This is a genomic window from Desulfonatronovibrio hydrogenovorans DSM 9292, from assembly GCF_000686525.1.
GTDB lineage: Bacteria > Desulfobacterota > Desulfovibrionia > Desulfovibrionales > Desulfonatronovibrionaceae > Desulfonatronovibrio > Desulfonatronovibrio hydrogenovorans.
In genome coordinates, this window is the sequence record NZ_JMKT01000010.1 from 229,415 (window position 1) to 284,608 (window position 55,194).

The 55,194-nt window shown below is 49.6% G+C and carries 65 protein-coding genes, 1 tRNA gene and 1 riboswitch (1 of these 67 running past the window's edge); of the genes, 27 read left to right on the plus strand and 39 right to left on the minus strand.

What is annotated here, in order from left to right:
* On the minus strand, nucleotides 1-999 hold the 5' portion of the coding sequence (gene thiC, locus P771_RS0108920) for a phosphomethylpyrimidine synthase ThiC (RefSeq protein WP_028574876.1). 273 nt of this gene lie to the left of the window's left edge; 999 of the gene's 1,272 nt are visible here — the first part of the coding sequence; its start codon is at nucleotides 997-999; its stop codon lies beyond the left edge, outside the window.
* Nucleotides 1,000-1,068: 69 nt separating this feature from the next.
* Nucleotides 1,069-1,167, minus strand: a riboswitch (TPP riboswitch).
* Nucleotides 1,168-1,411: 244 nt separating this feature from the next.
* On the opposite strand from thiC, the gene P771_RS18315 reads away from it, so the two are divergent.
* Nucleotides 1,412-2,785 (plus strand): VgrG-related protein, encoded by a 1,374-nt coding sequence (locus tag P771_RS18315; RefSeq protein ID WP_150112163.1) that lies wholly within the window; start codon nucleotides 1,412-1,414, stop codon nucleotides 2,783-2,785.
* Between the two features lie 314 nt (nucleotides 2,786-3,099).
* Nucleotides 3,100-6,435, plus strand: coding sequence for a PAS domain S-box protein (locus P771_RS18320; RefSeq protein WP_051617228.1), 3,336 nt, complete (start codon nucleotides 3,100-3,102; stop codon nucleotides 6,433-6,435).
* 57 nt (nucleotides 6,436-6,492) lie between these two features.
* On the opposite strand, the gene P771_RS0108945 is transcribed toward P771_RS18320, so the two are convergent.
* The 4 genes from P771_RS0108945 to P771_RS18325 form a co-directional block, all read right to left on the minus strand.
* A complete protein-coding gene (locus P771_RS0108945) occupies nucleotides 6,493-6,942 on the minus strand; it encodes a hypothetical protein (RefSeq protein WP_028574878.1) in 450 nt (149 codons plus the stop codon).
* 79 nt (nucleotides 6,943-7,021) lie between these two features.
* The gene (locus tag P771_RS0108950) at nucleotides 7,022-8,404 is read right to left on the minus strand and encodes a tetratricopeptide repeat protein (RefSeq protein ID WP_028574879.1); all 1,383 of its coding nucleotides are present in this window, start codon (nucleotides 8,402-8,404) and stop codon (nucleotides 7,022-7,024) included.
* A 43-nt stretch (nucleotides 8,405-8,447) separates the two neighbouring features.
* Nucleotides 8,448-9,104, minus strand: a complete 657-nt coding sequence (locus tag P771_RS0108955; protein ID WP_028574880.1) for a hypothetical protein — start codon at nucleotides 9,102-9,104, stop codon at nucleotides 8,448-8,450.
* Between the two features lie 91 nt (nucleotides 9,105-9,195).
* Nucleotides 9,196-10,683, minus strand: a complete 1,488-nt coding sequence (locus tag P771_RS18325; protein WP_051617229.1) for a PAS domain S-box protein — start codon at nucleotides 10,681-10,683, stop codon at nucleotides 9,196-9,198.
* 334 nt (nucleotides 10,684-11,017) lie between these two features.
* Here P771_RS18325 and P771_RS0108970 point away from each other — a divergent pair, with 334 nt between their 5' ends.
* The 25 genes from P771_RS0108970 to pnp all read left to right on the plus strand — a co-directional run bounded on the left by P771_RS0108970 (nucleotide 11,018) and on the right by pnp (nucleotide 35,598).
* Entirely contained in the window at nucleotides 11,018-11,911 is an 894-nt protein-coding gene (locus P771_RS0108970) for an ABC transporter permease (protein ID WP_208595957.1), read from the plus strand.
* 2 nt (nucleotides 11,912-11,913) lie between these two features.
* Entirely contained in the window at nucleotides 11,914-12,705 is a 792-nt protein-coding gene (locus P771_RS17045) for an ABC transporter permease (protein WP_035244155.1), read from the plus strand.
* 30 nt (nucleotides 12,706-12,735) lie between these two features.
* Nucleotides 12,736-13,881, plus strand: a complete 1,146-nt coding sequence (locus P771_RS0108980; protein ID WP_028574883.1) for an extracellular solute-binding protein — start codon at nucleotides 12,736-12,738, stop codon at nucleotides 13,879-13,881.
* Nucleotides 13,882-14,101: 220 nt separating this feature from the next.
* Complete coding sequence (locus P771_RS0108985; RefSeq protein WP_028574884.1) at nucleotides 14,102-15,217, plus strand: ABC transporter ATP-binding protein; 1,116 nt, start codon at nucleotides 14,102-14,104, stop codon at nucleotides 15,215-15,217.
* Nucleotides 15,218-15,229: 12 nt separating this feature from the next.
* A complete protein-coding gene (locus P771_RS0108990; protein WP_035244157.1) occupies nucleotides 15,230-16,270 on the plus strand; it encodes a proline racemase family protein in 1,041 nt (346 codons plus the stop codon).
* 9 nt (nucleotides 16,271-16,279) lie between these two features.
* Nucleotides 16,280-17,908, plus strand: coding sequence for an amidohydrolase (locus P771_RS0108995; RefSeq protein WP_028574886.1), 1,629 nt, complete (start codon nucleotides 16,280-16,282; stop codon nucleotides 17,906-17,908).
* A 247-nt stretch (nucleotides 17,909-18,155) separates the two neighbouring features.
* Nucleotides 18,156-18,425 carry an MrpF/PhaF family protein gene (locus P771_RS0109005; RefSeq protein WP_028574888.1) on the plus strand — a complete coding sequence of 90 codons (270 nt, stop codon included), beginning with the start codon at nucleotides 18,156-18,158 and terminating at the stop codon, nucleotides 18,423-18,425.
* Nucleotides 18,425-18,724: a cation:proton antiporter gene (locus P771_RS17050; RefSeq protein WP_035244159.1), complete on the plus strand. Its 300-nt coding sequence runs from the start codon at nucleotides 18,425-18,427 to the stop codon at nucleotides 18,722-18,724. Before P771_RS0109005 ends, P771_RS17050 begins: the two co-directional genes overlap by 1 nt.
* A complete protein-coding gene (locus P771_RS17055) occupies nucleotides 18,721-19,665 on the plus strand; it encodes a hydrogenase subunit MbhD domain-containing protein (RefSeq protein WP_051617230.1) in 945 nt (314 codons plus the stop codon). The genes P771_RS17050 and P771_RS17055 overlap by 4 nt, the downstream gene beginning before the upstream one ends.
* Nucleotides 19,662-19,982, plus strand: coding sequence for a sodium:proton antiporter (locus P771_RS0109020; RefSeq protein WP_028574889.1), 321 nt, complete (start codon nucleotides 19,662-19,664; stop codon nucleotides 19,980-19,982). The genes P771_RS17055 and P771_RS0109020 overlap by 4 nt, the downstream gene beginning before the upstream one ends.
* A 66-nt stretch (nucleotides 19,983-20,048) precedes the next feature.
* Nucleotides 20,049-21,518 carry a complex I subunit 5 family protein gene (locus P771_RS0109025; RefSeq protein ID WP_028574890.1) on the plus strand — a complete coding sequence of 490 codons (1,470 nt, stop codon included), beginning with the start codon at nucleotides 20,049-20,051 and terminating at the stop codon, nucleotides 21,516-21,518.
* Nucleotides 21,518-23,017, plus strand: coding sequence for a complex I subunit 5 family protein (locus tag P771_RS0109030; RefSeq protein WP_028574891.1), 1,500 nt, complete (start codon nucleotides 21,518-21,520; stop codon nucleotides 23,015-23,017). Before P771_RS0109025 ends, P771_RS0109030 begins: the two co-directional genes overlap by 1 nt.
* Nucleotides 23,014-24,753: a complex I subunit 5 family protein gene (locus tag P771_RS17060; protein ID WP_051617231.1), complete on the plus strand. Its 1,740-nt coding sequence runs from the start codon at nucleotides 23,014-23,016 to the stop codon at nucleotides 24,751-24,753. Before P771_RS0109030 ends, P771_RS17060 begins: the two co-directional genes overlap by 4 nt.
* Nucleotides 24,754-24,789: 36 nt before the next feature.
* Nucleotides 24,790-25,302: a Na+/H+ antiporter subunit E gene (locus P771_RS0109040; RefSeq protein WP_051617232.1), complete on the plus strand. Its 513-nt coding sequence runs from the start codon at nucleotides 24,790-24,792 to the stop codon at nucleotides 25,300-25,302.
* A 179-nt stretch (nucleotides 25,303-25,481) separates the two neighbouring features.
* Nucleotides 25,482-25,557 (plus strand) — tRNA-Gly (locus P771_RS0109045).
* Between the two features lie 74 nt (nucleotides 25,558-25,631).
* Nucleotides 25,632-26,099: a ribosome maturation factor RimP gene (gene rimP, locus P771_RS17065; RefSeq protein WP_035244161.1), complete on the plus strand. Its 468-nt coding sequence runs from the start codon at nucleotides 25,632-25,634 to the stop codon at nucleotides 26,097-26,099.
* 72 nt (nucleotides 26,100-26,171) lie between these two features.
* Nucleotides 26,172-27,530, plus strand: a complete 1,359-nt coding sequence (gene nusA, locus P771_RS0109055; protein WP_028574893.1) for a transcription termination factor NusA — start codon at nucleotides 26,172-26,174, stop codon at nucleotides 27,528-27,530.
* A 20-nt stretch (nucleotides 27,531-27,550) separates the two neighbouring features.
* Complete coding sequence (locus P771_RS18685; RefSeq protein ID WP_084301785.1) at nucleotides 27,551-27,787, plus strand: YlxR family protein; 237 nt, start codon at nucleotides 27,551-27,553, stop codon at nucleotides 27,785-27,787.
* Nucleotides 27,777-30,392 carry a translation initiation factor IF-2 gene (infB, locus tag P771_RS0109060; protein ID WP_028574894.1) on the plus strand — a complete coding sequence of 872 codons (2,616 nt, stop codon included), beginning with the start codon at nucleotides 27,777-27,779 and terminating at the stop codon, nucleotides 30,390-30,392. Before P771_RS18685 ends, infB begins: the two co-directional genes overlap by 11 nt.
* 82 nt (nucleotides 30,393-30,474) lie before the next feature.
* Nucleotides 30,475-30,762, plus strand: coding sequence for a DUF503 domain-containing protein (locus tag P771_RS0109065; protein ID WP_028574895.1), 288 nt, complete (start codon nucleotides 30,475-30,477; stop codon nucleotides 30,760-30,762).
* 1 nt (nucleotide 30,763) lies between these two features.
* Entirely contained in the window at nucleotides 30,764-31,090 is a 327-nt protein-coding gene (gene rbfA / locus P771_RS0109070) for a 30S ribosome-binding factor RbfA (protein ID WP_028574896.1), read from the plus strand.
* Entirely contained in the window at nucleotides 31,077-32,036 is a 960-nt protein-coding gene (locus P771_RS0109075) for a DHH family phosphoesterase (protein WP_051617233.1), read from the plus strand. The genes rbfA and P771_RS0109075 overlap by 14 nt, the downstream gene beginning before the upstream one ends.
* Nucleotides 32,033-32,935 (plus strand): tRNA pseudouridine(55) synthase TruB, encoded by a 903-nt coding sequence (gene truB / locus P771_RS0109080; protein WP_035244163.1) that lies wholly within the window; start codon nucleotides 32,033-32,035, stop codon nucleotides 32,933-32,935. Before P771_RS0109075 ends, truB begins: the two co-directional genes overlap by 4 nt.
* Nucleotides 32,936-32,971: 36 nt before the next feature.
* Nucleotides 32,972-33,235 (plus strand): 30S ribosomal protein S15, encoded by a 264-nt coding sequence (gene rpsO, locus P771_RS0109085; protein ID WP_422614947.1) that lies wholly within the window; start codon nucleotides 32,972-32,974, stop codon nucleotides 33,233-33,235.
* A gap of 155 nt (nucleotides 33,236-33,390) precedes the next feature.
* Nucleotides 33,391-35,598, plus strand: a complete 2,208-nt coding sequence (gene pnp, locus P771_RS0109090) for a polyribonucleotide nucleotidyltransferase (RefSeq protein ID WP_028574900.1) — start codon at nucleotides 33,391-33,393, stop codon at nucleotides 35,596-35,598.
* Nucleotides 35,599-35,648: 50 nt separating this feature from the next.
* Here pnp and lipA read toward each other — a convergent pair whose 3' ends face one another.
* The 34 genes from lipA to tuf all read right to left on the minus strand — a co-directional run bounded on the left by lipA (nucleotide 35,649) and on the right by tuf (nucleotide 55,165).
* Nucleotides 35,649-36,518 (minus strand): lipoyl synthase, encoded by an 870-nt coding sequence (gene lipA, locus P771_RS0109095; RefSeq protein WP_028574901.1) that lies wholly within the window; start codon nucleotides 36,516-36,518, stop codon nucleotides 35,649-35,651.
* An 18-nt stretch (nucleotides 36,519-36,536) separates the two neighbouring features.
* On the minus strand, nucleotides 36,537-37,163 hold the full coding sequence (gene lipB / locus P771_RS0109100; RefSeq protein ID WP_028574902.1) for a lipoyl(octanoyl) transferase LipB: 627 nt from the start codon (nucleotides 37,161-37,163) through the stop codon (nucleotides 36,537-36,539).
* Nucleotides 37,160-38,701, minus strand: coding sequence for an ASKHA domain-containing protein (locus P771_RS17070; protein WP_051617234.1), 1,542 nt, complete (start codon nucleotides 38,699-38,701; stop codon nucleotides 37,160-37,162). The genes lipB and P771_RS17070 overlap by 4 nt, the downstream gene beginning before the upstream one ends.
* A 62-nt stretch (nucleotides 38,702-38,763) precedes the next feature.
* Complete coding sequence (locus tag P771_RS0109110; RefSeq protein ID WP_028574903.1) at nucleotides 38,764-39,675, minus strand: selenium metabolism-associated LysR family transcriptional regulator; 912 nt, start codon at nucleotides 39,673-39,675, stop codon at nucleotides 38,764-38,766.
* A gap of 99 nt (nucleotides 39,676-39,774) precedes the next feature.
* The gene (gene rplQ, locus P771_RS18690) at nucleotides 39,775-40,413 is read right to left on the minus strand and encodes a 50S ribosomal protein L17 (RefSeq protein ID WP_084301787.1); all 639 of its coding nucleotides are present in this window, start codon (nucleotides 40,411-40,413) and stop codon (nucleotides 39,775-39,777) included.
* Nucleotides 40,403-41,446, minus strand: a complete 1,044-nt coding sequence (locus P771_RS0109120) for a DNA-directed RNA polymerase subunit alpha (RefSeq protein ID WP_028574904.1) — start codon at nucleotides 41,444-41,446, stop codon at nucleotides 40,403-40,405. The genes rplQ and P771_RS0109120 overlap by 11 nt, the downstream gene beginning before the upstream one ends.
* A 63-nt stretch (nucleotides 41,447-41,509) precedes the next feature.
* On the minus strand, nucleotides 41,510-42,136 hold the full coding sequence (rpsD, locus tag P771_RS0109125) for a 30S ribosomal protein S4 (RefSeq protein WP_028574905.1): 627 nt from the start codon (nucleotides 42,134-42,136) through the stop codon (nucleotides 41,510-41,512).
* A gap of 16 nt (nucleotides 42,137-42,152) precedes the next feature.
* Nucleotides 42,153-42,542, minus strand: a complete 390-nt coding sequence (gene rpsK, locus P771_RS0109130) for a 30S ribosomal protein S11 (protein ID WP_028574906.1) — start codon at nucleotides 42,540-42,542, stop codon at nucleotides 42,153-42,155.
* A gap of 16 nt (nucleotides 42,543-42,558) precedes the next feature.
* Nucleotides 42,559-42,927 (minus strand): 30S ribosomal protein S13, encoded by a 369-nt coding sequence (gene rpsM / locus P771_RS0109135; protein WP_028574907.1) that lies wholly within the window; start codon nucleotides 42,925-42,927, stop codon nucleotides 42,559-42,561.
* Between the two features lie 15 nt (nucleotides 42,928-42,942).
* On the minus strand, nucleotides 42,943-43,056 hold the full coding sequence (rpmJ, locus tag P771_RS18695; protein WP_084301789.1) for a 50S ribosomal protein L36: 114 nt from the start codon (nucleotides 43,054-43,056) through the stop codon (nucleotides 42,943-42,945).
* Nucleotides 43,057-43,077: 21 nt separating this feature from the next.
* A complete protein-coding gene (gene map, locus P771_RS0109140; RefSeq protein WP_028574908.1) occupies nucleotides 43,078-43,845 on the minus strand; it encodes a type I methionyl aminopeptidase in 768 nt (255 codons plus the stop codon).
* 3 nt (nucleotides 43,846-43,848) lie between these two features.
* Complete coding sequence (gene secY / locus P771_RS0109145; protein ID WP_028574909.1) at nucleotides 43,849-45,162, minus strand: preprotein translocase subunit SecY; 1,314 nt, start codon at nucleotides 45,160-45,162, stop codon at nucleotides 43,849-43,851.
* Nucleotides 45,163-45,171: 9 nt separating this feature from the next.
* Nucleotides 45,172-45,618 carry a 50S ribosomal protein L15 gene (gene rplO, locus P771_RS0109150; RefSeq protein WP_028574910.1) on the minus strand — a complete coding sequence of 149 codons (447 nt, stop codon included), beginning with the start codon at nucleotides 45,616-45,618 and terminating at the stop codon, nucleotides 45,172-45,174.
* A complete protein-coding gene (gene rpmD, locus P771_RS0109155) occupies nucleotides 45,618-45,785 on the minus strand; it encodes a 50S ribosomal protein L30 (RefSeq protein WP_028574911.1) in 168 nt (55 codons plus the stop codon). The genes rplO and rpmD overlap by 1 nt, the downstream gene beginning before the upstream one ends.
* 24 nt (nucleotides 45,786-45,809) lie before the next feature.
* Entirely contained in the window at nucleotides 45,810-46,304 is a 495-nt protein-coding gene (gene rpsE / locus P771_RS0109160; protein WP_028574912.1) for a 30S ribosomal protein S5, read from the minus strand.
* A gap of 10 nt (nucleotides 46,305-46,314) precedes the next feature.
* A complete protein-coding gene (gene rplR / locus P771_RS0109165) occupies nucleotides 46,315-46,665 on the minus strand; it encodes a 50S ribosomal protein L18 (protein WP_035244166.1) in 351 nt (116 codons plus the stop codon).
* Between the two features lie 11 nt (nucleotides 46,666-46,676).
* Nucleotides 46,677-47,213: a 50S ribosomal protein L6 gene (gene rplF / locus P771_RS0109170; RefSeq protein ID WP_028574914.1), complete on the minus strand. Its 537-nt coding sequence runs from the start codon at nucleotides 47,211-47,213 to the stop codon at nucleotides 46,677-46,679.
* A gap of 9 nt (nucleotides 47,214-47,222) precedes the next feature.
* A complete protein-coding gene (rpsH, locus tag P771_RS0109175; protein ID WP_028574915.1) occupies nucleotides 47,223-47,606 on the minus strand; it encodes a 30S ribosomal protein S8 in 384 nt (127 codons plus the stop codon).
* A gap of 19 nt (nucleotides 47,607-47,625) precedes the next feature.
* Nucleotides 47,626-47,811 carry a type Z 30S ribosomal protein S14 gene (locus P771_RS18700; protein ID WP_084301791.1) on the minus strand — a complete coding sequence of 62 codons (186 nt, stop codon included), beginning with the start codon at nucleotides 47,809-47,811 and terminating at the stop codon, nucleotides 47,626-47,628.
* Between the two features lie 11 nt (nucleotides 47,812-47,822).
* Nucleotides 47,823-48,362 (minus strand): 50S ribosomal protein L5, encoded by a 540-nt coding sequence (rplE, locus tag P771_RS0109185; protein ID WP_028574916.1) that lies wholly within the window; start codon nucleotides 48,360-48,362, stop codon nucleotides 47,823-47,825.
* A 13-nt stretch (nucleotides 48,363-48,375) separates the two neighbouring features.
* Nucleotides 48,376-48,687 (minus strand): 50S ribosomal protein L24, encoded by a 312-nt coding sequence (gene rplX, locus P771_RS0109190; RefSeq protein WP_028574917.1) that lies wholly within the window; start codon nucleotides 48,685-48,687, stop codon nucleotides 48,376-48,378.
* 10 nt (nucleotides 48,688-48,697) lie between these two features.
* The gene (gene rplN, locus P771_RS0109195; RefSeq protein ID WP_028574918.1) at nucleotides 48,698-49,066 is read right to left on the minus strand and encodes a 50S ribosomal protein L14; all 369 of its coding nucleotides are present in this window, start codon (nucleotides 49,064-49,066) and stop codon (nucleotides 48,698-48,700) included.
* A gap of 10 nt (nucleotides 49,067-49,076) precedes the next feature.
* Nucleotides 49,077-49,346 carry a 30S ribosomal protein S17 gene (rpsQ, locus tag P771_RS0109200; RefSeq protein WP_028574919.1) on the minus strand — a complete coding sequence of 90 codons (270 nt, stop codon included), beginning with the start codon at nucleotides 49,344-49,346 and terminating at the stop codon, nucleotides 49,077-49,079.
* Nucleotides 49,336-49,542 carry a 50S ribosomal protein L29 gene (rpmC, locus tag P771_RS0109205; RefSeq protein ID WP_028574920.1) on the minus strand — a complete coding sequence of 69 codons (207 nt, stop codon included), beginning with the start codon at nucleotides 49,540-49,542 and terminating at the stop codon, nucleotides 49,336-49,338. The genes rpsQ and rpmC overlap by 11 nt, the downstream gene beginning before the upstream one ends.
* A 3-nt stretch (nucleotides 49,543-49,545) precedes the next feature.
* The gene (gene rplP, locus P771_RS0109210; RefSeq protein ID WP_028574921.1) at nucleotides 49,546-49,956 is read right to left on the minus strand and encodes a 50S ribosomal protein L16; all 411 of its coding nucleotides are present in this window, start codon (nucleotides 49,954-49,956) and stop codon (nucleotides 49,546-49,548) included.
* Between the two features lie 2 nt (nucleotides 49,957-49,958).
* Nucleotides 49,959-50,594: a 30S ribosomal protein S3 gene (gene rpsC / locus P771_RS0109215; RefSeq protein ID WP_028574922.1), complete on the minus strand. Its 636-nt coding sequence runs from the start codon at nucleotides 50,592-50,594 to the stop codon at nucleotides 49,959-49,961.
* 12 nt (nucleotides 50,595-50,606) lie between these two features.
* A complete protein-coding gene (gene rplV / locus P771_RS0109220) occupies nucleotides 50,607-50,939 on the minus strand; it encodes a 50S ribosomal protein L22 (protein ID WP_028574923.1) in 333 nt (110 codons plus the stop codon).
* A 17-nt stretch (nucleotides 50,940-50,956) separates the two neighbouring features.
* Complete coding sequence (gene rpsS / locus P771_RS0109225) at nucleotides 50,957-51,241, minus strand: 30S ribosomal protein S19 (protein WP_028574924.1); 285 nt, start codon at nucleotides 51,239-51,241, stop codon at nucleotides 50,957-50,959.
* Nucleotides 51,242-51,249: 8 nt separating this feature from the next.
* Complete coding sequence (gene rplB / locus P771_RS0109230) at nucleotides 51,250-52,080, minus strand: 50S ribosomal protein L2 (RefSeq protein WP_028574925.1); 831 nt, start codon at nucleotides 52,078-52,080, stop codon at nucleotides 51,250-51,252.
* Nucleotides 52,081-52,083: 3 nt separating this feature from the next.
* On the minus strand, nucleotides 52,084-52,374 hold the full coding sequence (gene rplW, locus P771_RS0109235; RefSeq protein ID WP_028574926.1) for a 50S ribosomal protein L23: 291 nt from the start codon (nucleotides 52,372-52,374) through the stop codon (nucleotides 52,084-52,086).
* A gap of 1 nt (nucleotide 52,375) precedes the next feature.
* Nucleotides 52,376-52,996 (minus strand): 50S ribosomal protein L4, encoded by a 621-nt coding sequence (gene rplD, locus P771_RS0109240; RefSeq protein WP_028574927.1) that lies wholly within the window; start codon nucleotides 52,994-52,996, stop codon nucleotides 52,376-52,378.
* A gap of 10 nt (nucleotides 52,997-53,006) precedes the next feature.
* Nucleotides 53,007-53,639, minus strand: a complete 633-nt coding sequence (gene rplC / locus P771_RS0109245; protein WP_028574928.1) for a 50S ribosomal protein L3 — start codon at nucleotides 53,637-53,639, stop codon at nucleotides 53,007-53,009.
* Between the two features lie 10 nt (nucleotides 53,640-53,649).
* A complete protein-coding gene (rpsJ, locus tag P771_RS0109250) occupies nucleotides 53,650-53,967 on the minus strand; it encodes a 30S ribosomal protein S10 (RefSeq protein ID WP_028574929.1) in 318 nt (105 codons plus the stop codon).
* A gap of 4 nt (nucleotides 53,968-53,971) precedes the next feature.
* A complete protein-coding gene (gene tuf / locus P771_RS0109255) occupies nucleotides 53,972-55,165 on the minus strand; it encodes an elongation factor Tu (protein WP_028574930.1) in 1,194 nt (397 codons plus the stop codon).
* Between the last annotated feature and the right edge of the window lie 29 nt (nucleotides 55,166-55,194).

Here is a 55,194-nt window from a genome sequence, read left to right on the forward strand (position 1 = left end):
TTCGGCCGGAGTCACATAACACAGGAAATCAGCACCAGCAGCCCCGGCAAGAGCCCCGCCTATGGCTGCGGTTATATGGTCATATCCGGCTGCGATGTCCGTGGGAAGCGGACCAAGTACGTAAAAAGGAGCATCGTTGCAAAGTCTTTTCTGGAGCTTTATCTGACTGCTGATCTGGCCAAGGGGTACATGGCCCGGGCCTTCAATCATGACCTGGACCCCCTTCTCATAGGCCCTCCGGGCCAGATGGGCCAGGGTCATCAGTTCATCCACCTGGGCCTGATCCAGAGCATCGGCAATACAGCCCGGCCTCAGACCGTCACCAAGACTCAAGGTGACATCATAACTGCCAGCAATCTCCAAAAGGGTATCAAAGTTCTCGAAGAGTGGATTTTCTTTTTTATTCTTTTTAATCCAGTTCATGTGGATGGAACCGCCCCGGCTGACGCAGGGCATGATACGTTCGGACCTTTCCAGCATTTCCAGAGACCGGCTGGTGATGCCGCAGTGCACGGTTATATAGTCCACTCCCTGCCTGCACTGCTCTTCGATTTCCCTGAAAAGGATATCGCTGTCCATCCTGCTCAGAGGTCGCCCCTGATGAACCATCTTGGCTGCCAGACCGTATATGGGAACGCTGCCCACCATCACCGGAGACTGTTCCAAAAACATCTCCCTGATCCGGGTCAGATCTCCGCCGGTAGACAGATCCATTATGGAGTCGGTTCCAGCCCGCAACGCCTGGTTCAGCTTCTTTTTCTCTAGACCCTGGTCAGCAAGGACGCCGCTTGTTCCCAGGTTGGCATTGACCTTGGTCTTTAACCCCTGACCAATGGACCGAATTTCCCTGAAATCACGCTTGATATTTTTGGGCAGTACTGCCAGGCCCCTGGCCAGGAGCTGACAGATCCTGCTGCTGTCAACTCCTTCATGGGCAGCGGCTGCTTCCATTTCCGGGGTGATTATCCCGGCTTTGGCTTTTTCCAGTTGGGTTTTCATTAAATCCTCCCAGTAATAAAGTTCAGGAGGAATATGCAGAGGAAGGCCTGGCCGGGCAATTCCAATTATCCGGCCCATCCTCGCCTATCCCTCCGCCGGTATGACCCGGATCAGGTTCAAGGGGTGCTGTCTCAGCCCTGATGTTTCAGGACGCCCCCAGGCGGCATGGTCGAAAAATACATTCAACCAGAATCGCCTTACTATTTCAACTGATTTTCAAGAACCTTTTTTCTGCGTCAGATGCCTGGCAGGCACTGTCATTTGTTTCATCATCCTGACAAAGGCTTTTCCTGCATAATTCCACCAGTTCAATCCCTGGACATGATCTTTAAATTATGCACGTCAAACAACCATCCCAAATTATGGCCTGAATCTTGAATATGATAACATGAAAACCAAAAAGGATCTGGACATGATTATCAAACAACCTGAACAACATATGATGGCTTTCATGCGGAACAGCCTGTCCAAAAGCCCTGCAGCCGGGGAACTACCCGGAGGCGAATACAGGCTCTTTGAAATGATCATGAACAACAACCTGGCCGCTGCTCTGCCTCCATCACTGGCTGATTCCAGGACAATGCCGGCCCCAGACCAGGGTCGGACCGGTCCAGTTGCTTCTGACAGAGCTTCAGAACAGCCTGCAGCTGCCCCGACTTTAGAATCCGGCCAGGCCAGAATCCGCATGCCAATAACAGTCGATACTCCCAGGTACGCCTCCAACGCCATCAGACAAAAAATTGACTTTTCTGCCGCCTCACTGGACCCTGCAATAACTTCAGGCAGCCAGGTTCCTGAAAGTTCCAGCCAGGCGCAAATTCTGGAAATCCTGAATACCATCCACCAAAAAGACCCATCCCTGAATGGTCTCCTGGTTAAGGGCCTTGAATCCAATCTTCAGAGTGGATTAAAAGGGTTTCAGGCTGTATCCATCCAGACCATGGCCCTGGCCTCCACCATCAGTTCCGGCCCAGGGCTGCTGTCCGGGAGTGCTCCAGTCAGCACCGGGCAGAACCGTCTGGCTGATAGTCCTGCATTCAGGGACCATGCACCTGATCCCACCCTGCAGAAAAAAGCGACTTCAGCCTATATGGAACATGCTGCCTTCAGAAAAAAGCCTGAACACCAGGAAATTGAGTCTGGTCAGAAGGAAGACCTCAGGCCGGGAAGCCTGGCAGCCAGATTCGAATCAGCAGACCGTTCCGGGGCCATTGGTTATGATCGGATGGGCGGAACCTGCTATGGAATTTACCAGCTTTCGTCCCGCATGGGCACCCTGGACGAATTCCTGACATTTCTCGACACGAAAGCTCCTGATCTTTCCCAGAGATTGCGTCAGTCCGGACCAGGTAATACCGGGTCCAGAACCGGGGCAATGCCTGAAGAATGGAAAAAAATTGATGAGCAGCATCCCAGGCTTTTTGCCGACCTCCAGCACCAGTTCATCTATGACAGTTTTTATCTGCCAGCCGCCAGAGGGGTTAAGGCCAGAACCGGCCTGGATATTAAATCAGCATCCTCTGCCTTGAGAGAAGTCCTGTGGAGCACGGCTGTCCAGCACGGTGTGCATGGAGCCATGAATATATTTCAAAGGGCCGCAGGAAAGGTCGATCTGCAGCAGGCTGACAATCCTGATCGAGACATGATCCAGGCTGTCTACCAGGAACGCAAAACCCGTTTTTCCGGCTCCAGCGATTCTATCCGCACTGCGGTTCACAACAGATTCTCCCAGGAGATGAAGCTGGCCCTGGCCATGCTGCCAGGCACCGCTGATACCCAGGCATAACTTCTTAAAAGCCTAGGCCTCTTGTCGCCCATTCAAGACAGCCCACCCGGATCCAGACCAGTTCTGAGGCATTCTTCCGGATAAGGGACATGAACCAGCCATTTTTTTCAGAGAACAACTGATCTTTACCAGACTGATCTGGTTGCAAAACCAGATCTAAAGTGACATTGTGTTACAGGACCGGTTTTGGATGGAGATTGCAGTCCCTGACCAATTCTGAATTGCCTTGATCCGTCCAGGCTGAAGCTGCTGCCTGTCCAACCCTCCCTGGCCGGATCCTGCTGAAGAGTCCTAACCATTAACCCTGGACAGCAATGAACAGACAATCCCCTCCTGACAGAAACACCAGCCCAGAACAACCCTTATGCTTTGAAGAGTTCCGGGACATCATTGATTCGGCACCCATCGGCATATTCCAGTCTTCTCCCCAGGGTACTTTTTTAAGCGTAAATCCGGCCATGGCAGAGATGTACGGCTTTGATTCTCCTGCACAGATGGTGAAACGGGTTACAGACATCCCGCACCAGCTTTACTTGAACCCGGAGGACAGGGAAAAATTCAAAACCCTCCTTGAATCCAGGGGAATGGTAACCAACTTTGAATGCCGGCATATCCGGACCAACGGCTCAACTTTCTGGATATCCATGAATGTTCGCCTAGTGACTCCAAAAGGCCAAAACGCATACTATCAGGGCTTTATCTCGGATATCACCCCAAGAAAAAAAGCTCAGGACGAGGCCACCAGTCATCTTCAGATGCAGGGCACATTACTGGAAGCCCTGGGGGAGGGAGTATATGGGGTGGACAGCAACGGACTGTGCACCTTTGTGAACCAGGCCGCCCTGGACATGCTGGGTTTTTCCAGAACAGAACTGATCAATCAGAACCAACACCTTCTTTTTCACCACCACCGGCCAGACGGCGAGGTTTATCCCAGCCATGACTGTCCGGTCTTCAAAACCCTGAAAGACGGCCGGACAAGACACACCCAGGAACACTTTTTCACCAAAAATGGAAAGATGTTCCCTGTAAGTCTTACTGTCTCGTCTTTGACTGAACACACCCAGCAAACAGGTGCAGTGGTTGTCTTCAGAGACACCAGTCAGATAAAAAAATACCAGGAAACCCTAAAGGCCATTGCTGAAAGCGATGCTGGTTCGCAAGAGGATGTCTTTTGTTTTCTGGTCAGGCTTCTGGCCACTTCCCAGGACACACGCTATGCCCTTATAGCTTCCATTGACAACAATGAGCCGGATATCGCCAGGACTCTTGCTGTATGGGCCAATGACGGTTTTGGTGAAAATTTCTCCTATAATCTTAAGGGTACGCCCTGTTTTGACGTTATCACCACAGACACATGCCACCATCCTGACAATGTTCAAAAAAAATTTCCAGAGGACCACTTGCTTGTGGAGCTTGGGGTTCAAAGCTACTGGGGTACTCCCCTTAAAGACAGTTCAGGTCAGACCATCGGGCTGTTGGCCATGCTGGACGATAAGCCCATGCATTATGATCCTGAGGCCCTTTCTTTACTGAAAAGCTTTGCCATCCGTGGGGCTATGGAGATGGAACGCAGATCCACCCGGGAAAAATTCGAAACCCTGTTTGAAACCATGTCCCAGGGGGTTATCTACCAATCGGCCCAGGGCAGGATAGTTGAGGCCAATCCGGCAGCAATGAGCATCCTGGGCCTGACCCCGGATCAGGTAAAAAAGGGCATCCTCCTGGCCCGGGAATGGGAATTCATCAGAGAAGACGGTTCCAGATATCCAGAAAATGAACTTCCAGCCTTCCTTGCCTATCATACCGGAAAATCAATTCTCAACAAGGTGATGGGCATCTTAAATCCTCATCAAAAAGATTACATCTGGATAATTATTACTGCCGTACCCCTGTACAGACCCGGGTCAGCAAGACCATACATGGTCTATACCGTATTTCAGGACATAACCCTTTTGAAAAAAACAGAAAGCAGCCTGATCAGGGCCAAGCAGGAGGCAGAATCCGCCAACATCGCCAAAAGCGAATTCCTGGCCAATATGAGCCACGAAATCCGGACTCCCTTGAACGGCGTTATCGGGATGACCGAACACCTGCTTCAGTCAGCATTGAGCCAGGACCAAAAGAGATTCGCAGAGATAATCCGGTCCAGCGGTGAAACCCTGCTGACGCTGATCAACGACATCCTGGACTTTTCCAAAATAGAGGCTGGAAGGCTTGAACTGGCAACCAGTGATTTTGACCTGCCCGTCCTGCTGGATGAGTTCTCCCGGAACATGGCTCAAAGAGCCAGAGACAAGGGTCTGGCATTTGATTTCATCAAGGACCCCAAGCTGCCCTCCTGTGTTCGAGGAGACGAGCTCAGACTTCTTCAGGTCCTGACCAATCTGACTGGAAACGCTCTCAAATTTACTGATACTGGCAAAATCACCCTCAAAGCCTTTATGGTGTCACAGTCCCCAGCCAGCTGTATGGTCGAATTTTCGGTCATGGATACCGGCATTGGAATCCCTGAAGATAAGATACATCTTCTTTTCCATAAATTTTCTCAAGTAGACACCACTGCAGCAAGAAAATACGGGGGAACAGGTCTTGGACTGGCCATTTCCAAGCAGCTTGTAAAGCTCATGAACGGAGAAATCCAGGCCACAAGCATCCCGGGTCGGGGGTCAAAGTTCAGCTTCACGGTTGAACTGGGAGTGGATGTCCAGGATTGTCCCAGGCATGAACCCAAACTGGGTAACAACAATCAGGCCCTGAATGTCAGGGGAGATCAGGCTTCAGAAATACTCCTGGTAGAGGACAATAAAATTAACCAGATGGTAGTGATGAAAAACCTCAAGAATATGGGCCACCGGGTTCATCTGGCCCATAATGGTGTGGAGGCTGTTCAGGCCTTTGAGAAAAAAAGTTTTGACCTTATCCTGATGGACATTCAGATGCCGGGCATGGACGGTCTGGAAGCCACAAGAAAAATCAGGAAAATTGAGGACAATATGGCTGGCCTGAACATTCCGGGCAAGGATCATGGCAGAACCGGCCAGGCCGACCCCAAGCAGCCTCCATCTGGAACTAATAATCAATCCGGGGCATTCCGGGTTCCCATCATTGCCCTCACAGCCCATGCCATGAAGGAAGACCGGGAAAAAGGCTTTGAAGCTGGCATGGACGATTATTTAACCAAACCTGTCCGGAGCAGAGATCTGGCTGATATGTTGACTAAATGGATTCCCATGGATCTGAACCCAGCAGACATGACCGGAAAAAACCGGTCTTCACCTTTGCCCCCAGAAGAGCAGCCAGAACCATCGCCCTACAGAGTCTTTGACCAGGTGGCTTTAATGGACAGGCTTGCCAATGACCTGAATGCAGCCAGGGAGATTGCCCAGCTGTTTCTTCATACAATCCCGGATCAGATCCATGAAATCAAGGCCTGCCTTGGGGAGAACCGCCTGAAAAAAGCCGGTCGAACAGCCCATTCCATCAAAGGTACTGCTGCTAATACCGGCTGCATGTCCCTGGCAAAAACAGCCGGACGCATTGAAGCTGCCGGGAAGAATGGTGATTCTGATAAAGTAAAAAGTTTGATCCAGGTACTTGAAAAAGATTTTGAGCTGGTCCGGCAGGAGATGAAAAAATTCATTGGATAAATCCTGATTCAAGTCCGGTTTCAGCTCATGATCCCCTTGACCCTTCCAGGGTTTTCTCTAGACAGTAATTCGACCCAGCAGTCTGCTGTAATACTTTCTAAGGCTGTAGCTGTACTCTGAAAGCTCCACCGGCAAGAACTCCCTTGACTCGACGCCCTTAACATACAGATCAACCCTTGAATACGGCTGTTCCCTGCTATCCTCATGCCTGGACTGTGCCCCTTCTCTGGCTGATCCTTCCGGAACCGGCCGCTTTTTGTGCTTATCCTCCTTGCCAGGGGCAATTTCAGCCAGACTTGCTTTTATGGCTGACCCAGCTGGCTCTGCCCTGAAAGCTGATCCCAGACTGATGCTTACCCTGTCGTCTGGCAGATCCCTTGAATAACAAGGATAGTCAGTGTCCTGACATTTTTTTGACTGGCCAGTGCTGTTCATTCCTTTGGGCAGGAAACATTCATTCCCATGAAAAGGGTTTGATTTTAATGAATAAAGGCTGGTTGAGTCCATGGTCATCCTCCTTGGTGATCCTTAACTGAATCACAAAAGCAAGATACAGACCATTAGCCCTCAAAGCAGGACCAGATAGTTATGACTGGTGTGGTTGGCGGGATGCTGAAATCTTTTTCTTCCAGACGGTCAGCAGAATCCTTTTGGTTTCCTTATGATCCGGGTCCTGCTTGAGGGCCATGTTCAGGAACTTTGCCGCCTCTTTCTTCCTGCCAAGGCCTATATAGGCCTTAGCTATATTGCAGGGGATCACAGCCTGCTTCTTGAGAATTTCCGGAGAATACTCAATGGTCTTCTGAAAACTGGACAAGGCCTTGTAAAACTCTTTTCCCTGCAGATAGGCCACTCCGATATTATAATAAAGGTATCCACTCAGTGGTGCCACTTCAAGGCCTCTTTTATAATAGGAAATGGCCTCCTGCCATTTGCCCTGCTGCCTCAGGGCCACCCCCATCTCTGCAATCATCCATAGATCTTCTCTGCTCAGAAGCTTACCCTTCTGCTCAATGGCCATGCTGATGTATTTACTGCTTATATCCGGCCTGACTCCTTGAGCCTTTCTGGCGATCTTCATCAAGGTCCCGCAAATCATTTCCCCGACCTGTTTTTTTACCTGCTCCACTGCCAAGTTAAAATTCTGAATGGCCATTTCTTCATTACCTGCCTCAAGATAGGTCTGGGCAATGTCAATTTTTCTCTCAGGGTTCAGGGGAGAGATCACATCCAGTTTTTTAAGCAGTTCCAGTTTTTTTTCCAGGCGGTTGGTATCAGAATATAATTCAGCCAGCTTCTTTAGAGGGTCAAGGTAATGTCCATTGAACCTTGAAGCCTGGAGATAATTTTGCTCTGCAGTATCAAACTCCTTTTTTTTCTTGGCAATATCTCCCTTCAAAATATAGGCAATGGGACTGTCCGCCTTGATGGAGATGATGGCCTGAACTGTTTCCTCTGCCTTATCCAGCTCATCCAGGGCAATCATGGCCCGGCATTCATCCACCAGCCTGCCGATTTTTTTGTTGGGATTTATGGTATGGGCAATTTTCTGGATCAAGGAATCAACTGAAATGGGCTTTATTATGACATTGTCCGCTCCCATCTCATACATCTGTATAATCCTTTCCCTGCCCACTTCATTGGTTGCAACAACAATCCTGCAGCTGCTACCCATGAGTTCTTTGATACTCTTCAGGTGAATAACACCTGTTTTCCCCTCCATGGTGGTATCCACCAGAAAAATTACCTGGGTAAATCTGACCAGCAGACTTTTTCCTTGAGATATGGCCTTATCCAGCTGGGAACAGTTAAAAAGAGAATTAGTAGGCAGTCCGGCTGACCTGAATGCCCCTCTGATCACCTTGGAAAAAAGCTGATCACTGGTAATGGCAAGTATGCACCCCTTGTCCTTGGAGATAAAATGTTTAAAAATTTTATCGTAGATATTCAGTTTTTTCCTGGTAATCACACCTTGCCCCTGACCCAGCTAAAAGAATAACGGCCTGGAAAAGCTAACCAATATGCTTTCTAATGCTTTTTTCTTCGAATTCCCATACATCCAGGGGAAGATCATCATAACCTGCTCTTTTGCCAGCTAATTGAGCTATACCGTTATCCTGGGGCTGGGCTGTCCAGGATATCTTTTTCCCATCCTGGTAAAGTTCAAGGTTTCCAGGGAGCATTTTTTTCTTGAGAAGCCTGGTCATCTCCTCCAGAACACTGGTCACCCTGGCTCTGCCTCCAAGGTTCTCCAAGGCAATCATCATGTATTCCCGGAGTATTTCCCTGTCGTTTTTATCAACGCTGGCACTGTGCGGACGATTCTTTGCCTTTAATGGTTTTTCAGGCTGGCCGCCCATCCGGAACCTTAAGTCCTGCAGAATTCCCTCGAATTCATAGGCCAGATAAACAAGAGAATCATAACCCTCTGCTTTTGAATTCAAAAGTGATGAGAGCCTGTGCTTTTCTGTCCGCAAGGCCGGAGGGACAGCAACCCCAAGTTTTTTTAACCTGACGATTGTATTGGATATTTCCCGAAGCTGGGCCTCCAGAACAGGGATCTCCACATTGTCCACTGAATCCTCAAGGCGTTCCACAACATTACGGCATAATCCAATCAACAGTTTTGGCTCTTTTGCCAAACGATCAGCCCCGGGAATCTTATCCATGTTCAACTCCTGATTTTGATTAAGTGAAACCAGCCACCAACAGTAACTGCGACCTCATAAACAGACATCCAAATTTGATTATGAAATGCATTTAAGTTATCAATGCATCATTGCTGATTGTCTTTCTCAACCAATAGGAAGAACCCAGGTTCACCACCATCACCGTAGCTCCCAGAAAAGAACCTGTTCCATCAAACAGCCGCGAAGAGCAGACATGGACAAGAACCAGGCTGCCATTTCTGTGAATAAACCTGGCCTCAAACCTGGAAGAGCCTGTATGGTCATTCGCTTTTTTAATACTCTCTTCAACATGATTAACATCCTGGGGATGAACCAGTTCCAGGAGAGACAGCCCTGACATGGACTTTGGGTCATAGCCCAGCAGCTCAGACACATTCTCATTAGCAAAGGAGATTTCCAGCCTGCTGTTGACCTCCAATATCGTTTCTGTGATCGTCTCAACTATCCTTTTACAGCTTTCCTCGGCCATTCTCTGGTCGGTCATGTCCTGAACCGAAACGATGATTCCGGTTAATATACCCTTTTCAATCAGCGGGACATGTTTGACACAGATAAAAACCGTCCTGTTGAACGTATCTTCTATCCACTGCTCAAACTGGACTTGGACGCCCTTAAGGGCCAGCAGGATGTTCTGCTCAATTGGTTTCAGGCACTGCGTGTCCCTGAACCGGTTCTTCATGACCTCAAGGTAGTTCTTTCCAACGACTGCTTTTCGGGTCAGGCTGAAAATTTCCTCAAAGCTTTTGTTGACCACTTTAAACTTTGCCTCGGCACATAAAAATGCCAGCCCGTCAGCAGATCCGGAAACCATGCGTTCGCTGATCTTCAACTCATGTTCATATTTTTTTCTTCTTTCCAGCTCCTGTTGATAACTCTCCAGAGCCCTGGACAACTCAAGATTTCTCTTGTTCACATATTCTTCCAGCTGCTGTCTGTCCCGTATCCAGAAGTCCCTCAAGACCATGTAACCGGAAAGGTCGGTCAGCAGGAACAATATTCTCTTGGAGTCACTCTCTTTGCTCCAGATCACGTCCCGGCAAAGCTTCAGCGTAACCTGAGAACCTTTTCTCATCAGCCTGACCACTATCTCGACCGGTTTATTCTGGGATACATGGTTCTGAAAGAAATCCCGGCACAAGGGACGGTCTTCAGGAATTACCATCTTGATAAACCTGTTCAAAGTTGGATAGAATGATCCTGGATTATGTCCCATCAGCCGGTATGCTCCGGAAGAAAACTGGACTTTCCCGGCATCATCAAAGGTGATCATGCCAGAGGGGCTTGAAACACTGGTCTCGCAACCAGAAAAATCCTGGGGACCAGACCTCCCGGATCCATCCGGCCAGGTATCAGGAAAAGCAAAAAGAAATAAATCCACCAGATCTGTCTGCAGGCAATGGCAGATCCTTTTCAGGGTGGCCAGGGAAGGATCTGAAACCCCTCTTTCCACCCGGCTCAAATGCTGTGAAGACAGACCAACCTCAAACGCAAGCTCTTCCTGGCTCATTCCCTTGAGAGAGCGAAGATAACTGATTCTCTGGCCCAATGCTTGATTCACCCGCAATTTCCTTTCCAAGGCATCAAAAAGTTTAGCTCTTATTCAATTGAAGTATGCATATTTTTCAAAACAATCAAACAGCCTCACATGTTCAATTTCACAAAAAATGTAACCGCCGGTCAAAACTTTGTCAGACCGGCTGGACCAGCTGCCGGAATTCTCACCTTTCTTCAGGCAACCAGCCTTGATTGCCAAAAGGGACTATTTGTACGACTTACAGACCTGAAACAGGCTTTTCTGATGGGCTTTATAAAGGCCAAATTATAAAAAAACCAATTAATGCTTGACGATACACAATCATCAGGGTAAGTCATATAAGATAGCATACTGTTTTTTGACCATAACCCACCACCCATACTACATGAAAAAAATCAACTGGAAACCCTGGGCTCTGCTTTCTCCGTCTTTAACCGCCATCTTCCTGCTGCTGGTCATTCCGATACTTTTTGTAATTGTATACAGTTTTTGGCTAAGGGCTCCTACCGGGGCTGTAATTCCAGCCTTTCAGTTCGGAAACTATGCCAGATTCTTTGAAGACCTGTTTTATCCCAGTATCCTGTTCAGGACCATTAGAGTCTCCCTTTTCTGTGTCTTGCTGTGCCTGGTCATGGGCTATATTCCGGCTTACTTTTTTCACAGGAGCACTTCCCGGTACAGACAGGCCCTGATTCTTCTCATCATGCTGCCCTTCTGGATCAGCTTCATAATCCGGACCATGAGCTGGATCAACATCCTGGGGGCCAACGGATTCCTAAACCATTTCCTGATGAAGATCGGACTTATATCCCAGCCCCTGTCATTATTGTATAACGAAGCTGCAGTGCTTATGGGCCTTATTCAGTTTCTGCTGCCCTTTATGATTCTCAACATTTTTGTCAGTCTGGAGGGAATCGACAAGAACCTCCTTGAAGCTGCCAGGAGCATGGGCTGCAATGAATGGCAGGCCTTTAAAGAAGTCACCCTGCCCCTGAGCCTGCCCGGGGTCAGTGCGGGTTGTTTGCTGGTCTTTGTGCTCACTGCCGGAACATATCTTCCCCCCATGATTCTGGGCGGGGCTGGAAATGAAATGATCGCCAACCTGATATTCAACCGGGTCATCGGCACTCTGGACTGGCCGTTTGGATCAGCCATCAGCGTAATCCTGCTGCTGCTTCTTGGAACCATTGTCTGGACGTACAACCGTTATCTGGGGATCAATCAACTCTTTAAAGCTTTCAAAGGTAATTAAGCATGTTCAGGATCACAGGCTGGTCTTTCATCAGACTATACACCATTCTGGTCTACGTATTCATGTTCCTGCCCATTGTGGTGGTCATAATCCTGTCTTTTGACACTCAGCAGTTTGCCAGCTTTCCAATGCAGGGATTCACCCTGAAATGGTATGCTGAACTGGCTCAGAATCAGTCCATCATCCAGGCCTTTAAAAGCTCCCTGCTTCTGGGAACCCTTGCCGCTCTTATATCCACGACCATTGCAGTTCCAGCAGCTATGGCCTTTGTCCGTTATTCATTTAGAGGCAAGAACTCACTGAACACCCTGCTTCTTGCTCCCATCATGGTCCCGGAAGTCGTGCTCGGCGTGGCCCTGCTTCTGTTCATGCGCTGGCTGCAGCAACCCAAGAGCTTTGCCATGCTTCTACTGGGGCATGTCATGCTTACCCTGCCCTATGTCCTGCTCATAGTTCAGGCCAGGATGGTCAGCATAAACAATGTCTATGAAGAAGCGGCCAAATCCCTTGGAGCCAATCCATTTCAGACTTTCCGGGAAGTAACTCTTCCCCTGCTTTTGCCGGCAGTGCTGGCCGGGATTCTTTTCGCCTTCACTATTTCCTTTGACAATATTACCGCCACCCTCTTTTGGGCCACAGCTGAGCACCAGACCGTACCGGTCAGAATTTTCGGGATGCTCAGGCATTCCATAAGTCCTGAAATTAACGCCTTGGGCACGGTGATGATCTTTTTCACCATAATGGCCCCCCTGACAGCGGCTCTGCTGATCAGGTACTTTTCAAAAAACAGATAAATTTGCTAACTTCAAACCCAGGAGGAAATCATGAACAAGAGACTGGAGGAAGTAAGACACCAGTATCGTCAGGGAAACCTTTCCCGGAGGGACTTTGTAAAATATCTCGGTGTGGCTGGGGTAGCTGCCGGGCTGGTAGGAGGACCCTTTGGTCTGGTCCGTAATGCCATGGCCCAGGGCAGGATAAGGTTTGACGGCTGGGGCGGCACCACCTCCCAGGCCTTCAGACGCTACGCCTTTGAGCCCTTTACCAGTGCTACAGGGATACGAGTCGTGGACGGTGAATTCGGTGATATGGATTCATATCTGACCAGGGTAATTGCCTCCTTTCCACCTGGAGGAGAATTCAATCTGGCCCACTTAAGCGGAGTCTTTGACTATGCCCGGTATGTCGGTCTCGAATTCAACACAGCCCTGGATGAATCCAAAATTGGAAATCTGGAGCTGGTCATGGAGGCCATGATTGAGCCTTACCGCAGAATCACTCCGGAAGCGTTGTCCGCAGTTCCTTATAATCTCGGTCAGACCGGGATCGCCTACAACACCAAGTACATCTCAGAGGAAAAAGCTGAAGAACTTGGAGCCTCCCTGCTCTGGGACGATTCCATCAGAGGCAACCTGGGCAGCTGGGTTGAGTGGCGGACCAACATCTGGTATGCAGCGCTCTACACTGGCCAGGACCCCAACAATATCCAGGATATCAACGCAGTATGGGATGCCCTGCGCAAACAGGTGCCCATGGTCAGGAAGTACTGGGGCTCGGGAGCTGAACTCATGAACCTTCTGGCCAGTGAAGAGGTCTATGCCACTGTTGCCTGGTCCGGACGAGTAGCCCATCTCCAGGAGCAGGGATACCCCATAGGGTTCCTGGCCCCTGAAGGTTGTTACTCCTGGCAGGAATGCATCTTTGTCATGAAGGGTACTGACCTTGATGTTGCTCATCAGCTGCTTGACTTCATGCTGGCCCCGGAAGCTTCAATTGCCGTGGCTGAAGGGCAGATGTATCCCCCCAGTCTTGACCCCACCAAGGTGGAACTGACTGAAAAAATTAAAAATCTGCCGGCCTTTGATCCCACCGGAAAACTCCAGGGCTATCTTTTTGCTGATCCCCATTACTGGAATGAAAGGCAACTGGAATGGGCTGAGAGATGGGACCGGGTCAGGGCCGGACGCTGATCATAACCAGAACAGCTACCTGAACCTGATGCCAATTCTCAGCCCATGGGAACTAAAGGTCGCAACCGGTCATCATTAAGGCTGGGCATGACCTGAGGCTCCTTTGGCGTTGACGGTCTTGGCCCAGGGCAAAAAACCTTCTGTTCAAAAAACAGACAAATCCAAGGCCCCTCAGCTTGTTTACCTTTGAGGGGCCTTAACATCAGGAGAATTTCGCAAAGTGGAAAACTCGCAACAGCAGCCTGTGGTGCAGCTCAAGGGAATCGTAAAGAGATTCGGAAAAATGGAGGCTGTTAAAAAAATAGATTTGAATATTGAACAGGGTTCTCTGGTCACCCTTCTTGGCCCTTCCGGATGCGGAAAAACCACTATCCTGCGAATGATAGCCGGGCTTGAACACCCGACTGAAGGGGAAATCTACATCAATGGCAGGATGGTCAATGATATCCCCATTCATAAGCGTAACCTTGGGATGATATTTCAGAACTACGCCCTTTTTCCTCATAAGACCATCTTTGACAATGTAGCTTTTGGTCTGAAGTACCGCAATGTATCCAAGACTGATTTAAAAGAAAAAGTCAGGAATGCTCTGGAAATGGTCCGTCTGCCCGATGTGGGCCAGCGTTACCCTTCTCAGCTCTCCGGGGGACAACAGCAGCGCATAGCTCTGGCCAGGGCCATTGTTATTGAGCCCGATGTCCTGCTCATGGACGAGCCTTTGTCCGCCCTGGATGAAAACCTTCGTGAAGACATGCGCAGAGAGATCGACAACCTGCAGCAGATGCTCGGAGTGACAACCCTGTTCGTCACTCATGATCAGCGTGAAGCCTTAAGCATGTCCGACAAGATCGTGGTCATGAAAGACGGGCGTCTTCAGCAGGAAGGTCCTCCTGAAGACGTCTATAATTTTCCTGCCAACCGGTTTGTAGCTGACTTTCTGGGTTCATCCAACTTTTATCCGGCCAGGGTGGTGAACAAAACAGGCGATACATATACCATCAGACTTGAAAGCGGTCATGAATTCCTCTCCCGGCATCCATCAGACTGGAATGAAGGTGCTGATGTGGAACTGGTCATCAGAGCCCAGAAATTTTATATTTTTCCCCATGATGAGGTTCCTGAGGAAACCCAGGGTAATGTCTTTAAAGGGGTGATCAAGGATCGGAGCTACATGGGAGGTGAAGTAAGTTATTTTGTCGACCTGGAGGGCGGACTTTCCATCCACGTCATCAGCATTGTCAATATCACAGCCTTGAAGATCGGGGACAGGGTAGTAGTAGACGTTGCCCCCAGGCACTGCGGACTCCTGTCTGCCCAGAAAGCTGGTTCAGAGTAGTATATTTTTCTCATGCATCAAGATGACACCTATGCCGCCTTTAAAAGGCGGTTCCCTACAGGCATAACAACCATAGACTCCCACACTGCCGGAGAATACACCCGGCTCGTGGTTGAAGGCTTGGGCCCAATTCCCGGCAGGACCATGGCTGAAAAAAGAAATTTCACAATCCACAACCTGGATCGGGAAAGACTTCTTTTGACCACCGAGCCTAGGGGAAACCGGGATGTTGTTGCTGCACTGATGACTGAACCCACTACCCCGGGTGCATCATTCGGACTGATATACATGGATGCCCGCAGGTACCCGTATCTTTGCGGCCATGCAACCATCGGCGCAGTAACTACCCTCCTGGAAACAGGAATGATCAAAGCCTTTCCTGATGCTGACGGCTGCCTGCGTCTGATCGTGGACACACCTTCAGGACCCATGCCTGTTCTGGTCAAAATGAGACCCGGCCGGGTTGATTCTGTTTCCTTTACTTCTGTGCCCTGTTTTACATATGCCAGAAACATTTCTCTGGCTGTTCCCGGGATAGGCACTGTCTGCATCGACCTGGTCTGTGCCGGGGGCTTTTTTGCCATGGTGGACCTCAGCCAGCCCCTTTTTGAATCTCTTGAGCTTTCCCATGATCAAATAATCCGGCTGGGGATGGACATCACAGCCCTGGCCTCCAGACACCTGGATGTCCGACATCCTGAAAGGGACGAGGTGGCCAGTATAGATGTAACTGAATTTTACAGGACCAAGGGTCCCTGTCAGGGTAACAGCTTTGTGGTTTACGGCGAATCCCACCTGGACCGTTCCCCCTGTGGCACTGGAACCTCGGCCAAGATGGCCCTGCTCTACTCCAGAGGACTTGTATCCAGAGACGCTGTTTATGAGAACAGCGGTCCTCTGGGCACCTCTTTCAAAGCAAGGATTGTCCAGGAAACCATGGTCGGAGAATACCGGGCAGTCTGCGTGGAAGTCACTGGCAGCGCCCATGTCACTGGTCTGCACACCTTTGTTCTGGATAAAACTGACCCTTTCCCTTCAGGCTTTCTGCTTTGAGGAGAGAAAATGCGCAAGCCTGATCTGATCCTGGAAAACGCCCGCATCCATACTATGGACCCCCTGATTCCAGAGGCCGGTTCCCTGGCCATTGCTGGAAAACGGATCATGGCTGTGGGTGCTGGCCCTTGTCTTGGCCTGAACCCTGGCCCAGGAACCAGGACCATTGACCTGGAAGGCAGTCTGGTCCTGCCAGGGTTCTGGGATTCACATTTTCACTACTACCAGTGGGCCATGGGCCGGACCTATATTCCCCTTGACCGGGCTGAATCTTTTATTCATTGCCTGGAAATGATCCGTCACAAGGCCAGTATACTGGCAATGCACGGAAGTAGCCAGTGGCTACAGGGGCTGGGCTTCAATGAGTCAGACTGGCCTGAAAACAGAATGCCCCTGCGCCGGGATCTGGACATAGTCAGCCCGGAGATCCCGGTCCTCATCTGGAGATGTGACATGCATCTGGCCGTGGCCAACTCCAGGGCCCTCCAGCTGAGCGGACTGGCCGACGAAAGACCGGACCCGGTCCGTGGCCTGATCGGCCGGAACCCGGATGGAAGCCTGAACGGAACCCTGCGCGAAGAAGCCATTAACATCGTTAAAAAGGCTATGCCTGAACCAAGTCTTGAGTCTGTAACGTCCATCATGGATCAGGCCCAAAAGGACCTGCACTCCCTGGGAATAACCTCCATTCACGACGTCCGTCTGGCAGGAAACCAGTCTGAATCCGCCTTGACTTTCAGGGCCTGGCAGGCATTGCACCACCAGGGCAGACTCAAACTTCATTGCTGGACCAGCCTGCCTGGAGAAGAAAGGGCAGCTGTTGAAGAAATCGGCCTCAGAACCGGATTCGGGGACAATTATCTCCGGGTCGGCCATCTCAAGTACTTTATGGACGGAGGAATGGGAGCCAGAACAGCCTGGATGAAAGAGCCTTACCTGGACACCGGGGGCACAGGTCTCTGCCTGATACCTCCTGCTGATCTCCTTGAAGAAATCAGGGCTGCCGACCAGGCAGGTCTGGCTGTTATGATCCATGCCATCGGCGACCAGGCCAACCATGAGCTGATTTCAATTTTCGAAAAATTACAGGCTGAAAAAAAAGCCAATATCATCGGACCCGCCCTCCAGCATCGTTTGGAACATGTCCAGGTCATCAGAGAAAAAGACATCCAGAGGCTGGCCCGGCTGAATATGCCGGTTTCTGTTCAGCCCGCCAATATGGTGCTGGACATCAACATGATAAACCACTGCGCAGGAAGAGTAGGCAGACATGCCTATGCCTTTAAGGCAATGCTCGACCAGGGGATCAATGTCCTGTTCAGCTCAGACTGCCCGGTCTGCAGCCCGGACCCCTTAGTGGGAATTCAGGCCGCTGTAACCAGAACCCGGGCCGATGGGACCCCCAGGGGCGGGTGGTACCCTGACCAGATCTTTTCCCTGGACCAGGCCCTGAGAGCCTACACCATGTCACCTGCCGTGGCCTACAACGCCCAAAACCTCCAGGGTAGCATCAGTCCGGGCAAACTGGCTGACCTGGTTGTCTTTAAAAACAATCTCTTTCACACTGATCTCAATCATCTCCATCGATCCAAAGTGGCCATGACCATTTTTGATGGTCAGATCGTTTACCAGTCATAATCCACAGCTCTTAAAAAACTCCCAAGAGTGCAGCACCCCGAACCAGACCCAGGAACTTGAACACCACCTGAAGTCCCGGCCTGAAATCGTTAAGACCTTTTTTCTTTCTGCCAAAAACCCATTTATGGCCAGATATCTAATAACGTCCCTGTCCAGTCTGGAAAAATAAAAATTTGAACCTTTTCAGAATAACAGTTATTTAGCAGGAAGTGAAATTTTAACCTGCAACGTATCCGGGAGCCTGACCATGAATTTATTTTACCTGGGAATGGCCCTGTTTCTGCTTTTAAACATCCTGGCAGGGCTGTGGAGGGTCATGGCCGGTCCCAACCCTTCAGACCGGATGGTCTGCGCCCAGCTGTTCGGAACCACAGGGGTGGCCATTCTACTGCTGCTCTCCCAGGCCCTTGAATCACCTTACATCAGAAATGCTGCCCTTGTTTTCGCCCTGCTCATCATTCCGGCAGTGCTGGCCTTTGTCCGCAACACCTCCTATGAGATAACAAAGGAAAACTGATGATAAACAACATCCTGTCAATAGCCTTCTGCCTGGCTGGGGGCTTCTTTTTTCTGGGGGGCACCCTGGGACTGATCCGTTTCCCTGACACCTACAGCCGTCTGCATGCCTTAACCAAGGCCGACAACCTGGGCCTGGGCTTCATAGTCCTTGGCCTGATCCTGGTAGCCCAAACCATTCCAGAAATGATCAAACTGACCCTGATCTGGCTTTTGGCTTTGGTAGGCAGTTCAAGTGCCTGTTATTTCATTGGAAACCATCTCTTTAACAATTCTGACAGACCAGAGAACAAGGCATGAATCTCTTGTTTGACCTGATTTTGGGCATAACCCTGGTGGGTGTATGCTGGAGAATCATCCGGACCAGCGGAAACTTTCAGGCCATTGTCCTGTTCATAACCTTTGGACTCCTCCTGTCTCTGATCTGGACCAGGCTGAAGTCACCGGATATTGCCATTGCCGAGGCTGCAGTAGGAGCCGGTCTGACCGGAGTCCTGCTCATGGACGCTCTGGGTGTATTCAGCCAGTCCCAGGAAAAGCCTGCACCCAAGCTCAAACCGGGATTATTCATTCCAGGCCTTTTCCTGGCCGGATTATTTTTTTGTTCGGTTTTCTTCATTTCCCAGGATATCGACCGCCTGGGAAACCTGGTTCAAAAGCATCTGCCAGGGTCATCCCTGGAACACCCCATCACAGCAGTGCTGCTGGATTTCAGAAGCTACGACACCTGGCTGGAAATGGGAGTCCTGCTGGCTGCGGTCCTGGGAGTCCTCTGTGTAAGCCAAAGGCAGGACCTGGAAAGGACATTGCTTCCAGCACCGGCTGAGCCTGTTGGGAGGTGGATCATCAAGATCCTTCTGCCCATGATGGTCCTGATCAGCGGATACTTATTATGGCTCGGGGCCTTCGCCCCTGGGGGCGCCTTTCAGGCCGGAGTAGTCCTGGCAGCAGGGGGTGTCCTGCTCTGGCAGGGTGGCCATCCATCCCTGGCTTCCCTGTCCAGAACCTGGTGGAAGGTGCTGTTATGTGCCGGGTTCGCCTCCTTTCTTGTCCTGGCAAAAGCCTCCCTCTTCTACAGCGATCATATGCTGACCCACCCTGATTCTAAAATCTGGATTCTGGCTCTGGAATACGGAGCTGCCCTGTCCATTGCCATCTGCCTGATCAGCCTTGTGCTGGCCTCTCCTGCTGGACACCAAACAGCAAAACAACAGTCCCCTGAGGAGGATGTAAAACCATGACAGCCTCAACCACCATGACCATCTATGCCCTTTCTTCTGTCATCATTTTTTGTATCGGCCTGCTGGGTCTCATCAGCCATCCCCACATGCTTAGAAAAATAATCTCTCTGAACATCATGGCTGGAGGATCTTTTCTTTTTTTAATCAGTCTGGCCTATCAGGACAGGTCCCCTGAAGTTGATCCTGTCCCCCAGGCCATGGTCCTGACTGGTATAGTCGTGGCCGTCAGCGCCACTGCTTTTGCTTTGAGTTTGGCCCGACGTATCAGGGAAAAAACCGGACGCAGCGACCTGGAATGGGTGCAGGAAAAAGAATGAACAGCTGCGTTGCAAAACGAATCCATCCCTTAAACATTTCAAAAGGTCTGATCAGCACCAGAAACCATGCTTGAACTGATGGTTCTCATTCCTTTTTCCGGAGCAGTGCTCTGCCTGTTCCTTCCCGGCCAGCTGCGACGCTGGCCAGGGCTGCTGAGCGCAGGTTCCGTCCTGATGATCTCTGTTCTGCTGGCCAGGGACATTTACCTCCATGGGGCAATCCGCCGACACCTGGGAGGATGGGTGGAACCCCTGGGGATTGGCCTGCACATTGACGGCCTGTCTGTTTTTTTTATTCTTATGACCGGTCTGGTGGGTTTTCTGGTCAGCCTTTACAGTTTTTCTCAATTTTCCTTTGGCCGCAGCAGGGATCAGGCCGCCCACTTCTGGCCCCTGTGGCTGCTCTTATGGGGCGCACTGAATACATTGTTCTTTGTTTCAGACATCTTCAACTCCTATGTAGTCCTGGAACTGATAAGCATCAGCGCGGCCGCCCTGGCTGCCCTTTCCGGAAGCAGGGCATCCCTGGTGGCTGCACTGCGCTACTTTCTGGTGGCCATGGCCGGATCCATGGCTTTTCTGCTGGGAATCGGATTCATTTATGCCCAGGCAGGAACTCTGGACATGTTTCTTATTTCCGCAGCCGAACCCGGAGATCCCCTCATGGCAGCGGCTCTGGGTCTGATGACCGTTGGCCTGATCATGAAAACCGCCCTGTTCCCGTTTCATTTCTGGCTGCCGCCAGCCCATGGCGAAGCCCCGGCTCCAGTCAGTGCCGTCCTCTCAGCCCTGGTCATCAAAGGATCTTTTTACCTGCTGCTCAGACTCTGGTTTTCAGCCTTTGCCGGCAACATCATCAATCCGCCAGTTGCCGCGGTAATGGGAGGGCTGGGCTTTGCAGCCGTAATCTGGGGTTCCTACCAGGCCATCATCCAGGACAGACTCAAGCTGATCATTGCCTATTCCAGCATCGGACAGATTGGTTATCTGTTTATCCTGTTCCCGCTGATGTTCGTATCTGCTGACCCAGCCTGGCAGACAGAGGCCTGGACAGCATGTACCTACCAGACCATTTCCCACGGACTTGCCAAAGCAGCTCTCTTTCTGGCTGCAGGTAACCTTATCCAGGCCAGTGGAACCGACAATATCAGATCCATGCGCAATATCGCCGGAAGACTGCCCATGACCACCTTCACTCTGGGCCTGGCCGGCGTCAGCCTGATGGGCCTTCCACCCAGTGGAGGGTTTGTGGCCAAATGGATGCTTTTGCAATCCATCCTGGCCAGTGGTCAATGGTGGCTGGCTGCTGCTCCGGTTCTGGGCGGCCTGCTTACTGCTGCCTATATTTTCAAGATCCTGGCCCATACCTTTATTTCCGATGAGAACTCCGTATGCTGTTTGCCTGTATCATATCTGATGGAAAAATCAGCCCTTCTGCTGGCTATTTTCTCCATCCTCATAGGTTTCAGGGCCGAAGAAGTTATTTTTATGCTGGAAAACCGGATGAGTTTTGAAATCATTGGAGGATCACCATAATGGACCTCGGTTTCTGGCTGCCAATCCTGGTTCTGTCCAGCTCCCTGATCACCGGACTGATCATCTTTTTCCTCAAGGAAGAAAGCACCGGTCTAAGGACCGTGCTGAACCTTCTGGCAGCCGCCTTCAAGGTAGTGGCTGTCCACTACATGGCGTTCAGACTCCTGGTCCTGGACAAGGCCCATGAGGTCAGCTTCAGCATGGGTCTGGGATTTGATTTTGTGCTCCGGGTGGACTTTCTTTCTCTGATGTTTGTCAGTCTGTCCAGCAACCTCTGGCTGGTAACCACCCTTTATGCCGTGGGCTACCTGGAAGGATCACCCAACAGGAGCCGCTTTTTCGGCTTCTTCAGTTTATGCGTCACAGCCAGCACTGGAATCGCCCTGGCCGGAAATCTGATAACTTTTTTTATTTTTTATGAATTCCTGACCCTGGTCACCTATCCTCTGGTGGTCCACAGAGAGACCAGGACAGCCCTGGAGGCTGGACGGACCTATCTCTGGTACACCATTCTGGGCGGTTCATTCTTATTTGTGGGCGTGGTCTGGCTCCAGGTGATTGCCGGACCTCTGGACTTCATTGACACGGGAATACTGGAAGGCCTGGGCTCTGAACACCACAGGACTCTGTCCATTATTTTTCTGCTGCTCATCGTGGGCCTGGGCGTTAAAGCCGCTCTGGTTCCCCTGCATGGCTGGCTGCCAGTGGCCATGGTGGCCCCTGCTCCTGTTTCAGCCCTGCTCCATGCTGTTGCCGTGGTCAAGGCCGGTGCTTTTGGGATTGTCCGGGTTGTATTTGATGTTTTTGGTCGCGATTTTGCGGGCTTCCTTGGTCTGCTGGCCCCTCTGGCCGGTGCCGCAGCCCTGACCATCATCTTTGGCTCGGTACGGGCTCTTTACCAGACCGACCTGAAAAAAAGGCTGGCCTACTCCACAGTCAGCCAGGTCTCTTATATAACCATTGGCGCGGCTGTCATTGCTCCCTTTTCCACGGTTGGAGCAATTGTTCACTTGGTTCACCAGGGGGTGATGAAAATCACTCTTTTTTTCTGCGCCGGAAATATCGCTGAAACCCTTGGCCTGCACAAGATCCGGGATATAAAGGGAGTAGCCCGGCGTATGCCTGTTACTGCCGGTCTGTTCACCATTGCGGCCTTTGGCATGATCGGGGTTCCACCACTGGCTGGCTTCATAAGCAAATGGTACCTGGGAATCGGAGGCCTGGACGCGGGGAAGGACTGGATTCTGGCTGTACTTGTGTTAAGCAGCATTCTGAACTCGGCTTATTTTCTCCCGGTAATCCATGCCATGTGGTTTGAACATCCGGACAAGGAGTGGAAGACCTTAAGGCCTTCCAGATTTGAAGCACCCTGGACCCTGCTCCTGCCTCCCCTTATAACCGCTGCAGCGGCTCTTCTGGCTGGGATCCTGGCAGGCTGGGAATGGAGCCCCCTGGGTGTTGCCAAACAGATCGCCCAGGGCATGGGGGTGTATCCATGACCTGGCTTCTGGCTGTGTTTTTCCCCCTGGTGATTGCTGCACTGTACCTGATCCCTTCAAGAGGTCCCCTCCTTGGGTTCCGACTTCTGGGAGCAGCAGCCCTGCCTGCGCTCATCCTTGCTCTGACTGCACCTTATACATTCTTTTTTGAAACTGAGATATTCCTGCTGGGCTTGAAGTTCGGAATCGACCCTTTAACAGCCCCGTTTCTGCTGGTTACCGCCCTGGGGTGGACCGCAGCAGGACTATTCACATCCCTGGGAGCCAGAAACAATCTTTCCCGGCCCGGCTTTGGAGCCATGTTTTTGCTGGCCATGTGCGGAAACCTGGGCCTGGTGGCAGCCCGGGATGCTGTCTCGTTTTATGCCTTTTTTGCCCTGATGACGTTTTCAGCCTACAGCCTGGTGGTCCATTCAGGCAGTCATCCGGCCCAAAGGGCCGGCCGGATATATCTGATAATGGCTGTACTGGGTGAAGGTCTCTTGATCGCCGGGTTGATGATGGCTGTTTCCATGAGCACCGGACATTATTTTACAGATATCACCAGGGCGGTTTCTGAAATATCCCAATATCATGCAATATACTGGCTTTTTTTCGTCGGCTTTGGAATCAAGGCCGGGCTGATCTTTCTTCACTGCTGGCTCCCCCTTGCCCACCCGGCGGCTCCCACGCCGGCCAGTGCTGTTCTGAGTGCATCCATGATCAAGGCCGGACTCCTGGGATGGATTAATTTTTTTCCAGTAGGTCATGTTTCCTTAACTTTGTGGGGATGGGCATTCATGATCCTGGGTCTGGGTGGAGCCATGTTCGGGGTGCTGGCCGGGCTCAGGGAGGATAATCCCAAAATCATTCTGGCATATTCAAGCATAAGTCAGATGGGTCTGATCAGTTTTGCCTTTGGAATGGTCCTGCACCACGAATCTCAATGGCTTCTGGCCTGGTCAGCCCTGGCCCTGCTGGTTCTCAGCCACGGCTTGGCCAAGTGTGCCCTTTTTCTTGGTGTTTCCATTTTAAAATCCTGGGGCTGGCCGGTCATGGGGAAGCCTGTCCTGATCCTGCTTCTGGCAATCCCGGCTCTGGTCCTGGCCGGTTTCCCCATGACCGGCGGATCAGGAGCCAAGCACCTGCTCAAAGAGGCCGGGACAACCGCAGGAATATCCTGGCTGACCACTGCCCCGCTTTTCCTATCTTCAGTCCTGACCACCTTGCTCATGTTCCATTTTTTAAAACAAACAACCCGGATCGCAAAATTTGAACCAGGGCCTGCTCTTCAGCTTTTTTCCTGGCTGCTGCTTGTAGGGGCCGTTCTAAGTCTTCCTTTGATATTTACAGTCCTGTTTCCGGGTCATCCGGGAACATGGTTGACAAAAGAAATTATTCTAGCTTCGATCTGGCCGATACTGCTGGGAGGGGCAGTTTATCTTTTTTTCGGCCGGACTGTGGAAAAAATATCCTTCAGGACTATGAAATTTCTGCCGGACATGGCTGGGCTGATCGATGCTGCCTGGCACCATCTTAATTCCAGGCTAAGGCAAAGTACTGTTTTTGATTCAGACCTGGTTAAAATGAACTTTACCAGGTACACTGACTGGATAATAAGAAGCAGCACCGTAGTCCGTAACTCCCATGAACTGGAGAAAAAAGCCGGGGCATGGACCTGCTTTGGCTTCTTTTTCATGCTGCTGATCCTGGTCTTGACCACTCTGGCCATGATTGACTGGCGGCCCAGTGGCTAGTCCGGAACATAAGACCTCAACCAACAGGAATACCCATTGAACAGAACCGACAGCTCAAGACTTTTTTCCGGATATGGCCGGACCATTCCTTTTCTAAAGAGTGTTCTTCTTCGATGGTTCATCTTTGGAATTATCTGGTGGGGGCTTTCCGAAGGACAGTGGCGGGAGCCTTGGGCAGCATTTTTTTTTATTTCAGCTGCTGCCTTGCTCAGTGCCCTGCTTGTCCCTTTTCAGAAAATCAGTTTAAGGGGGCTTCTTTCCTTTATTCCGTTTTTTGTACATCTGTCCATAATGGGCGGCATAGACGTTGCCTCCAGGGCAATCAGGCCATCCATGCCCTTGCGGACAGGCTTTTTCCAGTATTCCATCAGCTTAGAACACCCCACAGCCAGGGTGATCTTTATCTGGGTGGTCAGCCTTCTTCCTGGAACAGCCAGTGTTCAACTTAAAGAAGATCTGCTGCAGATCCATGTACTTGATCGCCAGCTCTCCCACCAAAAAAGGCTGCATGAACTGGAAGAACACATAAAATCCCTTTTCAGGAATTAAATCTCAAATAATAGGCCCCAACCATGACCGGGACCGGTTTTCCCCCTTGACAATTATCAAAAGTTAAATCAATAAAGTTTATTTACTTGCTGGTTCCGCGCCCCAAGGCGACAAATCTCTCACTGGAACCACCCGGTCTTTACCCAGCTGATTGATTTCAGCGGAAAAGATCTGTTTGAGCGGGTGTAGCTCAGCTGGCAGAGTACAAGCTTCCCAAGCTTGGTGTCGCGGGTTCGACCCCCGTCACCCGCTCCACTCCAAGCTTTACTGGATTGTTTACTGGGGTGGACCTTTAGGTCCACTTTTTTTTTGATAACAGGTGGATATGCATGAATAATCATCAGGAAACCAAAGAAAAAATCATCCAACTGGCTGAGACCAATTCTCGGATTCTGGGTCTTGAGCTATGGGGTGTTGAATACTTTCCAGGACCAGGTGGAAAAAAAGGAATAGTCAGGATATTTGTCGACTCTGACCAAGGCGTGTCCATAGATGAATGCGCTGAACTCAGCAGACAGATAAGCGTGGTGTTGGACGTGGAAGATATTGTACCTGGATCTTACACCCTTGAAGTTTCATCACCCGGTATTGACAGGATCTTTTTTCATCCTTTTCAAATGGAAAAATTTATCGGACAGAAATTGAAAGTAACCCTGAACCAGCCAAGACAAGGCAGGAAGAATTATTCAGGTTCCCTGATCAAAGTTGAAAAGAACAGGCTGGTCATTCAGTCTGAATCAGGTGACTCCTGGGATTTTGACTGGGATGATGCTGAAAAAATCAGGCTGACCGGGTAATCGGGCTGAGGTGTTTGAAAAGCAGCGCCAAATCATAAACAGCTGCTGGAATATTATTCATGGAGGAAGGCTATGAGCCTGGAACTAAAAAAAGTTATCGACCAGATCAGCAAGGACAAGGGTATTGACAGGGATATGCTGGTGGACACGCTGGAAGAGGCCGTCCGCACCTCGGTCAACAAAAAGTACGCCAACATGCTGGATATCGAGGTCAACTTCAATGAGGATACCGGAGAAATTGAGGTTTACCAGTATAAGATAGTGGTGGATGAAATCAGTGATCCTGACAATGAAATCCTGCTCCGGGATGCTTTGGAGCACGACCCCAACGTCCAGCTGGACGATGAAATCGGATTTGCTCTGAATGTCAAGGACCTGGGCAGAATAGCAGCCCAGTCTGCCAAACAGGTGCTCATCCAGAAGATGCGGGACGCTGAACAGGAAATAATATATGAAGAGTACAAGGACCGGATCGGTGAGGTCATCAGCGGCATCATCCAGCGTAGGGATCGTTCCGGCTGGATTATCAACCTGGGCAGGACAGAAGCTGTACTGCCCAGGGCTGAACAGATCCCCAAAGAAAGATTCCACAGGGGTGACCGGGTGGAGGCGTACATCATTGATGTGCGCAAGGAGAGCCGGACTCCCCAGATTGTTGTATCCAGATCTCACCCCGACTATATGATCGCCCTTTTTAAACGTGAAGTGCCAGAGGTTTCAGACGAAACCATCAAAATCATGAACGTGGCCAGGGATCCAGGCAAACGGGCCAAGGTTGCGGTTATGTCCAAGGATATTGATGTTGATCCGGTAGGTGCATGTGTTGGAGTCAAGGGCTCGCGCATCCAGAATATTGTCCAGGAGTTGAAGGGTGAACGGATCGATATCGTGGTCTGGAAGCCGGACATTGCCACATATGCGGCCAACGCCCTTTCTCCAGCCAGAATATCAAGGATCACGGTGGATGAAGAGGAGAAAACTCTGGAGGTCGTGGTTCCCGACGATCAGCTCACTCCGGCCATTGGCAAGAAGGGGCAGAACGTCAAGCTGGCCTCTACCCTTTTGGGGTGGAAAATAGATGTTTTCACTGAAACCAGATATGGTCAGCTTAATGAACATCAGCAGATAATGGAACAGCTGGCCAGTGCCGCTGAAATATCCATCAACGATTTTATTAAGCAGGGTTTTGAGAGCCTTGAGCAGCTCTCTGACACTGAAGACCAAGAGCTGCAGGAGAAGCTGGGGCTTTCCAGCGAAAGTCTGGCCAATCTCAAAAGTGCCATCAATTTCCTGGCTCCCAGGAATAACCAGCCTGACGAGCCTTTAGACTCTGATGAACAGGATGATTCTCCAGCACTGGATGGTGATTCAGAACCGCCTGAGACCGGTTCTGAATCAGAAGCCGATCCTGAAGAATCAGGAGATAAATAGCTTAGTTATTGCGGACTGTCATGAATAATCATGTTCCCATAAGGACATGCGTAATTTGCAGAAGAAAAAAACCGAAATCTATGCTTTTGAGATATGCCTGCCCTGGGGACTTAACCCAAGGGCTTGTGCCTGATCCTGACTGTACGATTCAGGCACGCGGATTTTACACATGCAGGGATTTGACCTGCGCGGAAAAGATTGCTGGATTCAGGGGATGGATTCGTAAGTGCAAGGGGGTAGCAAGTAATGTCGAATAAAACAAGAGTCAGGGAGCTTTCCCAAGAGCTGGGTATCTCCAATAAAGAGCTCATCCAGCTTCTCAGGGAGTTGAATATCTCGGTCAAGAGCCACATGAGCAGTCTGGAAGATGAGCAGGTGGCCATGGTCCGGGAAAAACACGCTTCAGCCTCTCTGGAAAAGGTTACCCAGAAGGTGGCCAAGACCGGTGTCATTGTCAGAAGAAGGAAAAAAGTTGTTGAAAAGAAGCCAGAACCAGCCCCTGAACCCCAAGAGGCTCAGAAAAAAGACGCTGAGCAGGTTGAGGTGAAGCCGGCAGCTCAGGTGGAGGGTGCTGATCCAGAACCAGTCAAAACTGCCCCCCAGGAAGAGCAAACCCCTGAAGCAGATACCAAGGTGGAATCCCCAGACAAAACCCCGGTAGCAGATGAATCCGTGCCTGAAGATCAACCCCTGGTCCTGGACCAGGAAAAAACTCCGGAAAAGAAAACCCTCAGAAAGTCCGGAAAAAAGCCTGCTGAAGCCAAGGTCAGGATCATATCCAAGCCTGAACCTGCACCTGAACCCCAAGAATCTGGATCTGCCTTGATCCAGGAACCTGTTATGCCAGCAACCCCGGCAGCAGCGGAAGAAGATGAGTCAAAAGACTCCAAGAAAAAGCGCAAAAAGAAAAAAGGCAAGAAAGACAAGCGGGTTGTGGACTTCAAGGAATATTACCAGGACAGCCAGGAATCCAAAAAGGCAGCCATAAGCTTCAAGAAAAAGAAATCCACAGCGGTGGCCGACAAGACCGGTGGAAAAGTCAAGCTGCTTAAAGAGAAAAAAGATAAACTTGAAGAACAAGCCAAGGCCCAGCAGCCGGTAAAGACTTCCAAGAAAAAAATCAAAATCGACGAGGCCATCCGGGTGGCCGATCTGGCCAAACAGATGGGCATCAAGGCTCAGGATCTCATCAAGACCCTCCTGGGGCTGGGGATCATGGCCACTATCAACCAGTCCGTTGACCTGGACACTGCGGCCATCATTGCAGCTGAATACGGCTATGAGGTGGAAAAAACTGGTTTTTCAGAAGAGGAATTCATACTCCCCAAAGAAAAAGATGAGGCCAAGGATCTCAAGCCCAGGTCTCCGGTGGTTACCATCATGGGGCACGTTGACCACGGCAAAACCTCACTGCTTGACGCTATCCGCAAATCCAAAATCGCTTCAGGCGAAGCCGGGGGGATTACTCAGCATATCGGGGCTTACTACGTGAGCACCCCAAGAGGAGATCTGGTCTTTCTGGACACTCCCGGCCATGAAGCGTTTACCGCCATGCGGGCCAGAGGAGCCCAGGTCACTGACATCGTCATCCTGGTAGTAGCGGCTGATGACGGAGTCATGGACCAGACCAGAGAGGCGGTCAACCACTCCAAAGCGGCCCAGGTCCCCATCGTGGTCGCTGTCAACAAGATGGACAAGGAAGGAGCCAATCCTGACCGGGTTAAACGTGAACTGGCCGAACTCGGTCTGGTGCCTGAGGAATGGGGCGGAGACACCATATATACCGAAGTTTCTGCCAAGAACAAGACTGGCATAGACGGACTGCTGGAATTGGTGGTCCTTCAATCCGAAGTCCTGGAACTCAAGGCCAATCCAGACAAAAATGCCATTGGGCACATTGTTGAGGCCAGGCTGGATAAAGGTCGGGGTGCCATCGGCACCCTGCTGGTTCAGGCCGGAACCCTGAAACAGGGAGACCCTTTTGTTTGCGGACTTTATCACGGTAAAGTCAGGGCCATGTTCAATGACAAGGGTCAGAAGATCAGCACGGCTGGACCCTCAACTCCGGTGGAAGTCCAGGGGTTTGAAGGCGTACCAGAGGCTGGAGATGAATTTGTGGTGGTCAAAGATGACAAGATCGCCCGAAAGATTGCAGATACCAGGCAAACCAAGCAAAGGGAAAAAGACCTGGCCAAAGAGTCCAAGATCACTCTGGAAAGCTTCCTTGCTTCCAAGGCTGACGGTGAAGTACTCAATCTCAACTTAGTTCTCAAGGCCGACGTTCAGGGCTCCCTTGAGGCCATCTCTGAAGCCCTGCATAAGCAATCCACAGATGCGGTCAAGATCAATATAATCCACGCTGGGGCAGGGGCTATTTCAGAGTCAGACATCCTGCTTGCTTCTGCTTCATCCGCCATTATCATCGGGTTCAATGTCCGGCCTACTGCCAGGGTAAAGGATGTGGCGGAACAGGAAAATGTGGAGATCAGATTTTATGACATTATCTACAACCTGGTCAACGACATCAAAGATGCCATGGCCGGGATGCTCGCGCCCATTATTAAGGAGCAGTACCTGGGCCAGGCTGAAGTACTCCAGACTTTCAGCGTCCCCAAGGTGGGAACGGTTGCAGGCTGCATGATCTCTGATGGCAAGCTTACCCGCAATGCCAAGGTCAGGCTTTTGAGGGACGGGGTCGTCATCTACACTGGCAAGCTGAGTTCCCTGAAAAGATTCAAGGAGGATGTCAAGGAAGTCACCAAGGGCTACGAATGTGGGGCCGGGCTTGAAAATTACAATGACCTCAAGATCGGAGACATAATTGAAGCCTTTGAAGAGGTGGAAGAAAAGGCAACTCTTTAATCTCCTGACTCCAACTGGTTAACTGCATTTCATTACTCCTTCCGGCTGGCCGGAGGGGTGATGAAGATAAAGCCAGAATATAATGCTCATAGGAATCTTACAAATAAACTTCCGGTTGCACGGGATAACATCCCTCAAGACCAAGAGAAAGATCAGCAATAGCCTCAAACAGAAGCTTAAAAACAAATTCAACGTGGCTGTTGCTGAAATAGGTTACCAGGACAACCTGAACCACCTGCAGATCGGAATGGTTACTCTGGCCAACCAGAAAAACAGGGTCGAAGAGATCCTGGGTAAGGCTCTGGCCATGGTAGAGGCTGTAAGTACCGATGAAATCATTGATGTAACCACCGATATTTTCGGAGCCTGATATGCGACGCTCATCAACAAGACGTTCATCAAGAATGGCTGACGAGATCATGCGTGAACTGGGCAGAGTTATTGTCCGGGAAACCCAGGATCCCCGGCTTGAGTTCTTGACCATTACCGGAGTCCGTCTGAACAAGGATTTCAGCATTGCTGAAATCCTTTACACTCATTACCAGGGCCAGTCCAAAGAACTGGATCAGAGTCTGGAAAAGGCTAAAGGTTTTTTCCGGACGGCTCTGGGCAAAAATCTCAAGCTGCGCTATGTACCTGAGCTGAGATTTGTATGGGATAGCTTTGTCCAAGAGATGGTGTACGATGGAAAGCCTTGATCGAATCGCCGAGATCCTTGAGTCAGAAGATGACTTTTTGATAACCTCACATGTCAACCCGGATGGCGATGCCGTGGGTTCCATGGCTGGGATTGGACACCTTCTGGCCAGACTGGGCAAAAGAATTTCCATTTTCTGCGAAAGCCCAGTCCCGGAAAAATTCAGCTGGGTGGATATGCCTGCCAAGGTCCAGCATGAGTATGAACCCGGCAGGCACTCTTGGATAATCATGCTTGATTGCGGAGACATCCAGCGCTCAGGCAGGATGATTCCCGGCAAAAACATTGAACCCATAATCAACATTGATCACCATTCAGGAAATCCCGGATTCGGAGCAATCAACTGGATAGATACTGCTTCATCATCTGTTGGAGAGATGGTGGGCCGTCTGGCCGACAGGCTGGGTATAGATCTGTCTGGTCCAATGGCTGAGGGAATATATCTGGCCCTGGTCTCAGACACAGGTTTTTTCAGCTTCGGCAATACCACTGACAAGGCCCTGGATCTTTCAGCCAGACTGGTACGCAACGGTATCAAGCCAGGTGAAATAAACCCCAGAATCCTGAACCAATGGACCATAGGCAGGCTCCATCTGCACGGCATGGCCATGCAAAGGGCCTCATTTCATCTAAACGGGCAGCTGGGTATTATCTCGGTTTCCAGAAAGATGCTGGAAGAGACCGGGGCCAGCCCGGACGACTGCGAAGGACTGGTCAATACTTTACGGAACGTCAAAACCGTAAGAGTTGCCGTATCCCTGCGCGAAGATGATCCGGGCAGGATCAAATTCAGCCTGCGTTCCAAAGGAGATATCAATGTGCAGGTCATGGCCGGGGAACTCGGCGGAGGCGGCCATAAAAATGCCTCCGGAGGTATATTAGAAGGCGACATGGACCAGGCCAGGCAGATGCTGCTCAATACTGTTTCCAGCCACCTCGCATCATGAATGACGGAATAATTATTATTAACAAGCCCCATGGCCCCACATCGGCTGACTGTCTGAACAGGATCAAAAGAAAATTCAGGATTAGAAAAATCGGACATGCAGGAACCCTGGATCCCATGGCCACCGGGGTGTTGGTGGTTCTCCTGGGGCAGGCCACCAAGCTGGCCGACTATATCATGGAGGGACAAAAAACTTACAAAGGGACCTTGCGGCTGGGTCTGGAAACAGATACCTACGACATTCAGGGCCAGGTCATTCAAGAATTTGACCTGTCCGGGATCACCAGGACCGATATTGCCAGAGAAATTGCCCAATGGGAAAACCAGACTTCCCAGGAGGTACCTCCGGTATCAGCAGCCAAACACAAGGGCAGGCCTCTTTATGCCCTGCAAAGGGCTGGACAAACGGTCCCGGTCAAGATTAAGAAAATAAGAGTTTTCAGGGCGGAGGCCATTGAAGTGGACATCCCCCTGACAAGTTTCCGGATTACCTGCTCAGCTGGCACCTATGTACGTTCCCTGGCCCACAGCCTGGGGAGACGACTTGGATGCGGAGCTGTGCTTACGGAATTAATCCGGGAACAAAGTCACCCCTTTGACCTGGACAAGGCCGTTGAACTGGATCTGCTGCTTAAAAGCGACAGCTGGCAGAAATTTTCCCTGCCCATCTCCAGAGCTCTGGCCCACTGGCCAAGGCTGGTTCTGGATCAGGAACTTCAGGAGTATGTCAGGAACGGCAGACCCTTGGATCCAGATCTTTTTCCAGGAGTTCAACCGGACAAAAACGGCATGGCCTTGATGACTTCCAAAGACGGAACACCGGAAGCTCTGGCCAGACTGGAACCCGGCAAGGGGGACAAACATGTGTGGACCGTGAAACGCGGTCTGTGGACCAATTAAATTCGACATTCTATCAAGGAGGATATCGCTGTGGTCATGAATCCCGATGAAAAGGCCAAGGTTATTGAGGAGTACAAAAAACACAACAACGACACTGGTTCGCCGGAAGTACAAATAGCCCTGCTGACCGAAAGGATCAAGTATCTTACTGATCACTTCAAGATGCACAAAAAGGACTTCCACTCCAGGACCGGGCTGCTCAAGTTAGTGGGCAGGAGAAGAAACCTGCTCAACTATCTTAAGAAAAAAGATATTGAAAGATATCGTGAGATCATTTCTCGTCTTGGCCTTAGAAAGTAACATCCGTTTCAGGCGCAGGTGGTCACGCCAAGAGCACCTGCGCCTTCCTCTGGTTCTGCCATTCTATCCGCACTGATGATCCGGATATGCACGGGGCTTGAATGCTCTGAGCTCAGGTCCCTCCAATTTTTTACAGTTTAAAGGAATACACAACAATGGAAAACAAATTTGAAACAATCAAGGTTAATGCATCTGCCGGTGACTGCGAAATTACATTTGAAACCGGCAAGATGGCCAATCAGGCTGACGGATCAGTCGTGGTCCAGAGCGGGGACACCATAGTTCTGGTTACAGCCGTTACCCAGCCCATGCAGAACGATCCCGGATACTTCCCATTGACCGTGAACTACCAGGAAATGTCCTATGCTTCCGGCAGGATACCCGGAGGATACTTCAAAAGAGAAATCGGTAGACCCAGTGACCGGGAAACCCTCACTTCCAGGCTTATAGACCGGCCCATCCGTCCTCTTTTTCCAGGCGAGTTCAGGCAGGAGGTACAGGTTATTGCTACGGTTCTTTCAGCTGATCCCCAGAACGATCCGGATATCCTGGCCATCAGCGGGGCCTCTGCAGCTCTGCATATCTCCAAGATCCCTTTTTCCGGCCCAATTGCAGGGGCCAGGATCGGGTATATTGATGGTGAGTTCGTTATCAATCCCAGTGAAAAGCTTCTGGAGCAGAGCGATTTAAACCTTGTTGTCGCAGCTACCAGGGATGGAGTAGTCATGGTGGAAGGTTTCACTGATTTTCTGCCGGAAAAATTGATTGCCGAAGCCATCAACTGGGGACAGAAACAAATCATGCCCATCATTGAGGCTCAGGAAAAACTGCGTGAAGTGTGTGGAAAAGAAAAGATACTGGTTGAGCCAAAGCCTGACAATGATCCTGTTCTTGAAAAAATGGTCTCTGATCTGGCTGCTGATGACCTTTCCAGGGTTCTTTTCATTCCATCCAAAATGGAACGCAAAGAAGCCAAAAGAGAAGTGATGAGCAGAGTTCAGGAATCCCTGGCCCAGAACTTGACTGAAGAACCGGAAAATCTGGTCAAAGCTCTTAAGATTCTCGAAGAGCTAGAAAAGAATATTGTCAGAGAAAAAATTCTTAGGACAAAAACCAGAATCGATGGGCGGGACCTGACAACAGTCAGGCCATTGACCATGGAAATCGGCATGCTGCCCAGGACTCATGGCTCTGCAATCTTTGCCAGAGGGGAAACCAAGTCCCTTTGTGTAACCACCCTTGGCAGCAGTTCCGATGAACAACGCATTGAAACCCTGGCTGGGGACAGCAGTAAGCGGTTCATGCTTCATTACAACTTTCCCCCTTATTGCGTTGGTGAGACTAAATTCCTGAGAGGACCTTCCAGAAGAGAAATTGGCCATGGTATGCTGGCTGAAAGGGCTTTGACCCCGGTCCTGCCTCAGGCTGAAGACTTTCCCTTTACTATCCGCATTGTTTCCGAGGTCCTGGAAAGCAATGGTTCTTCCTCCATGGCCACCGTATGCGGTGGCACATTATGCCTTATGGATGCTGGGGTACCAATTTCCGAGCCTGTTGCCGGGATAGCCATGGGGCTGATCAAAGAAGGAGAGGAATACCTGGTCCTCACAGACATCCTGGGTGATGAAGACCATCTTGGGGACATGGATTTCAAGATCGCAGGCACTTATGAAGGGGTCACTGCGGTTCAGATGGACATAAAGATCCCGGGGATACCCATGGAAGTGATGTACAAAGCCCTTGAACAGGCCAGCGCAGCTAAAAAAACCATTCTTGACTCCATGAACCAGGTCATTGACAAGCCCAGGTCCGAGCTTTCCAAATACGCTCCCAAAACAGAGGTAGTTTATGTGGATACGGACAAGATCAAGGACGTCATCGGGCCTTCAGGGAAAAACATCAAAGCCATTACCGCAGAAACTGGATCCTCCATTGACATTGAAGACTCCGGAAAAATAACCGTTTTTTCACCGACCCAGGAGATACTTGAAAAAACCAAGGAAATGATCCTGTTCTTCAATCAGAAAGCTGAGCTTGGCAAAGATTATGAGGGTGAAGTTAAAAGAATTCTTGACTTCGGTGCTGTGGTCGAAATCCTGCCCGGAGTTGACGGTCTGGTCCATATCTCTCAGCTTGACACCAAACGGGTGGAAAAAATCAGTGATGTGGTCAAAATTGGTGACACCATCAAGGTAAAGGTCATTGAGATTGGAGACCGGGGCAAGGTCCGTCTCAGCCGAATGGCGGTAATCATGGAGGAAAACGGAGAAAAATTCGACCTTGAATCAGCCGCCTTCAAGCCCGGGCCAAGGGGACGGGGTGGTGACAGCAGGAAGCCCAGGGGAGGCGGAAGAAACCGCTAAGCCTTTAGACCCATCAGGTCTTGTGCCGCTTATAAGCGGCACAAGACCGTTTAAATTGTTCCACAGGTCTGCTTGTCAGCGTGATAGCTGCTCCGGACAAAAGGACCGCAGAACATCTCAAGCCCTGCTTCCCGGCCTGCCCGTGCATAGTATGCAAATGTCTCCGGATCTACGTAGCGGTCCACAGGCCGATTCATCTTTGCAGGCCTCAAATACTGACCTATGGTCATGACCTGACCTCCGCAGGCCTGAACATCCTTGATCACTTCTAAGACTTGCTCATCCTTTTCTCCAAGACCCACCATCATTCCGGTTTTAACCCTGACCTGAGGCGCAAATTTTGCTGCCCGTTCTAAAATACCAAGGCTCAGCCTATAATCGGCATGAGGACGAACACTGGAATACAGATGCCGGACAGTTTCAATATTGTGTCCCAGCACGTCAGGACTGCTGTCCAGTACAGCATCCAAGGCCTCAGTGCTTCCCTGAAAATCCGGAATCAGGACTTCCAGGATTGAATCTGGATGATCTGCTCTAAGCCTCCTTAAAACCTTGACAAACTGTCTTGCCCCTCCATCAGCCAGATCGTCCCTGGTTACCGAGGTTATAACTATATGCTTGAGTCCCAGAACAGACACAGCCCTGGATATCCGTTCCGGTTCATCAGGACCGACAGGTTCGGGCCGTCCTTTTTCCACACTGCAGAACAGGCATCTTCTTGTGCAGCTGGGACCAAGAATCAAAAAGGTAGCCACTTTACGGCTGAAGCATTCAAAAATATTGGGGCACTTGGCACTCCTGCAGACAGTCTCCACATGCAATCTGTCAAGACTTTTCCTGACCCTGGCAAAATTGTCCGTTTCAGGCAGCTTTATCCTCAGCCAGTCAGGTTTTCCATCAACCTGTTCTTTATAGCTCATGGTTTGTCTATCCAATGCTTATTTCATAAAAATATTCTTCATGGCAGAGGCAGCATCATTTTTAACAGTGGCCATGTCCGGATGACAACTGTCAAGCTCCAGATGGACTGAAGTCGTCTTTCCCCCGCTCACCCCACAGGGGTTGATCAGCTCGAACAACTCCAGATCCCGGAAGATATTCAGGGCCAGACCATGATAGGTAGTCCATTTCTTTACGCCAATACCCGTAGATGCGATTTTGCGATCCTGAACAAAGACACCTGATCGGCCTTCTTTCCTGACAGCCTTAATTCCATAACAGGCAAGAGTAGTTATCACTGCCGACTCCAGGTTCAGGAAAAACTGTTTAAGTCCGCCGGGTTGTTTTTCAATTCTCAAAATGGGGTAGATCACCAGCTGACCAGGAAAATGACAGGTTATATCCCCTCCCCTGGATGTCTTGACCAGATCCACTCCCCTGGCCTGCAACTCCTTTTCAGTCACCAGCAGGTTGGCTGCAGTCCGGTTTCTGCCAAGGGTTATCACTGGATAATGCTCCAGCAGAAAGACCCGCTCCGCCCCCCCGTCAACTACCTCTTTAAGAGCCTCAAGCTGGATCTGGAAGGCTTCATTATAGTCCATCAGTCCAAGATCAATAAAAATCATCCAGCTGACCTGGTCCCTAATTCTGGATAATCAAAAATCATGTGCCTGGCGAAGCGACCGGCCAGATATTCTTCATCATCCGCCATATTGATACTTTCCACCCATTGACCAAGTCTTTGATTTTCCATCCTGAAATCGCCTCTCTTGGCCAAAAGGACCGCCCCCAGCAGGGAGGTGTTGCCGAGGATCTGGCATTTATGTGAGGTTCCAGAGGGAAAAAAGCCCAGAGTCTCCAGGTCGGCCGGGTCAGCATGTCTTCCCAGGTCGCCCCCGATACAGACTTTCTTAAGCATTTCCGGAGAAATGCCCGCCCTGGTACACAAAAAGGACAAACCCAGACTGAATGCGGCCTTGACCTTGAGAATCTCCTCAATATCCCTGGCCCCGAGAAAAAAATCACTGCCCAGCCATAACCTCCTGTCTCTGATCCCGGTTGACACTCTGCTGGCCAGAGGATTAACCGGGTTCTGAAAATGACCCTGGGCTGACAGAACCTTCAGCCTGAGCAGATGCGCAACTAAAGATATGTACCCGCTGCCCGACACCCGGCCCTTCCAGTCTTCAGGCAGGCCTAAACCATCTTTGGTCAGAACAAACCTGGCAGCCACACCCCTGGCATGGGGGCTGCCGAACCTGAGGCCGATACCTTCCAGAGCAGGACCCAGGGCCACGCTAGTGGCCAGTAAGCAGTCGGGCGAAAGGGCCAGAACAAGCTCACCATTGGTGCCAAGATCTGCAAACAGAAACGGATACTCGGGCCTGACGCACTGCAGAAGGTAAGTAAGCCCGGCACTGATATCAGCTCCAACAAAAGGTGAAAATAAAGCCGGGATATACGCCTGAATCGAGGTTCCGGCAAGCTTCTCCAGCTGGCCGGCCTTGTATTCCAGGGTGTAGGGGGCAGTGCTGAGTCCGGATATGTCCCGGCCTAAAAGCAAATAAATCATGGCCGGATTGCCGGTGATGCAGACATCATCTCCAAGATATCCTGCATTGTTCAGGATTGCGCCGATCTCACTTCTGATCAGCCCGGTCAAAAGGCCCATATTCTGACTGCTTTCACTGGCAAAGGATAACCTGGACATGACATCCGGACCGGCTCCCATCTGAGGATTGATTGTCTTTCCAGAAGTACCGCCACCACCAGAGTTAAATATTTTCCATTTTATGGACGTGGTGCCGATGTCAATGCCAGCTCCAGCAGCACTATCCAAAATGTCCGGGACTGGCTCTTCCTCCTGCTTCTGAGGAAAAACTTCAATATGCTGGCCTGTTCCAGGAAAATGTGAGCAGGCCAGACGCATTCCCTGGCGGATTTGCCAGGGGGAAAAGAAATCCAGATCCTTGGATGTCGGAGCTGGGGAGCTGCTTCTGAACAGAACCTGGCACTTCCCGCAGTTTCCAATGCCTGAACACAGGGCAACGCCTGAGTAATAACCATGGACAAACAGGTTCAGGGCCAGAGTCCTGCCTGGGTCGAATGTGTGGGTTTCAGATTGTGCCCCACTGCTGACATGAACCTTGACCAATTCTACCATCTGATCGAATTCAAAATATTAATGAAAAAATGCAATGACCGGCCAACCAGGGTAGGCTCATTTTAAAACTTATAACCATTATCTCTGATATGACTTTTGATATTGTCAATAAGGATATTGGCGCAGGTGAAAAGGGTTCGGCGCTTGTGCCTGATAATATAAAAATTTCTCTTGATATTCAGACCCTTGACATCAAGAGAGACCAGCTCTCCGGATTCAAGGTGCTTTTTTACAGCCAACCGCGATGTTACTCCTGCTCCGACTCCGGCCAGAACGCACCTGACCAGGGCTTCAGTGGACTGAACCATGGTTGAGGTCTTGAGTTCCTGCAGAGATATGCCGCAATCAATCATGGAATTTTCAAAGGCCTGTCTGGTTCCAGAACCCTTTTCCCGCAAAACCCAGGGGATGGTCTTCAAATCCTCAGGCCGGATCTGCCCACTAATATTAAGCTTCATTTCCGGGCTGACCACGACATCAAGCAGATCACGCATGAGCAGACCATGTTCAAGGTCAAAATGGTCGGCAAAGCCACCAACCATTCCAAAGTCCAGCTCACCTGCAAGCACATCCTGACAGACTTTGATTGAGTCCCCTACACGGAGATCAATACAGACTTCAGGATATTTTTTTCTGAAGTCAGCAATGACCGATGGCAAAAGATAGTTCGAGGGAATGGTACTCCCTCCTACAACAACCTGTCCGCAGACCTGGTTTTTGAGATCATGGATGTCGGCCTTGGTCTCCTCAAGCATCCTGAACATCCTTTGCACGCCACTGTAAAGGACCTGGCCAGCCTGAGTCGGCATCACGGTCCGTCCAATCCTGTCAAAAAGCTTCACCCCAAGCTGATCTTCGAGGCTCAGAACATGAGTGCTGATGGTTGGCTGAGAAAGAAAAAGATCTTTGCCAGCCTTGGAAAAGCTCTGTAAATCATAAACTCTGGCAAATGCCTGCAGCTTTCTGAAATCCATTGGTCATTCCTTGTATTTGAGTCAAAGCTATGCCTACCATAGCTAAAATCAATAGATAAGTGCAAAAAAAGGGAGAGGACTAGCCTCTCCCGGATTTATTTATTTTTTTTCCTGATCCTGGTCTTTTTCAGACTCTGCAGGAATATCTGCCGGTTCATCCTGGGGGTCGGCAGCAGGTATATCCTGTTCAGAAGTCTCAGCTGAAACAGTATCTTCAGGGTCAGGCTGTTTTTCTCCTGCATCTGCTTCTACACCAGCTTCTGGCTGTGGCTCAACAGTCTCAGACTGAACTGGTGCATCCTGCTCTTCTACGGACTTATCTGCTGCAGGCAAAATGGCCTTATCAGGCTTTGGGTCTGAAGAAAGTGCTTGTTCAGCCCCAAGGTAGGTAAACTCAATCAGGGCCATAGCCGCGTTGTCACCTACTCTGGGCGTGGCAAACTTAACGATCCTGGTATATCCGCCACCTGCTCCGTTGAATTTAGGGCCGATTTCATTAAAAAGCCTCTGCACAAGGCCGTGATTTCCAAGGACCTTATATGCCTGACGCCTGGCGCTGAGGTCATTTCGAACCGCCAAGGTGACAAGCCGGTCAACTATCTTGGAAAGTTCCTTGGCCTTGGGGGTGGTAGTCTTTATTCTTTCATGCACTATCAGGGACTTGGCCATATTCCTAAACATGGCTTTCCTGTGCTCCCAGGTACGTCCGAGTTTCTTGCCGGATTTTCTATGTCTCATCGTCCTCTTTCCTCTTTTGCCATTCTTGATATTTTTGCTCGAAATTATCTATGGGGGTGTCAAAGCCAAACCCCATATTTTCAATAACCCGTCTGATGTCTTCCAGCGACTTGCGTCCAAAGTTTTTGGTCCTTAAAAGGTCGTTTTCCGACTTTTGAACGAGTTCGCCAACCAGACGGATTCCAGCGTTACGCAGGCAATTACTGGCCCGCACAGGAAGTTCTAGTTCTTCAATGGTCTTAAACAGATTGGGATCGAGTTCTTCCTCATTCTTGGAACTGGTCACACACACATCAGTCTCGTTTTCATCGAAATTAATGAATACGGACAGCTGATCCTTCAAGATTTTCGCACTGTAGGCCAGGGCATCATCAGGCTGTAAAGATCCGTCCGTCCAAATTTCAAGAATCAGCTTGTCATAGTTGGTCATCTGTCCGACTCTGGCCTGTTCAACAGTATATGCAACTTTTTTAATAGGCGAAAAAGAAGAATCCAGGTTGATCAGTCCGATCTCATCACTGACCGGCTCATGCATCTCAGCCGGGACATAGCCTTTGCCCATGCGCACTTCAATATCAATGACCAGATCAAAATCCTCGGTCATAGTTGCTATATGCTGGTCAGGATTCAGTATTACAACATTCTGATTTGCTTTGATGGCTGCGGCAGTCACCTCACCCTTGCTATTGGCAATGAGTTGAATCCGCTGAGGCTCATCCGTGGTCATGGCAAACCTGACCTGCTTGAGGTTAAGTACTATATCTGTAATATCCTCAACTACGCCCTGAATAGTCGTGAACTCATGCTGCGCATTCTGTATCTTGATGGCTACAATGGCTGCACCCTGCAGAGATGAAAGCAGGACCCGCCGGAGAGCATTTCCGAGAGTCGTGCCGAAACCCCTTTCAAGGGGTTCACAAACAAACTTACCATAATCACCCTGTGATTTGGCATCCCTGACCAGCTGCTCGGGCTTAACCAGATTTGACCAGTTTCGCGTATTGATAAGTTTGTCACTTGCTTGAATTATCATTTCAGCACCTTTGATCTATAAAAAATCTTTGCTGGGCCGGATCAAAATCCGGCCCGAGAAGGATTACTTGGAGTAAAGCTCAACTATGAGCTGCTCATTGATGGGGAAGGTGATATCGTCGCGTACAGGCAGGGCCTTAATGGAGCCCTTAAATTCACTGCCATCCACTTCAACCCAGCCTGGCGCACCCCTGCGGGCAAGGACATCCTGAGCATCCTGGATAACGGGAATCTTCCTGCTTTTTTCAGCTACGGTCACAGTATCACCGATCTTGAGAATAAAAGACGGAATGTTCACCCGACGACCATTGACCAGGATATGTCCGTGTCTTACCAGCTGTCTGGCCTGTGTCCTGGAATGGGCAAAACCAACCCTGTAGACTACATTATCAAGTCTTCTCTCAAGAATGGTCAAAAGGTTTTCACCTGTAGCGCCTTTTCTGGAGTCAGCCAGTTCAAAATATTTCCGAAACTGCCCTTCCAGTAAACCATACATCTTGCGGACCTTCTGCTTCTCTCTGAGCTGCAGGGCGTAGTCACTGGACTTTTTTCGAGCCCGACCATGCTCTCCCGGAGGATAAGCTCTTCGATCATAAGCACACTTATCAGTATAACAGCGATCGCCCTTGAGAAAAAGCTTTGTTCCCTCTCTGCGGCAGATTCTGCACTTGGATTCAGTATATCTGGCCAATTTTCATACCTCCTGATTAAACTCTGCGCCGTTTGGGGGGGCGGCACCCATTGTGGGGTATCGGTGTTATGTCCCGGATAAAGGAAACCTTAAACCCGGCAATATTGATCGCTCTCATGGCAGATTCACGGCCTGATCCTGGGCCCTTAACAAGTATTCCTACTGTCTTCATTCCATTGTCCTGGGCAAGCTTGGCTGCTGTTTCAGCAGCTTTCTGAGCGGCAAAGGGAGTGCCCTTTCTGGATCCTTTAAATCCTGACATGCCAGAGCTGGCCCAGCTGACCACATTACCACTCATGTCGGTAAAAGTGATCATGGTATTATTGAAGGTAGCATTGATATGCACAATCCCGGTAGGGATATTCTTTTTCTCTTTTTTCTTCTTGGTCTTTTTAGGCTTAGCCATCTACGCTCTCCAGTACTTACTTCTTTTTCTTAATGGTGGTTCTTCGGGGACCTTTTCTGGTGCGGGCATTGGTATGAGTCCTCTGACCGCGAGCAGGCAGAGACCTCCTGTGTCTCAGTCCACGATAGCAGCCAATATCCATCAGTCTTTTGATGTTGGCGGTCACTTCGCGGCGAAGATCACCTTCAACTTTATACTTGCTCTCCAGTTCATTACGAATGACGTTCACCTCTTCAGGTGACAGATCATCTGTACTTTTGGTCCAGTCAATACCGGTTGAGTCCAGGATCTTAAGCGATGTGGTTCTGCCGATACCATAGATATAAGTTAGAGCTATACCTATCTTCTTTCTCTTGGGCAAATCAACTCCAGCTATACGTGCCATTTTTTCCTCACTAACCTATCCTTGCCTTTGTTTATGACGCGGGTTTTCACAGATTATTCTTAACACACCCCTGCGCCTGATTATTTTGCACTTGGCGCACATCTTTTTAACTGATGGTCTTACCTTCATGATATCTATTCCCCCGAAAACCTAGTTAGACGTACTTAAAACTTCCGGCCCGTCCTTGGTAACAGCGACAGTATGCTCAAAATGAGCCGACAGGCTGTTGTCCTTGGTTTTGGCCGTCCATCTGTCCGGCATGATAACCACCTGGTCGCTTCCAAGAGACAGCATGGGCTCAATGGCCAGAACCATTCCTTTTTTCAACTTAATTCTGGATGCACCCTTGGGAACAAAATTGGGCAGCTCTGGTTTTTCATGCAGGCTGGCACCGATTCCATGACCGACAAATCTCTTGATTATTGAACAGTTGTTGGCCTTGGCGTGCTTTTCAATGGCAAAGGAAATATCGTACAGGTCATTGCCTGGGTGAGCCTCTTCAATCCCTTTGTACAGAGCTTCTCTTGTCACATCCATAAGCCTCTGGGCTTCTTCTGACACATCCCCGACTGAAAAGGTCCGGGCTGAGTCACCAAAAAAACCCTTATGCTGAACCCCCATGTCTATACTCAGAATATCTCCATTCTCGAGTCGACTGGTGGTCGGAAAACCGTGCACAATCACTTCGTTCAATGAACAACACAGGGTATAAGGAAATCCTTGATAACCTTTAAAAGCTGGCTTGACCTTGTATTCAAGGCACATTTCATTGGCCAGCTCTTCAAGTTCCATTGTGCTGATTCCAGGTCTGATTTTTTGTTCAATCCGGTCAAGAATCTGAGACACAATAGTGTTGGCCTCTCTGAGCAGGCCGATTTCATAATCGTTCTTAATGAATATTCCGCGTATCTTCTTCAAAAACTAACGTCTTCCCTTGATTCTGGTCTTGGTTAAAAGTCCTTCATAATGTCTTGAAATCAAGTGAGATTGAAACTGAGCCATGGTATCCATGGCAACAGCAACGACAATCAGCAAGGCAGTGCCTCCATAGTAGAAAGGTACGTTAAACTCCTTGATCATAAATACCGGCAGCACACACACCAAAGACATGTATATAGCACCTGAAAAGGTCAGTCTGGACAGGACCTTATCAATATATTCCTTGGTCTTGAGGCCTGGCCTGATACCGGGTATGAATCCACCCTGTTTCTTCAAATTCTCGGCTATGTCTTTGGGATCAAATATTATGGCCGTATAAAAAAAGCAGAAAAAGACTATCAGGGCCACAAAAAACAGATTGTACACCAGTGAGTCAGGCATCAAGTTGTTTGAGATCACATTAAGCCAGTCTGCCTGAGAAAAGCTGGCAATCGTTGCAGGAAACATCAGTATTGATGAGGCAAAGATAGCCGGAATAACTCCAGCAGTGTTCAGCTTAAGGGGCAGATGACTGGTCTGTCCACCGTACATCTTGCGTCCCATCATCCGCTTGGCATAGTGAATAGGCAGCCTACGCTGAGCCCTTTCAACATAAACTATGGCCAAAAGAACTCCAACAATGATGGCCAGGATAAAAAGGGCCACAAACAGAGTCACCTCTCCGGCAGACAGCAGCTGAAAAGAGTTGGACAAAGCACCTGGCAGACCAGCAACAATCCCTGCAAAAATTATCAGAGAGATACCATTGCCTAGTCCCCTGGCTGTTATGCGCTCTCCAAGCCACATAATAAAGATGGTGCCCGATGTCAGGGTCAGGATGGTTGTCAGCCTGAATCCCCAGCCCGGATCAACAACAATGGAGGCTCCTGTGGGACTGGTCATGTTCTCAAGACCAATGGAAATCCCGACTCCCTGGACAAGGGTGATCATTACTGTACCATACCTGGTCCACTGGGTAATTTTTTTCCTGCCTGCCTCACCTTCCTCCTTTTTCCACTTGGACAGGGTCGGACTGACCACTGTCAGGAGCTGCATAATAATGGATGCAGAAATGTAAGGCATAATGCCCAGGGCAAAAATCGAAAAATTCTTCAGGCCGCCGCCGGCAAACATGTCAAAGAGCCCGAACAGGGTATTCTGAGCGCTTCCAAAAAAATCAGAAAGGGCTTCTCCGTCCACTCCGGGCAAAGGAATATGTACTCCGATCCTGTACACACCCAGCAATAAAAGGGTAAAAAGGACCTTATTCCTCAACTCCTTAAGTCCGGATTCTCCTGGTTGCTTGCCTTGTTTCACCACTTGAACTTATCCTTCCAGAGCTACTGCGGTTCCGCCTGCATCGGCAATTTTTTGAGCAGCTGTTTTACTGAACCTGTGCGCAGTAACTTTAACGGAAAAATTGACTTCACCCTGTCCAAGGATCTTTACAGCCTGATTCTTCTGGCACAGACCACTGGCATAGATATCTTCCAGGGACACCTCAGAGGCACCGTCAAATTTTTCAGCTATCCTTTCCAGGTTCACCACTGCATACTCGACTCGAAAAGGATTCTTAAATCCTCTCTTGGGCAGCCTTCGCTGCAAGGGCATCTGCCCGCCCTCAAACCCGGCAGGGATGCTGGCACCGGCCCGGGATCTCTGTCCCTTATGGCCTTTGCCGCTGGTTTTACCAAGGCCGCTGGCTTCACCACGTCCAAGTCTTTTCCTGGGCTTGGTTTCTTCATGGAATGGGTGCAGTTCGTGCAAATTCATTACTTGATTACCTCTACAAATTTTTCAACCTTGGTTATCATTCCAGCCACACAGGGGTTCTCAGCAACGTCAATTACCTGATTGGTCTTCCTGAACCCCAAAGCCTTCAAGGTCCTTTTCTGATCAGGCTTCAGCCCTATGCTGCTCTTTTTCAACTTTATTTTCATTTCAGGACTCCCAATGGTGTTAAACTATCTGGCTGCAGCGTACTCTACGCTTTTGCCCCGAAGTTCAGAGACTGTTTCAGGATCAGTAAGAGTCTTAAGCCCCTCAATGGTGGCCTTAACAACATTGTGCGGATTATTGGTACCAATGGCTTTGGTAAGGATATTTTTAACCCCGACCGCTTCCATTGCAGCCCTTACTGGACCACCTGCTATTATGCCGGTACCCGTGCTGGCAGGCTTGAGAAGAACTCTGGCTGCTCCATAAGCTCCTGTAACCTGAAAAGGAATAGTCGAACCCGCTATGGTGACATTAACCATGTTTTTTTTGGCTTTGTCAGTGGCCTTGCGGATGGCATCCGGAACCTGATTGGCCTTGCCAAGGCCGTAGCCAACGCTGCCTTTACCATCGCCGACAACGACCAGAGCGCTGAACCTGAACCGTCTGCCGCCCTTAACAACCTTGGCCACCCGGTTTAGATGCACAATCTTTTCAATGAGTTCCAAATCATTCTGCTGCATGAATTACCTCTTAGAATTTTAATCCCATTTCCCTGGCACCTTCTGCCAGTGCCTTGATCCGGCCATGGTAAAAGTATCCGTTTCGATCAAAGACAACAGTTTCGATATTTTGACTTTTTGCCTTTTCACCGATCATTTTGCCGACTGTCTTGGCAGTTTCAAGGTTAAGCCGTGATCCACCGTCAATGTTGAGTGATGAAAAGGAAGCCAGGGTTACTGCCTTTTCGTCGTTAACAATTTGGGCATAAATGTGCTTGTTGGACCTGAAGACAACAAGCCTGGGTCTGGACTCAGTACCGTTGATTTTCTTCCGGATCCGGTACTTTCTTTTTAGTCTGGACTGTCTTTTACTGATTTTCATGGCATTACCTGCTATTTACCACCGGATTTACCGGCTTTGCGTCTGATTTGTTCGTTTTCATACTTGATTCCTTTGCCCTTGTAAGGCTCAGGAGGACGAATCCTGCGTATGACCGCAGCCAGTTCACCGACTTCCTGCTTGTCTATGCCGCTTAAAGTTATCTTGTTCTTGTCAACTTTGGCATTAACGCTCTTGGGCAGATCAATCTTCACCGGATGAGAAAATCCAACGTTCAAGACAATTGTCTTTCCCTGAAGATCAACTTTGTAGCCGACTCCAACAACCTCCAAAGTCTTTTCAAAGCCTTTGGAAACACCTACTACTGCATTATTGACCAAGGACCTGCGAAGTCCCCACTGCTCTCTGGCAATCCTGGTGTTATCAAGTTTGTCCAGCTGAATTATATTCCCTTCAACTGCCAGTTTAATCTTGGGATGAAGGTCAACCATGAGTTCGCCCTTGGGTCCTTTGATCCTGACCTGGCTCGTCTCTGTCTTGACCTCTACTCCTGCAGGTATGCTAATGGGCTCTTTTCCTATTCGTGACATTTTAATAACCTACCATATTTCACAAATGAGCTCACCGCCCACGTTCTGTTTATGAGCTTCACCACCCTCAAGCACTCCCTTGGAGGTGGACAAAATACATATCCCCAAGCCGTTACGGACTGCAGGAATCTCACTGACCGGAACATAAACCTTTCGACCGGGCTTACTGATCCTTTTCATTCCCTTAACAACAGGTCTGCTGCCTTTGTATTTAAGATCTACAACTATACTGCTGTCTTCAATCTTATAATCAGAGATAAAACCTTCGTTAGCCATAATTTCAACAATGGAAATCTTGGCCTTGCTGAAGGGAATATTCACACTTTGATGCAGGGCCATCTGGCCGTTTCGGATACGTGTAAGCATGTCCGCAATGGGATCTACAACTGGCATTGTCTACCTCTCTGGAATTCTACCAACTTGATTTACGTACGCCTGGCAGTTCACCAGCCAGGGACATGTTTCTGAAACAAATCCTGCATATGCCGAATCTTCTCATGAAAGCTCTGGGCCTGCCGCAGATGGGACATCTATTATACTTACGTGATGAAAACTTGGGTTTCCGCTGGGCTTTCACCATTAATGATGTTCTAGTCAAGGTGGTCCTCCTTACTTTTTAAACGGCATGCCCAGTAGGGTGAGCAGGGTTTTTCCTTCCTTATCTGTCTCAGCGGAAGTCACTATAGTTATGTTCATCCCTTTGGGCCTTTCAATCTTATCCAGGCTTATTTCCGGAAAAATTGTATGTTCTTTGATACCCATGGTGAAATTACCCCTTCCATCAAATCCCCGATCCGGGACTCCCCTGAAGTCCCTTACTCTGGGCAGGGCTACATTGAGCAATTTATCCAGAAAGGCCCACATTCTTTCTCTTCGGAGGGTGACGAAACAGCCTACTGGCATTCCCTCTCTGAGCTTAAATGCAGCAATGGATTTTTTAGCCCTGGATATGACAGCCTTTTGGCCGGCGATAAGTGTAAGCTCAGCAACAGCATCCTGGATCAGCTTGTTGTTCTGGCTTCCCTCACCAAGCCCCATGTTCAGGTTAACCTTACTGACTCCAGGAATCTGCATGGGGGACTTGTAGTTAAACTCTTTAAGCAGTTTGGGAGAAATATCTTCCCTGTATATCTTTTCCAGCCTGATCATGATCTAAACCTCATTAGAAGTTTTCATCGCACTTTTTGCAGTAACGAATTTTTTTCCCGTCTTCGGTGAATCTGTAGCCAATCTTTGTTGGATTGGCGCAGGCATCGCACACTACTCTAACATTAGAGACATGGACCGGAGATTCAATTTCCTTGATACCTCCCTGCTCCTGCTTGTACGGGTTGGGCTTTACGTGCCTTTTGACCTTATTTAGACCCTCAACTAGCACTTTATTGTCATTGCTTAAGATCTTGACCACCTTTCCGATCTTGGACTTATCCTTGCCGGAAACAATCATGACCTTGTCGTTTTGTCTGATTTTCATACTAATCACCTTATAATACTTCAGGTGCCAGGGAAACAATCTTCATAAAATTCTTGGCCCTGAGTTCTCTGGCCACCGGTCCGAAAATACGGGTTCCAATGGGCTCCATGCTCTTATTGAGCAGCACAGCAGAATTATTGTCAAATCTGATATGAGATCCGTCAGGTCGACCGATTTCCTTTTTTGTCCGGACAATTACTGCCTTGTAGACTTCACCCTTTTTAACTTTGGCGTGGGGCATTGCATCTTTCACAGACACCACGATGATGTCACCAACAGAAGCATATCTTCTCTTGCTTCCGCCCAGCACCTTCACGCATCCGACTTTTTTTGCTCCGGAATTATCTGCTACATCCAGAGTGGTCTGTACTTGTATCATGGATTTACCCCTAGACTGCCTTTTCTATCACTTTATTCAGATGCCATTTCTTTCTTGCACTGATTGGCCGGTGCTCAATAATCTGCACTTTGTCCCCTATGGCGCACTCGTTGGCCGGATCGTGGGCCATAAACTTCTTTTTTCGCTTAATGTATTTTTTCAGAAGCGGATGCTGAATAAGAGTCTCAACGCTGACCACGATGGTCTTGTCAGCCTTGTCACTGACAACAAAACCAACTAGCTTGCGCTTATTGCTGGTTTTTTTTGTGTTATTTTCCATGGCCTGTACCCGTTTTCTTCTCATTGATGATGGTTAGTATCCTTGCGATGATCTTTTTCACCTGAGCCAGGCGCTGGGTGTTTTCCAGCTGGGCCGTTGAATGCTGAAATCGAAGATTAAAAAGCTCCTGGCGAAAATCCTGGAGCTTTTCCTGCAGTTCAGAGCCTGAAAGATCTCTTATTTCCTGTGGCTTCATTGATTACCACTCCTTCTCAACTATGACGGTTTTAACCGGCAGCTTATAGGACGCCCTGATCAAGGCCTCCTTGGCAAGTTCAAGGTTAACACCCCTGATTTCATAAAGGATCCGTCCAGGCCGGATTGGAGCACACCAGCCCACAGGGGAACCCTTACCTTTACCTTGTCGCGTTTCAGCAGGCTTGGCAGTAATGGGCTTGTCCGGAAATATCCTGATGTAAACCTTCCCTCCACGCTTGATGTGCCGCATCATGGCCACACGGGCTGACTCAATCTGCTGGCTGGTCAGCTTGCCTGGCTCAACAGCCTTTAGGGCTATCTCTCCAAAACTTATTTCGCTGCCTCTTTGAGCCTTTCCCTTGATACGACCCTTGTGAGTCTTTCTAAATTTAACTTTTTTCGGGCTTAGCATGATTATTTAACCTCATTCAAGATGTCGCCTTTATATATCCAGACCTTAACTCCAATGATTCCGTAGGTCGTCTTGGCCGTAGCAAAACCATAGTCAATATCGGCTCTCAAGGTATGTAATGGAACACGCCCCTCTCTTTGCCATTCAGTCCTGGCAATCTCTGCACCACCCAGCCGGCCGGAACAGGATATCTTGATCCCCTGCGCTCCAAATTTCAAAGCCAGACTGATGGATCTCTTCATGGCCCTGCGAAAGGCAACCCTTCGCTCAAGCTGCAGTGCGATATTTTCAGCCACCAGCTGAGCATCTACTTCCGGGCGCCTGACTTCGTTGACCTCCAGGGAAAAATCATAGCCGAATTTATTCTTAAGGTCAGCCCTGAGCTTTTCAATCTCAACGCCTTTTCTTCCAATAACAATACCAGGCCTGGAAGTCAGGATGATCAGCCTTATCTTGTCTGCAGCCCTTTCAATCTCCAAACGGGAAATGCCTGCATGGTAAAGCTTGGACTTTACATAGTCACGGATCTTCCTGTCCTCGTACACGAACTTGGGATAACTGGCCCTGCTGAACCACCTTGACAGCCAGTTTTTATTGTATCCTACTCGAAATCCATATGGATGTACCTTCTGTCCCAAGACCAAACCCTCCTATAGCTCGTCCACAACAACGGTGATGTGACTGGTTCTCTTAAGTATCCTGTTTGCCCGGCCCATGGCTCTGGGCTTAATCCTTTTCCAGGTTGGGCCTTCGTCAATCCTGACCTGCTTAACAAACAGATTATCAATATCAAGGCTGTAGTTTTGCTCGGCATTAGCCAGGGCCGAGTGCAGAACCTTACTGATAAGTCCAGCCGCCTTCTTGGGCGTGTACTTGAGAATGTTCAGTGCATCCTCCACAGGCTTTCCCTTGATGTTATCCGCAACAAGGCGCGCCTTTCTGGGAGAAATCCTGATATATCTGGCGATAGCTCTAGTTTCCATTTTTTTCCCGCATAGAATTATTTACGTTTAGCCTGACTCTTTCTGTCTCCGGCATGACTGAAGAAGGTCCTGGTGGGTGCAAACTCTCCCAGCTTGTGACCTACCATGTTTTCCGTTGCAAAAACCGGAATGAACTTGCGGCCATTATGAACCGCAAAGGTCAGGCCAACCATTTCAGGAATGATGGTAGACCTTCTGGACCAGGTCTTGATCACCTTGCGACTCTGAACCTCGTTGGCCACCTGAACTTTTTTAAGCAGATGCTCATCTATAAAAGCACCTTTTTTTACTGATCTAGGCATAAAGACTCCTAATTCTTGGTTCGCTTCTTAATGATTAGCCTGTCAGAAGCCTTTTTCCTGCTCCTGGTTTTGTACCCCTTGGTTGGCCAGCCCCAAGGAGAAACAGGATGACGGCCACCAGAACTCTTTCCTTCACCACCGCCAAGGGGGTGATCAATGGGATTCATGGCAACGCCTCGAACCTTGGGCCTTCTTCCCAGCCAGCGATTTCGGCCGGCCTTACCTATGGAAATGTTCTCATGCTCCACATTTCCAACCTGACCTATGGAAGCTATATTAGAAGACAGAACATTTCTGACCTCACCAGACGGAAGCTTAACCAGGGCATACTTGCCCTCCTTGGCTACCAGCTGAGCATAGGTACCGGCAGACCTTGCCATCTGTCCACCTCGGCCAGGTGTAAGCTCAATATTATGGATGACAGTTCCTACAGGAATCTTATAAAGAGGCAAGGCATTCCCGGGCTGAATGTCGACTTTTTCACCAGCCTGAACTACAGATCCGACTTTCAGTCCAACAGGTGCCAGGATGTACCTCTTTTCCCCGTCAAGATAAGACAAAAGGGCAATGCGTGCACTCCTGTTGGGATCATATTCAATGGAAACAACCTTTGCTGGAATGTCAAATTTGTTTCTCTTGAAATCTATGGTCCTGTATCTGCGCTTGCTGCCGCCCCCTCTTCTCCTGGAAGTAATCCTTCCATAGCTGTTCCTGCCGCTTTTTCTGGGCAGCCCTTTGACAAGGGACCTTTCAGGAGACGTGCTGGTTATATCCGCAAAGTCGGATACTGTCTGGAAACGCCTGCCCGGCGATGTTGGCTTAAGCTTTATAATGGCCATTAGTTATACCCCTTCGAAAAATTCTATTTTCTCGCCTGCGGCCAAGGACACATAAGCCTTTTTAAAACCCGATACCCGCCCGGTAGGACGACCGAATCTTTTCCTCTGGATGGACTTGCGCCTGATAACATTAACCCTATCCACCTTGACATTAAAAAGAGCTTCAACAGCCTCTTTTATCTGATACTTATTGGCATCGGGATGGACCACAAAGGCAACTTGATTCTGAACTTCCTTGATCGCCGTGGACTTTTCCGAAACCAAGGGTTTTATGAGGACCTGCGTCTTGTGCATCTTAGCTCAACCTTTTCTGCAGTTCTTCAACTGCCTGTTTATCCATTACCAGCTCATTGTGTCTCAGGATATCGTAAATATTTACTGAATCATGAGTTACTACTTGAGCACCCCTGACATTACGGGCCGAAAGCTCAAGATTGTTATACTTTTTACCTGTAACAATCAAGGGTTTTTTTAGCTCCAATTTCCCTTTCATCTCAACAAATTGCCTAGTCTTAACCTCAGGCATATCCAGGTCATCAACTATCTTCAGCTTTTCCTGAGCCAGCCTGCTGCTCAAGGCCATTTTAAGGGCCAGCCTTCTGACTTTCTTATTGATCTTAAAGGAGTAATCCCTGGGCTGGGGACCATGGGTTATGGCTCCTCCCCTCCACAAGGGAGACCTGCCCGAACCGGCCCTGGCTCTGCCAGTTCCTTTCTGTCGCCATGGTTTACGGCCTCCGCCAGATATTTTTGCCCTGTTTTTCACTTCAGCCGTGCCTGATCTAACAGCAGCAAGGTGAGACCTGACAGCCAGATGCATCAATTGAGGCTTGATCCCAACAGAGAAAACATCTTCTGAAAGCTGAATTTCCCCTACTTCCAGGTTATCCTTGGAGTATACTTTTGTATTTATCATCATATTCACCTTAACTCTGCTTTCGAAGTACGACTATTCCATTGGTGGGCCCAGGAACCTGACCCTTAACAATGATTATATTGTCCTTGGGTCTGACTATAAGGACCTCAGTGCTGGAATAAGTGACTTTTTTGTTGCCCATCTGCCCTGGCATTTTCTTACCTTTGAAAACTTTACCGGGATAGGCGCACTGACCAATGGCTCCAGTAGACCTGTGCACTTTTTCATGCCCGTGGGAGGCTGGAAGACCGGCAAAATTCCACCGCTTCATGGCACCGGCAAAGCCCTTTCCCTTAGAAGTACCTGTAAGCCTAACCCTGTCACCGGGTTTAAATATTTCAGCCGTAATTTCCTGGCCGGTTTCAAATTCATCCACATTATCAATGGCAAATTCACGCAGGATCCTAAAATATCCTTTATCCTGCTTGGACTGGTGTCCTTGCTGGGGCTTATTCAACTTATGGCCAGGGATCTGATCAAAACCAACCTGAACAGCGTTGTACCCGTCCTTGTCTGCCATCTTCTTCTGCACAACCGGACATGGCCCTGCCTGGATCACTGTAACAGCAACCTGGGTTCCATCGTCGGCAAACAGGCTGGTCATGCCTATTTTCTTTCCAATAAGACCTATAGTGCGCTTCATTGTTCCTCACCTAAAGTTTGATTTCAACATCAACGCCTGCAGGCAGATTGAGCTTGCCAAGGGCGTCCACAGTCTGCTGCGTGGGTTCAAGAATATCGAGCAGACGTTTATGAATTCTCATTTCAAACTGCTCTCGGGATTTTTTATCAACATGGACGGATTTATTTACTGTATACTTGTGTATCCTGGTAGGCAAAGGAATTGGGCCGGCAACACCGGCACCGGTATTCTTGGCTGAGTCGACTATCTCGGCCACGGCCTTATCAAGTATCCTATAGTCGTAGGCCCGAAGCTTGATTCTGATCCTTTCGCTGTTCATGGTTACCATTTCGTTACTCCGTAATTTCCGAGACAACACCGGCACCAACTGTCCGGCCGCCCTCGCGGATTGCAAAACGAAGACCGGGCTCCATAGCGATGGGCGCGATCATCTCAACATCAAATGTCGTGTTGTCGCCAGGCATGATCATCTCTACACCATCAGGAAGGGTAACCACTCCGGTCACATCTGTGGTCCTGAAATAAAACTGCGGACGATAACCGCTGAAAAATGGAGTGTGACGACCACCCTCTTCCTTGCTCAACACATATACCTCTGCCTTGAATCGACGATGAGGGGTGATGGACTTGGGCGCTGCCAATACCTGACCACGCTCAACATCATCTCGCTTGATACCCCGCAAAAGAACCCCAACATTGTCTCCGGCCTGACCCTGATCCAGAATCTTGCGGAACATCTCAACACCGGTACAAACCGTCTTGTGAGTATCCTTGATACCAACTATCTCCACCTCGTCGCCTACCTTGATAATCCCACGCTCTACACGGCCGGTAACAACCGTACCCCGACCAGAGATGGAAAATACATCCTCAATAGGCATCAGAAAAGGCTTGTCTATGTCACGCTCAGGCTCAGGAATAAATGAATCGCAGGCATCCATAAGCTCCCATATGCACTTGGCATCATCTGCATCAGCACTCTCAGACTCCAAAGCCTTCAAAGCACTGCCATGAACCACTGGAGTATCATCTCCAGGAAAACCATACTTGGTCAAAAGCTCCCGAACCTCAAGCTCTACCAACTCCAAAAGCTCTGGATCATCTACAAGATCAACCTTGTTCAAAAAAACCACCAGACTGGGAACTCCTACCTGACGGGCTAGAAGAATATGCTCACGAGTCTGAGGCATAGGACCGTCTGTGGCGGCAACAACCAGAATACCACCGTCCATCTGAGCTGCACCAGTTATCATATTCTTGATATAGTCAGCGTGACCAGGGCAGTCCACATGAGCATAATGACGCTTGTCTGTCTCATACTCTACATGAGACGTGGCTATCGTGATCCCACGCTCCTTTTCCTCAGGTGCCTTGTCAATCTGGTCAAAAGCTACAAAACTACCTCCACCCTTCATGCTCAATACCTTGGTGACGGCTGCAGTCAATGTGGTCTTGCCATGGTCAATGTGACCCACCGTGCCAATATTAACATGCGGCTTCTTCCGCTCAAACTTTGCCTTTCCCATCTCTTCCCCCTATTTACTTTTAAGGATTT

Bases quoted from the DNA above. Each gene is read 5' to 3' on its own strand.
- P771_RS18315 (WP_150112163.1), top strand. From the start codon at position 1,412: ATGATTATCAAACAACCTGAACAACATATGATGGCTTTCATGCGGAAC.
- P771_RS18320 (WP_051617228.1), top strand. From the start codon at position 3,100: ATGAACAGACAATCCCCTCCTGACAGAAACACCAGCCCAGAACAACCC.
- P771_RS0108945 (WP_028574878.1), bottom strand. From the start codon at position 6,942: ATGGACTCAACCAGCCTTTATTCATTAAAATCAAACCCTTTTCATGGG.
- P771_RS0108955 (WP_028574880.1), bottom strand. From the start codon at position 9,104: ATGGATAAGATTCCCGGGGCTGATCGTTTGGCAAAAGAGCCAAAACTG.
- P771_RS17045 (WP_035244155.1), top strand. From the start codon at position 11,914: ATGTTCAGGATCACAGGCTGGTCTTTCATCAGACTATACACCATTCTG.
- P771_RS0108980 (WP_028574883.1), top strand. From the start codon at position 12,736: ATGAACAAGAGACTGGAGGAAGTAAGACACCAGTATCGTCAGGGAAAC.
- P771_RS0108990 (WP_035244157.1), top strand. From the start codon at position 15,230: ATGCATCAAGATGACACCTATGCCGCCTTTAAAAGGCGGTTCCCTACA.
- P771_RS0108995 (WP_028574886.1), top strand. From the start codon at position 16,280: ATGCGCAAGCCTGATCTGATCCTGGAAAACGCCCGCATCCATACTATG.
- P771_RS0109005 (WP_028574888.1), top strand. From the start codon at position 18,156: ATGAATTTATTTTACCTGGGAATGGCCCTGTTTCTGCTTTTAAACATC.
- P771_RS17050 (WP_035244159.1), top strand. From the start codon at position 18,425: ATGATAAACAACATCCTGTCAATAGCCTTCTGCCTGGCTGGGGGCTTC.
- P771_RS17055 (WP_051617230.1), top strand. From the start codon at position 18,721: ATGAATCTCTTGTTTGACCTGATTTTGGGCATAACCCTGGTGGGTGTA.
- P771_RS0109020 (WP_028574889.1), top strand. From the start codon at position 19,662: ATGACAGCCTCAACCACCATGACCATCTATGCCCTTTCTTCTGTCATC.
- P771_RS0109025 (WP_028574890.1), top strand. From the start codon at position 20,049: ATGCTTGAACTGATGGTTCTCATTCCTTTTTCCGGAGCAGTGCTCTGC.
- P771_RS0109030 (WP_028574891.1), top strand. From the start codon at position 21,518: ATGGACCTCGGTTTCTGGCTGCCAATCCTGGTTCTGTCCAGCTCCCTG.
- P771_RS17060 (WP_051617231.1), top strand. From the start codon at position 23,014: ATGACCTGGCTTCTGGCTGTGTTTTTCCCCCTGGTGATTGCTGCACTG.
- rimP (WP_035244161.1), top strand. From the start codon at position 25,632: ATGAATAATCATCAGGAAACCAAAGAAAAAATCATCCAACTGGCTGAG.
- nusA (WP_028574893.1), top strand. From the start codon at position 26,172: ATGAGCCTGGAACTAAAAAAAGTTATCGACCAGATCAGCAAGGACAAG.
- P771_RS18685 (WP_084301785.1), top strand. From the start codon at position 27,551: ATGAATAATCATGTTCCCATAAGGACATGCGTAATTTGCAGAAGAAAA.
- infB (WP_028574894.1), top strand. From the start codon at position 27,777: ATGTCGAATAAAACAAGAGTCAGGGAGCTTTCCCAAGAGCTGGGTATC.
- P771_RS0109065 (WP_028574895.1), top strand. From the start codon at position 30,475: ATGCTCATAGGAATCTTACAAATAAACTTCCGGTTGCACGGGATAACA.
- rbfA (WP_028574896.1), top strand. From the start codon at position 30,764: ATGCGACGCTCATCAACAAGACGTTCATCAAGAATGGCTGACGAGATC.
- P771_RS0109075 (WP_051617233.1), top strand. From the start codon at position 31,077: ATGGAAAGCCTTGATCGAATCGCCGAGATCCTTGAGTCAGAAGATGAC.
- truB (WP_035244163.1), top strand. From the start codon at position 32,033: ATGAATGACGGAATAATTATTATTAACAAGCCCCATGGCCCCACATCG.
- rpsO (WP_422614947.1), top strand. From the start codon at position 32,972: ATGAATCCCGATGAAAAGGCCAAGGTTATTGAGGAGTACAAAAAACAC.
- pnp (WP_028574900.1), top strand. From the start codon at position 33,391: ATGGAAAACAAATTTGAAACAATCAAGGTTAATGCATCTGCCGGTGAC.
- lipA (WP_028574901.1), bottom strand. From the start codon at position 36,518: ATGAGCTATAAAGAACAGGTTGATGGAAAACCTGACTGGCTGAGGATA.
- lipB (WP_028574902.1), bottom strand. From the start codon at position 37,163: ATGATTTTTATTGATCTTGGACTGATGGACTATAATGAAGCCTTCCAG.
- P771_RS17070 (WP_051617234.1), bottom strand. From the start codon at position 38,701: ATGGTAGAATTGGTCAAGGTTCATGTCAGCAGTGGGGCACAATCTGAA.
- P771_RS0109110 (WP_028574903.1), bottom strand. From the start codon at position 39,675: ATGGATTTCAGAAAGCTGCAGGCATTTGCCAGAGTTTATGATTTACAG.
- rplQ (WP_084301787.1), bottom strand. From the start codon at position 40,413: ATGAGACATAGAAAATCCGGCAAGAAACTCGGACGTACCTGGGAGCAC.
- P771_RS0109120 (WP_028574904.1), bottom strand. From the start codon at position 41,446: ATGATAATTCAAGCAAGTGACAAACTTATCAATACGCGAAACTGGTCA.
- rpsK (WP_028574906.1), bottom strand. From the start codon at position 42,542: ATGGCTAAGCCTAAAAAGACCAAGAAGAAAAAAGAGAAAAAGAATATC.
- rpsM (WP_028574907.1), bottom strand. From the start codon at position 42,927: ATGGCACGTATAGCTGGAGTTGATTTGCCCAAGAGAAAGAAGATAGGT.
- rpmJ (WP_084301789.1), bottom strand. From the start codon at position 43,056: ATGAAGGTAAGACCATCAGTTAAAAAGATGTGCGCCAAGTGCAAAATA.
- rplO (WP_028574910.1), bottom strand. From the start codon at position 45,618: ATGAATTTGCACGAACTGCACCCATTCCATGAAGAAACCAAGCCCAGG.
- rpmD (WP_028574911.1), bottom strand. From the start codon at position 45,785: ATGAAAATAAAGTTGAAAAAGAGCAGCATAGGGCTGAAGCCTGATCAG.
- rpsE (WP_028574912.1), bottom strand. From the start codon at position 46,304: ATGCAGCAGAATGATTTGGAACTCATTGAAAAGATTGTGCATCTAAAC.
- rplR (WP_035244166.1), bottom strand. From the start codon at position 46,665: ATGAAAATCAGTAAAAGACAGTCCAGACTAAAAAGAAAGTACCGGATC.
- rplF (WP_028574914.1), bottom strand. From the start codon at position 47,213: ATGTCACGAATAGGAAAAGAGCCCATTAGCATACCTGCAGGAGTAGAG.
- rpsH (WP_028574915.1), bottom strand. From the start codon at position 47,606: ATGCCAGTTGTAGATCCCATTGCGGACATGCTTACACGTATCCGAAAC.
- rplE (WP_028574916.1), bottom strand. From the start codon at position 48,362: ATGATCAGGCTGGAAAAGATATACAGGGAAGATATTTCTCCCAAACTG.
- rplX (WP_028574917.1), bottom strand. From the start codon at position 48,687: ATGAAAATCAGACAAAACGACAAGGTCATGATTGTTTCCGGCAAGGAT.
- rplN (WP_028574918.1), bottom strand. From the start codon at position 49,066: ATGATACAAGTACAGACCACTCTGGATGTAGCAGATAATTCCGGAGCA.
- rpsQ (WP_028574919.1), bottom strand. From the start codon at position 49,346: ATGGAAAATAACACAAAAAAAACCAGCAATAAGCGCAAGCTAGTTGGT.
- rpmC (WP_028574920.1), bottom strand. From the start codon at position 49,542: ATGAAGCCACAGGAAATAAGAGATCTTTCAGGCTCTGAACTGCAGGAA.
- rplP (WP_028574921.1), bottom strand. From the start codon at position 49,956: ATGCTAAGCCCGAAAAAAGTTAAATTTAGAAAGACTCACAAGGGTCGT.
- rplV (WP_028574923.1), bottom strand. From the start codon at position 50,939: ATGGAAACTAGAGCTATCGCCAGATATATCAGGATTTCTCCCAGAAAG.
- rpsS (WP_028574924.1), bottom strand. From the start codon at position 51,241: ATGCCTAGATCAGTAAAAAAAGGTGCTTTTATAGATGAGCATCTGCTT.
- rplB (WP_028574925.1), bottom strand. From the start codon at position 52,080: ATGGCCATTATAAAGCTTAAGCCAACATCGCCGGGCAGGCGTTTCCAG.
- rplW (WP_028574926.1), bottom strand. From the start codon at position 52,374: ATGCACAAGACGCAGGTCCTCATAAAACCCTTGGTTTCGGAAAAGTCC.
- rplD (WP_028574927.1), bottom strand. From the start codon at position 52,996: ATGATAAATACAAAAGTATACTCCAAGGATAACCTGGAAGTAGGGGAA.
- rplC (WP_028574928.1), bottom strand. From the start codon at position 53,639: ATGAAGCGCACTATAGGTCTTATTGGAAAGAAAATAGGCATGACCAGC.
- rpsJ (WP_028574929.1), bottom strand. From the start codon at position 53,967: ATGGTAACCATGAACAGCGAAAGGATCAGAATCAAGCTTCGGGCCTAC.
- tuf (WP_028574930.1), bottom strand. From the start codon at position 55,165: ATGGGAAAGGCAAAGTTTGAGCGGAAGAAGCCGCATGTTAATATTGGC.